We start from the raw sequence: 57176 nt of genomic DNA on the forward strand, positions 1-57176 counted from the left end.
GCCCGCCCCGGACGCCCACCGCGAGCCCGGCCGCTGGGCCGAGCTGGTCACCGCGCACGGGGTCACCGTGTGGAACAGCGTGCCGACGCTGATGGAGATGTTCACCGAGCACGCGCTGGGCGCGGGAATGACCGGCACCCTGCCGCTGCGCACCGTGATGATGAGCGGCGACTGGATCCCGCTGACCCTCCCGGAGCGGATCGCCGCGCTCGTTCCCGAGGCGGCCGTCTGGAGCCTGGGCGGGGCGACCGAGGCGTCGATCTGGTCGATCGCGCACCACATCACCGGCGCCGCCGACCCGTCGCTGACCTCGGTCCCGTACGGGAAGCCGCTGCGCAGCCAGCAGTTCCACGTACTGAACGAGGCCATGCAGCCCAGCCCGGTGTGGGTGCCCGGCCAGCTCTACATCTCCGGCGCGGGCCTGGCCCGCGGCTACCTCGGCGACGAGGCCAAGACCCGGGCGGCGTTCCTGCGCCACCCGGCCACCGGGGAGCGGCTGTACCGCACCGGCGACCTGGGCCGGTACCTGCCGGACGGGAACATCGAGTTCCTCGGCCGGGAGGACTTCCAGGTCAAGATCCAGGGCTACCGGATCGAGCTGGGCGAGATCGAGGCCGCACTGCTGGCCTGCGACGGGGTGCGCGCCGCGGTCGCCTCGGCGGTCGGCGAACGCCAGGGAGCCAAGCGCCTGGTGGCCTACGTGGTCCTCGACGAGGACCGCACCCGCGAGGTGACGCCCGAGCTGCTCGCCAAGACCATCGGTGCGGCCCTGCCCTCGTACATGGTCCCGCAGTACATCCTGGTCCTCGACGAGCTGCCGCTGACCGCCAACGGCAAGGTCGACCGCTCCTCGCTGCCGGTGCCCGGCGCCGAGGCCGCCGACGGGGACGCGGCTCAGGGCCCCCGGGACCTGACGGAGAGCGGAATCGCCGCGATCTGGTCCGAGTTCTTCCCCACCGCCGGCTTCGGCGTGCACACCGACTTCTTCGCCCTGGGCGGCAACTCGCTGCTCGCGGTCCGGCTGATGGCCGAGATCCGGGCGCGGCTCGGCTGCTCGCTGCCGCTGTCCACCCTGTTCGCCCGGCCGACGATCGCCCTGCTCGCCACGGCGATCCGGGAGGCCGGCGGATCGGTCCGCCGCACCGCCCTCGTACCCGTCCGCACCACCGGCACCCAGACCCCGCTGTTCTTCGTCCACCCGGTCGGCGGAGACGTCCTCTGCTACGGCGAACTGGCCGGGCTGCTCGGCGAGGACCAGCCGTTCTACGCCCTCCAGGTGCCGGACGACGAGGTCCTCGAGACCGTGCCCGAACTGGCCGCGCACTACGCCGCCGCCCTCACCGCCGCGGTCCCGCAGGGCCCGTACCGGCTCGGCGGCTGGTCCATGGGCGGGGTCATCGCCCTGGAGATGGCCCAGCAGCTGACCGCGGCCGGGCACGAGGTCGAACACCTCGCGGTGATCGACCTGCTGGAGCCGCCCGGCCCGGACCCGGAGCGGGCGCGGATCGACGACGCCGTGCTGCTCTCCTGGTTCGGCCGCGACCTCGCGGGCCTCGCCGGCACCTCCTGGGAGCCGGACCCGGAACTGTTCCGTGCGGCGGACTGTCCCGAGGCGGCCTTCGGGATCCTCTACGCCAAGGCCGCCGAACTCGATGTCCTGCCCGCGGGCGTCGGCATCGAGATGTTCAGCGAGATCCACACCCGCTTCGCCCGCAACTTCCGGGCCCTCCTGTCCTACGCGCCGCAGCCCTACGCGGGAGCGACCGCGTTCCTGCGCGCCGAGGACGGTTCCACGGACGAGGCGGTCGCCGCCTGGTCCGAGCTGTTCCCCTCCGGTTTCCACTACGTCGCGCTGCCGGGCGACCACTACACGGTCATGCAGTCTCCGCGCCTGCGGCTGCTGGCCGACCAGCTCTCCCTCTGGCTCGCCGGCACGGCGGCCCGACCCCTCGAAGGAATACAGTCATGACGCTGAAGTTCGGTGCTTTCATCCCTCCCTTCCACTCGCTGGGCGAGGACCCCACCACCGCCTTCTGGCGGGACCTGGACCTGATCCACTGGCTCGACGAGCTCGGCCTCGACGAGGCCTGGGTGGGCGAGCACCACTCGGGCGGCTGGTCCACGGTCAGCTCCCCCGAGGTCTTCCTCGCCGCAGCGGCCGAGCGCACCCGCCGCATCAAGCTGGGCACCGGCGTGGTCAGCCTGCCGTACCACCACCCGCTGACCGCGGCCAACCGCATCGTGCAGCTGGACCACCAGAGCGGCGGGCGTGCCATGTTCGGCATGGGCGCCGGGGTCTCGCCCGCCGACGCCCACATGATGGGCATCTCGGCCGGCGACCAGCGCCGCATGATGGGCGAGTCCCTGGAGGCCCTGGTCCGCCTGTTCAAGGGCGACGAGCCGGTCACCATGAAGACCGACTGGTTCGAACTGCGCGACGCCATGCTGCACCTGCGCCCGTACACCAAGCCCCGGTTCGACATGGCCGTCGCCAGCGCCGGCACCGAGCGCGGCATGCGCCTGGCCGGCCGCTACGGCCTGGAGGCGCTGACCTTCGCGGGCCGCCCGGGCATGTCCGAGCCGCCGCTGGCCCAGCTGTGGGCCGCCGGCGAGGAGGAGGCCGCCAAGTACGGCCAGAGCGTGGACCGCTCCAAGTGGCGCGTGGCGATCTGCGTGCACATCGCCGAGACCCGCGAGGAGGCCCTCGACCAGGTCCGCGCCGGGATGAGCCACTGGTTCCGCGAGTACGTGCGCGACACCGTCGGCGCCTCCGCGAAGCTGCCCGAGGGCCGCGAGGCCGAGGTGGCCGTCGAGACCCACACCGCGATCATCGGCTCCGTCGAGGACGCCATCGAGGGGATCGAGCGCATGCAGCGCGAGAGCGGCGGCTTCGGCACCCTCCTGGTCAACACCCAGGACTGGGCCACCCGCGAGCAGACCAAGCGCAGCTACGAGCTGCTCGCCCGCTACGTGGCACCGCACTTCACCGGCGCCCTCGACAGCCGTCGCGCGTCCCAGAAGTGGGTCTCGGAGAACAAGGACGGCTTCGCCGCCCAGGCCCGGGAGGCCGCGGCCCAGGCCACGGCCTCCCGCTGACCCCCACAACGGACGGAACCCACATGCCGACCCGACTGCAAGAGAAGTGGCCCGCCGTCGACGGGGCGACTTTCAAGGAAGCCATGTCCCTGCTGGCGGCGCCGCTGACCGTGGTCACCACGCGTGACGCGGCCGGGCAGCCCTGGGGGTTCACCGCGAGCGCGGTGACCTCGGTGTCGCTGGAGCCGCCCCTCGTGCTGGTCGGCATCGCGCACACGTCCAGCTGCCACGAGGCGCTGACGCAGGTCCCCGAGTTCGTGATCAACGTGCTCGGGGACGAGCACCGCGAACTCGCGGGCCGCTTCGCGACCAGCGGCGTCGACCGGTTCGCCGGCGCGCCGCTGGAGGAGTGGCCGGACAGTCCCGGCCTGCCGCACGTCCCCGACGCGCTCGCACTGCGCTGCGCGCTCGCGGACCGGATCACCCTGGGCGACCACGACCTGCTGGTCGGCCGGGTGCTCGACATACGGCTGGCGGGCTCGGACCGGCCGCTCCTGTGGTACCAGCGGGCCTTCAGGACCGCCACCTGACCCCGCGCCCGCCCGGCGTGATCCGCCGGGCGGGCGCGGACACACGTGGAGCCGGGACGGGTGATCCCCGTCCCGGCTCCACTGCGTCGCGGACCCGCCGCGGCTGTGCGGCTAGATCGGCAGGTTGCCGTGCTTGCGGCTCGGCTGCGCGGCGTTCTTGGCGTGCAGCATGCCGAGGGTGGCGATCAGCCGGGAGCGGGTCTCGGCCGGATCGATGACGTCGTCCACCAGGCCGCGCTCGGCCGCGTAGTAGGGGTGCATCAGCTCCGACTGGTACTCCTTGATCCGCTGCGCCCGGGTCGCCTCGGGGTCCGCGGAGCCGGCGATCTCCCGACGGAAGATCACGTTCGCCGCGCCCTCCGCGCCCATCACCGCGATCTCGTTCGACGGCCAGGCCAGGGCCACGTCCGCGCCGATCGAGCTGGAGTCCATGACGATGTACGCACCGCCGTACGCCTTGCGCAGGACCAGGCTGATCCGCGGCACCGTGGCGTTGCAGTACGCGTACAGGAGCTTCGCGCCGTGCCGGATGATCCCCTGGTGCTCCTGGTCCACGCCCGGCAGGAATCCGGGCACGTCGATCAGGGTGACCAGCGGGATGGAGAACGCGTCGCAGAACTGCACGAACCGCGCGGCCTTCTCCGACGCGCCGATGTCCAGCACACCGGCCAGGTGCGACGGCTGGTTGGCCACCACGCCCACCAGCCGGCCGCCCAGCCGGGCCAGCGCGCAGACCATGTTCTGCGCCCACTGGCCGTGGACCTCGAAGTACTCGCCGTGGTCGACGATCTCCTCGATGACCTCGCGGATGTCGTAGCCCTGGGTGGGGCGCGCCGGCACCAGGTCGAGCAGCTTGTCGTTGCGGCGGTCCGCGGGGTCCTCCAGGTCGCCGGCCGGGGCCAGTTCGCGGTTGTTGGACGGCAGCAGGGACAGCAGGTGACGGACGTCCTCCAGGCAGCTGCGCTCGTCGTCGTAGACGAACGAGGCGACGCCGGACACCGCCGCGTGGCTGTCCGCGCCGCCCAGGTGCTCCATGGTCACGGCCTCGCCGGTGACGGCCTGGACGACGTCCGGCCCGGTGATGAACATCTGCGAGGTGCCGCGCACCATGAACACGAAGTCCGTCAGGGCCGGGGAGTACGCGGCGCCGCCGGCGCACGGGCCCAGGATCACCGAGATCTGCGGGATCACCCCGGAGCTGCGCACGTTGCGCCGGAAGATGCCGCCGTACCCGGCGAGGGCGGTCACGCCCTCCTGGATGCGGGCGCCGGCGCCGTCGCACAGGCCCACGATCGGGGCGCCGGCGGCCTCGGCGAGGTCCATCAGCTTGTGGATCTTCGCTGCGTGGGCCTCGCCCAGCGCGCCGCCGAAGATGCGGAAGTCGTGCGCGTAGGTGAAGACGGTGCGGCCGTGGACGGTGCCCCAGCCCGTCACCACACCGTCGGTGAAGGGCTTCTTGTCCTCCAGGCCGAAGCCCGTCGCACGGTGCCTGCGCAGGCCTTCGACCTCGCAGAAGGAGCCCTCGTCGAAGAGCACTTCGATGCGCTCGCGAGCGGTCAGTTTGCCCTTGGCGTGCTGCGCGGCCGTCGCCCGCTCGCTCGGTCCGGCCACGGCCAGGGCCCGTATCGCCGCAAGTTCCGTGGCGCGCTCTCGCAGACTCTCCAACTGACTCTCCTTGCCCCTTGCTCCGGTGGCCTGATTCCGGCGTTCCAGCATCCGGCCGGGCTCTCAAGCCCGGCTCGAACGCCGGTGTCCGCCGTGAGGGGCCGTCAGTAGCGGTAGTGGTCGGGCTTGTACGGGCCCTCGACCTTGACGCCGATGTACTCGGCCTGCTCCGGGCGCAGGGTGGTCAGGCGCACGCCCAGCGCGTCGAGGTGCAGGCGGGCGACCTTCTCGTCGAGGTGCTTGGGCAGCACGTAGACGTCGGTCGGGTACTCCGAGGGCTTGGTGAACAGCTCGATCTGCGCCAGCGTCTGGTCCGCGAACGAGTTCGACATCACGAAGGACGGGTGGCCGGTCGCGTTGCCCAGGTTGAGCAGACGGCCCTCCGACAGCACGATCAGGACCTTGCCGTCGGCGAACTTCCAGGTGTGGACCTGCGGCTTGACCTCGTCCTTGACGATGCCCTCGATCTTCGCGAGACCGGCCATGTCGATCTCGTTGTCGAAGTGGCCGATGTTGCCCACGATCGCCTGGTGCTTCATCTTGGCCATGTCCGAGGCCATGATGATGTCCTTGTTGCCGGTCGTGGTGATGAAGATGTCGGCCGTCTCCACCACGTCGTCCAGCGTGGCGACCTGGTAGCCGTCCATCGCCGCCTGCAGCGCGCAGATCGGGTCGATCTCGGTCACGATGACCCGCGCACCCTGGCCGCGCAGCGACTCGGCGGAGCCCTTGCCGACGTCGCCGTAGCCGCAGACCACGGCGACCTTGCCGCCGATCAGGACGTCGGTGGCACGGTTGATGCCGTCGACCAGGGAGTGGCGGCAGCCGTACTTGTTGTCGAACTTCGACTTCGTCACGGCGTCGTTCACGTTGATCGCCGGGAAGAGGAGCTCGCCCGCCTGGTGCATCTCGTAGAGGCGGTGGACGCCCGTGGTGGTCTCCTCGGTGACACCGCGGATGCCGTCGGCGAGCTTGACCCAGTCGATCGAGGTGCCGGCGAGCAGGCGCAGGACGAGGGCCATCTCCTCGTTGTCGGCGGTGGACGGGTCGGGGACCGCGCCGGCCTTCTGGTACTCGACGCCCTTGTGGACGAGGAGGGTGGCGTCACCGCCGTCGTCGAGGATCATGTTCGGGCCGTCGGCGCCGGGCCAGGTCAGCGCCTGCTCCGTGCACCACCAGTACTCGTCCAGCGTCTCGCCCTTCCAGGCGAAGACGGGGATGCCGGCGGCGGCGATCGCGGCGGCCGCGTGGTCCTGGGTCGAGTAGATGTTGCAGGAGACCCAGCGGACCTCGGCGCCGAGCGCGACGAGGGTCTCGATCAGCACGGCGGTCTGCACGGTCATGTGCAGGGAGCCGGTGATACGGGCGCCGGCCAGCGGCTGGGCCTGCGCGTACTCGGCGCGGATCGACATCAGGCCCGGCATCTCGTGCTCGGCGAGGGTGATCTCCTTGCGGCCGAACTCCGCGAGGGCGATGTCGGCGACCTTGTAGTCCGTGAAATCAGCAGGGGTCTGGCTGGTCATGGTGACTTACTCCGGTGATGGATGGCGGGGCTAGGAGGTGACGCCCAGGTTCTGGTGGATCTCGAGCGTCGCGGTGGAACGGTTGAGGGTGATGTAGTGGAGGCCCGGAGCACCTTCGGCCAGCAGGCGCTGGGCCATCGTGGTCGCGTACTCCACGCCCACCTTGTGCCCGTCGGCCGGGCTGTCCTGCACGGCCTCCAGGCGGCGGGCCAGGGCGTCGGGGAAGCGGGCGTCGCTGAGTTCGGCGAAGCGGAGGATCTGGCGCGCGTCGGTGGCGGGCATGATCTCGGGGATCACCGGGGTCAGGCAGCCCACCGAGTCCAGCCGGTCGCGCAGCCGCAGGTAGTCCTCGACGTGGAAGAACATCTGCGTGATCGCGTAGTCGGCGCCCGCCCTGCACTTCTCGGCGAAGTGCCGGACGTCCTCGGTCCAGCCCGGGGAGCGCGGGTGCCGTTCGGGGAACGCGGCCACGCCCACACTGAAGTCGCCCAGCTGCCGGATCATGCTGACCAGCTCGTGGGCGTGCGTGAAGCCCTGCGGATGCGGGGTCCACGTGCCCTTCGGGTCGCCCGGCGGGTCGCCGCGCAGCGCGAGCACGTCGCGGATGCCCGCGTCGGCGTACTGGCCGATGATGTGGCGCAGCTCGGCCCGGGAGTGGCCGACCGCCGTCAGGTGGGCGACGGGGCGCAGGGTGGTCTCGGCGGCGATCCGCTTGGTGACCTCGACGGTGCGGTCACGGGAGGAGCCGCCGGCCCCGTAGGTGACGGAGACGAAGGAGGGGGCGAAGGCCTCGATCCGGCGGATCGCGTTCCACAGGGTGCGCTCGCCCGCCTCGGTCTTGGGCGGGAAGAACTCGAAGGAGTACGAGCGCCGGCCGCTGGCCAGGATCTCGCGCACACCGGGCCGTGCCGCGGGGCGGAGCCGGACCAGGGTGGGGCGTTCTGCGACGACGGCAGCCAAGGGATCGTTCCTTCCGGTGTCAGCGTGCGTTGAAGTACGTGGCTTCGGGGTGGTGGATGACGATCGCGTCGGTGGACTGCTCCGGGTGCAGTTGGAACTCCTCCGACAGGTGCACGCCGATCCGTTCCGGCCTCAGCAGGTCGGCGATCTTCGCCCGGTCCTCGAGGTCGGGGCAGGCGGGGTAGCCCAGCGAGTAGCGGCAGCCCTGGTACTCGGTGCGGAACATGCCGGCCATGGAGGCCGGGTCGGACTGGGAGATGCCCAGTTCGGTGCGGACGCGGGCGTGCCAGTACTCGGCGAGGGCCTCGGCCAGCTGGACGGAGAGGCCGTGCAGCTCCATGTACTCGCGGTAGGCGTCGGCGGCGAAGAGCTGGGCCGTCTCCTCCCCGATGCGGCTGCCGACGGTGACGACCTGGAGGCCGACCACGTCGGTCTCGCCGGACTCCTCGGGGCGGAAGTAGTCGGCGAGGCACAGGCGGCGGCCGCGGCGCTGGCGCGGGAAGGTGAAGCGGGTCCGCTCCCCGCCGAACTCGTCGAGGATGATCAGGTCGTCGCCCTTGGACACGCAGGGGAAGTAGCCGTGCACGACGGCCGCTTCGAGGAGCCCGTCGGTGTGCAGCCGGTCGAGCCAGCCGCGCAGCCGGGGCCGTCCGTCCGTCTCGATGGTCTCGGCGTCCTTCAGGCCCCACTGGCCCTTGAACAGCGCGGTCTCGTCGAGCCAGGAGGCGTAGTCCTTGAGCGGGATGCCCTTGACCACGCGGGTGCCCCAGAACGGCGGGGCGGGCACCGGAGCGTCGACGGCCACGTCGGACCGGCCGCCCTCCTCGGGTTCCGCGACCAGGAACGGGGTGTCCCGCTTGGGTACGCGGCGCTGCTTCAGGGGCGGCAGCTCGACTCCGGGGACTCCGCGCTTGACTCCCATCAGGGCGTCCATGAGGCGCAGGCCTTCGAAGGCGTCGCGGGCGTAGCGGACTTCGCCCTCGTAGATCTCGTGGAGGTCCTGTTCGACGTAGGCGCGGGTGAGGGCGGCTCCGCCGAGGATGACCGGGTAGTCGGCGGCCAGCTTGCGCTGGTTGAGCTCCTCCAGGTTCTCCTTCATGATCACGGTCGACTTCACGAGCAGGCCCGACATGCCGATGACGTCGGCCTTGTGCTCCTGCGCGGCCTCCAGGATCGCCGAGACCGGCTGCTTGATCCCGATGTTCACGACGTTGTAGCCGTTGTTGGTGAGGATGATGTCGACGAGGTTCTTGCCGATGTCGTGGACGTCACCACGGACGGTGGCCAGCACGATCGTGCCCTTGCCCTCGTCGTCGGTCTTCTCCATGTGCGGTTCGAGGTAGGCCACGGCCGTCTTCATCACCTCGGCCGACTGGAGCACGAACGGCAGCTGCATCTGCCCGGAACCGAACAGCTCGCCGACGACCTTCATACCCTCCAGGAGGGTGTCGTTGACGATCTCCAGCGCCGGACGCGCCGTGAGCGCCTCGTCGAGATCGGCCTCCAGGCCGTTCTTCTCGCCGTCGATGATCCGCCGCTGGAGCCGTTCGTCGAGCGGCAGCGCGAGGAGCTCCTCGGCCCGGCCGGCCTTGAGCGACTTGGTGTTGACGCCCTCGAACAGCGCCATCAGCTTCTGCAGCGGGTCATAGCCCTCCGCACGCCGGTCGTAGATCAGGTCCAGGGCGGTGGTGACCTGCTCCTCGTCGAACCGGGCGATCGGCAGGATCTTCGACGCGTGCACGATCGCCGAATCCAGGCCGGCCTTCACACACTCGTCCAGGAACACCGAGTTCAGCAGCACACGGGCCGCCGGGTTCAGCCCGAAGGAGATGTTGGACAGACCCAGGGTCGTCTGGACGTCCGGGTGACGCCGCTTCAGCTCACGGATCGCCTCGATCGTCGCGATGCCGTCGCCCCGGGACTCCTCCTGACCCGTGCAGATCGTGAAGGTCAGGGTGTCGATGAGAATGTCCGACTCGCGGATCCCCCAGTTGGCCGTCAGATCACCGATCAGCCGCTCGGCGATGGCGACCTTGTGCTCGACGGTGCGGGCCTGGCCCTCCTCGTCGATGGTCAGCGCGATCAGCGCGGCACCGTGCTCCCGCGCCAGCGCGGTGACCTTCGCGAACCGCGACTCCGGCCCGTCACCGTCCTCGAAGTTCACCGAGTTGATGACCGCACGGCCGCCGAGCTTCTCCAGACCCGCCTGGATCACCGGCACCTCGGTCGAGTCCAGCACGATCGGCAGCGTCGAAGCCGTCGCGAACCGCCCCGCCAGCTCCTCCATGTCCGCGACACCGTCACGGCCCACATAGTCGACGCAGAGGTCGAGCATGTGCGCGCCCTCGCGGATCTGGTCGCGGGCCATCTCCACGCAGTCGTCCCAGCGGGCCTCCAGCATGGCCTCGCGGAACTTCTTCGACCCGTTGGCGTTGGTCCGCTCGCCGATCGCCATATACGAGGTGTCCTGGCGGAACGGCACCGTCTGATAGAGCGAGGCGGCCCCGGGCTCCGGCTGCGGGGTGCGCCCGGCAACCGCCGTGCCCCGGACCCGCTCCACCACCTGCCGCAGGTGCTCGGGGGTCGTACCACAGCAGCCGCCGACCAGCGAGAGACCGTACTCGCGGACGAACGTCTCCTGCGCGTCGGCGAGCTCCGCCGCGCTGAGCGGGTAGTGCGCGCCCTCCTTGGTCAGGACGGGCAGACCGGCGTTCGGCATGCAGGAGAGCGGGATGCGGGCGTTGCGGGCGAGGTAGCGCAGGTGCTCGCTCATCTCGGCGGGACCGGTCGCGCAGTTCAGGCCGATCATGTCGATGCCCAGCGGCTCCAGCGCCGTCAGCGCCGCACCGATCTCCGAACCCAGCAGCATCGTGCCGGTCGTCTCCACCGTCACCGAGCAGATCAGCGGCACGCAAACGCCCAGCGCCTCCATCGCCCGCCGGGCACCGATGATCGAGGACTTCGTCTGGAGCAGGTCCTGCGTGGTCTCCACCAGCAACGCGTCCGCCCCGCCGGACAACAGGCCCTCCGCGTTGATCTGGTACGCGTCGCGGATCTTGCCGTACGTGATGTGGCCGAGCGTCGGCAGCTTGGTGCCCGGGCCCATCGAGCCCAGCACCCAGCGCTGCTGCCCGGTCGAGGCGGTGAACTCGTCGGCGACCTCACGCGCGATGCGCGCACCCGCCTCCGACAGCTCGAAATTGCGCTCCGCGATGTCGTACTCGGCAAGCGCGGCGAAGTTCGTCCCGAAGGTGTTCGTCTCCACACAGTCCACACCCACCGCGAAGTACGCCTCGTGAACGGTGCGCACGATGTCGGGGCGGGTGACGTTGAGAACCTCGTTACAACCCTCCAGCTGCTGGAAATCCTCCATCGAGGGATCCTGTGCCTGAAGCATCGTCCCCATGGCCCCGTCGGCGACGACCACACGGGTCGCGAGCGCCTCCCGGAGGGCATCGGCCCGGGTCCGGCTCATGCCAGCGCTCGCAGCGCCGGGCCCAGCAGCCGGGCCGACTCGGTGCCGTAGACCGCGGCGACGGTGGCCAGCAGCCGTTCGCCGTCGACCTCGTAGTCCTGCGGGCCCACGGCCTCCAGCGCCAGCGCGGCCATCGCACAGCCGAGCTGCGCGGCCGTCTCCAGCGGCAGGTACCAGCTGACGGCGGCGAGGAACCCGGCCCGGAAGGCGTCGCCGACGCCCGTCGGGTCCTCGGGCCGGACGTCGGGGACGGCCGGCACGGTGAGGGCGGGTTCGCCCTTGCGCTCGATGCGGACGCCCTCGCCGCCCAGGGTGGTCACCCAGATGCCGACGCGTTCGAGGATCTCCTCCACGTCCCAGCCGGTGCGCTCGCGCAGCAGCGCGGCCTCGTACTCGTTGGTGAACAGCCAGCGCGCCCCCGTCACCAGCTCCCGTACCTCGTCGCCGTCGAGACGGGCGAGCTGCTGGGAGGGGTCGGCGGCGAACGCGATGCCCAGCCCGCGGCACTGGCGGGTGTGCCGGAGCATCGCGGCCGGGTCGTTGGGCGAGACCAGCACCAGGTCGACGGGGTCGTCCCCGGGTCCGGTGAGGCCGCGCAGGTCGATCTCGGCCGCCTCCGCCATCGCGCCGGCGTAGAAGGACGCGATCTGGTTGGCGTCCTCGTCGGTCATGCACATGAAGCGCGCGGTCTGGCGGGTGCCGGAGACGTACACCCCGCTGGTGTCGACTCCGTGCTCCTTGAGCCAGACCTCGTACTCGTGGAAGTCGACGCCCACCGCCCCGGCGAGGACGGGGGCCAGACCCAGTCCGCCGAGCCCGTAGGCGATGTTGGCCGCCACCCCGCCCCGCCGCACCTCGAGCGAGTCGACGAGGAACGAGAGCGAGAGGTGCTCCAGCTGGTCCGGGAGCAGCTGGTCGACGAACCGGCCTGGGAAGGCCATGAGGTGATCCGTGGCGATGGATCCAGTCACCGCGATACGCACGTGGTCTCTCCTGATCGGGACGGGGAGGGTGCCGGTGCCCCGCCGTCGGCGGGGCGTTGGGGGGGTGGTCGTACAGGGGTCAGCGGGCGACGGCGGCCTTGAGCTGCTCGGCGCGGTCGGTGCGCTCCCAGGTGAAGTCCGGCAGCTCGCGGCCGAAGTGGCCGTAGGCGGCGGTCTGGGCGTAGATCGGGCGCAGCAGGTCGAGGTCGCGGATGATCGCGGCCGGGCGGAGGTCGAAGACCTCGCCGATGGCGTCCTCGATCTTCTGGGTGTCGACCTTGGCGGTGCCGAAGGTCTCGACGAACAGGCCGACGGGCTCGGCCTTGCCGATGGCGTACGCGACCTGGACCTCGCAGCGCGAGGCGAGACCGGCGGCGACCACGTTCTTGGCGACCCAGCGCATCGCGTACGCGGCGCTGCGGTCGACCTTCGACGGGTCCTTGCCCGAGAAGGCGCCGCCGCCGTGGCGGGCCATGCCGCCGTACGTGTCGATGATGATCTTGCGGCCGGTCAGGCCGGCGTCGCCCATCGGGCCGCCGATCTCGAAGCGGCCGGTCGGGTTCACCAGCAGGCGGTAGCCCTCGGTGTCCAGCTTGATGCCGTCCTCGGCCAGCTGGGCCAGCACGTACTCGACCACGTGCTCCTGGATGTCGGGGGTCAGCAGGCCCTCGAGGTCGATGTCGGAGGCGTGCTGCGAGGAGACGACCACGGTGTCGAGGCGGACCGCGCTGTCACCGTCGTACTCGATGGTGACCTGGGTCTTGCCGTCGGGGCGCAGGTAGGGGAGCGTGCCGTTCTTGCGGACCTCGGACAGGCGGCGGGAGAGCCGGTGCGCGAGGTGGATCGGCAGCGGCATCAGCTCGGGGGTCTCGTCGGTGGCGTAGCCGAACATCAGGCCCTGGTCGCCGGCGCCCTGCTTGTCGAGCTCGTCCTCATCACCTTCGACCCGCTTCTCGTACGCGGTGTCGACGCCCTGCGCGATGTCCGGGGACTGCGCGCCGATGGAGACGGAGACGCCGCAGGACGCGCCGTCGAAGCCCTTGGCGGAGGAGTCGTAGCCGATCTCGAGGATCTTGTCGCGGACCAGCTGCGGGATCGGGGCGTAGGCCTTCGTCGTCACCTCGCCGGCGATGTGCACGAGACCGGTGGTGATGAGGGTCTCGACGGCGACCCGGGAGGTGGGGTCCTGGGTGAGGAGGGCGTCGAGGATCGTGTCGCTGATCTGGTCGGCGATCTTGTCGGGGTGGCCCTCGGTGACGGACTCGGAGGTGAACAGTCGGCGGGACATAGTGCTCCAGGGTGGGAGAGGACGCTCGGCCCGTGGCAGAGCGGCGGTGGGAGAGCGGGCGGACGAGGTGCGCGTGCCCGCGTCGGCAGGCGGCGGCCGCAGGGCGGGGACACCTCCCTGCGGCTCCCCGGACGGAGTCCGGGGGAGGCGGCCGGGGAAGGCTCAGCCGGGCCTCGCGGTCGCGGAGGTCAGCGCGAGGGTCAGGGCGCGGGCGGAGTCCGGGCCGCCGTCGGCGGCGCCGGCGATCACCACGAACGGCGGGTACCAGCCGTGCGCGGCGATCCGGTCGGCGATCTCGCAGGCGAGGGCGCCCGCTCCGGAGAAGCAGGCCAGTACGAGGGGCTCGCCGGCGGCGAGCGCGGGGCGCAGCCCGGTCAGGAAGTCCGCGGCGTCCGCCGGGGCGCTCAGCGTGGCCAGCGCCTCCGGTCCCTGGTGGAGACCGGCGAGCCCGTTGTAGCAGTCCGGCGCGGCGCCCGGCGGCGGGACCAGGCAGATCGTGCCGGCGCCCGGGTGGGCGGCCTCGCGCAGCAGGCGCAGCGCGCCGGTCGGACGGATGGTGACCGGGGGCACGCGGGCCCCGGAGAGCAGCCCGAGCGCCTCCGCTACGGTCGTGGACCCCTCGGCGGAGAAGGGGAGTTCGCGCAGCAGGCCGGCGGTCTGCGACAGGATCAGCGCGGCCGCGTTGTCGGACAGCCGGGTGCGGTCGTGCACGGCGGTCAGCACCAGGGAGCCGTCCGCCTCGTGCCGGGCGGACAGCGTGAAGGGCACACCGGTGAGCGGGCCGACGGCCTCGGGCGGGTCCACCCGGACGCCCTCGGCGGCGAGCTCCTCGCGGTACGCGTTCTCCCCGTATCCGTACCCGTACCCGGATCCGGGCCCGTACCCGCGCTCGCGCTGCGCCGGGGGCTCGAACACGATCAGGGACTCGGTGATCCGGCCCGCGGCCGGGGAGGTGCCCGCCCAGGCCTGGATCTGGCCCGCGGACACCCATTCGTAGGCGGCCGCGTCCAGCACCCGGCAGGTCAGGTCGTCGAGCAGCCGCCGCACGGTCGAGGCCGGGTCGACGACGACGTGCACGGGCAGCGGGTTGCGCATCGGGCCCGGCAGCGCCTCGGCGCCCTCCAGGAGGATGCCGCGGCCCGAGAGGGTGACGGCGAAGGCCACGGGGCGCGGGCTCGCGTCGAGGTCGGCGGCCGGCCGGTAGAGCTGGAGGGCCCACGCGGCGTGCAGCGCGGTGCTCTCGGTCGCACCCCACTGGGCCGCCCATTCGCGCAGCCGGACCGCCTCGGTGGCGGTGAGCGTGTGCCGGGTCCGGCCGTGGCCGAGCCGCCCGGTGGTGCGGGCCGCGGGCCGGGCGGGCAGGGTCGCGGCTCCGGGCACGGGCGCGGCCCGCGACCAGTACGCGCGGGCGGGTCCCAGGTCCTGTGCGCCCAGCCAGTGCAGGTGGTCGCGTACGTCGGGGCGGCGGTCCCCGCCGGGCACCCGGCCGTCGGCGAGGTAGGCCCGGTAGAAGGCACCGAGCAGGGTGCGGATGCTGCTGCGGTCCAGCAGCACCTGGTGATGGGTGATCAGGATCCGGGTGGAGCGCGCGTCGCCGCCCCGCGCGGCCGGCGGGTCGTCGAGGAGGGCGATGCGCAGCGGCCCGGGATGGCGCAGGTCGAAGCTGCGGACGCGCTCGTCGGCCAGCAGGGTGTCCCAGTCGGTCTCGTCGTGCCGGTGGCGGCGGATCTCCACGGCGGCGTACGGATGGACGGCGATCCGCGGGCCGGTGTCGCGCACGGGCCGGGCCAGCGCGGCGCGCAGCACCGCCTCGCGGTCGGCGAGCGACTGCCAGGCGGCGGTGAACCGGTCCGCGTCCAGGGGGCCGTGCCAGCGCCAGTACACCTGCCCGACGTGCAGCCCGGCGCCGGGCCGGGCCAGCGTGTCGAGCAGGACGTCGCACTGGAGCGGGGCGGCGGGGGCGGTGGCCAGGACCGCTTCGGGCGCGTCGGCGAAGCCGGGCCGCCCGGAGTGCGGGCGGCGGCCGGCGCCGCGGCGCGGGCCGGGCGCGGTGTCCGCGGAGTGCGGCGCGGCCAGCAGGTCCGCGAGGGTACCCGCGGGGAACGGCGGCGGGGGCAACTCGAGCGTGTGGTGGGTGTCGGTGTGCCGGTGCAGCGTCGGGGTGCACGGCGGCAACGCCGCGAGCGCCGCCTCCAGGGCCCGGTGCGTGAGCGGGCCGTGGAGGTCGAGCGAAGGCGGCGGTCCGGGAGTGACGATCACCGTCACGGGCGCGGCCATGTGCTCCCTCCTCGGTCGGCTGTGCGCAACGGGCATGGACATGGACATGGAAAGGTCCCGGAGTATGCGAGCGGCGGCCACGCGGCGCTGACGCGCCGCTGACACGGCCTGCTCATCCGGTTCACGCGCGGGCCAGGCCTTCCTCGACCGCGCCCATGAAGCCCTCGTCGAGCATGGTGTGGACGGCGGTGTCGCGGGCGGCGTCCAGCCCGGTGTCGTGGCAGGCCACGCTCACCAGGTAGCGGTCGGCGAGCACCGGGAAGGTCGCGAACGCCCACTCGCCGCGGGAGGCGGGGGAACCGTCGGGCGCGAGCAGCCGGCCGCTCTCCAGACCGAAGCCGAATTCGGTGAAGCCCAGCCGCAGTCCCTGCCCCAGTGCCTTGGTGTAGGCCTCCTTCAGGGTCCACAGCCGCAGCAGCTCGGAGGTCTGGCGGTCCTGCGACATGCGGGTGAGCTCCGCGTGTTCCGCGGGGGTGCACATGTGGTCGTGGAACAGCTCGAAGGAGATCTTGCGCTTGGCGGACTCCGTGTCGACACCGATCCGGCCCGTCCTGCTGACGCCGACCACGATCAGGTCGTCGGTGTGGCTCAGGCTGATGTCTATCTGGTCGAATCCGCGGATGTACGGCCTTCCACCGATTTTGTACGCGAGGTCGAGCGCGGCCGGTTCCGTCCTCAAGGCCGCGGCGGCCGTGTACTTCACGACCATGCGGGAGGCGACGAAGCAGTAGCGCATCGCCGCGTTCTCGGTGCGCCGGTAGCGCTGCCAGTCACGGCCGAGCAGCGGGCGCAGCTCGGAGTCGGACAGGGCCGCGGTCAGCCATTCGCCCCAGGTCGCGAACACGACGGCACTGCCGTCGCGTTCGAGGTTCTCGCGCACCCTGTCCCAGGGCCCGCCGGGTCCGGCGACGTGGATCGGCGGCGCGATGGTCCGCTCTTCCCATGCGGTTTCGTGAGGCATGGACTGGTTCCCTCCCTGGATGTCCCGGCTCCCCCGCTGGTCGTCGTGCACTGGTCTCACTGGGTCAGCTCGCTGCCGTCGAGGTCGCAGCTGAGGCCCCCGCGGTAGCGGCGTATGAGTTCGTCCAGCACCTGGTGCAGACAGCTCTCGGGCAGCTCGGGGACGACGATGCCCAGCCGCCCGGCGAGCCGGGACAGCGCGAGGACCGCCCACGCGGGGTCGGCGAGGAAGGCGTCGGCGCCGTCCTGCCCCTCCCAGATGCCCAGGACGGCGGCGGCCGCCTGCACGATCGCGTACCGGTCGCTGAGGATCACCGCGGCCGGGTCGGTCAGGGCGGCCCGGGTGGCGGGCATGGCCGCGCACTCGGAGCGCAGCGCCCGCAGCTCGTTGACGAAGCCCTCGGCGAGGTCGCAGAGGACGGCCATCTGGCCGCCGACGCCCCGGGTCGCGGCCAGCCGGCCGGCCGACCCGATGAGCGAGGCGGACAGGAAGTCCTCGCCGCTGGCGATGCCCAGCAGCCGGTAGTCGAGCACGGGCAGGGTCGCCCCGCTGCGGAACAGCTCGGGCGGCGGCTCCTCGGCGAGGAACCAGGAGCGCTGGGCGAGGCTGCGCAGCTGGGGGACGATGACGGCGTGGCAGGCGGCCGTGCCGGCGTGGCCCAGGCCCGCGACGGGCAGGTCGCGCACCAGCTTGTCGACGGACCCGTATTGCGGGCTGCCGTGTTCGTAGCCGTGCGCGCCGAGCACGGTGGCGAGCTCCTCCAGGCTCTCGCGCAGCAGGTCCGGCACCACGTACTTGACGGCCGCGGCCAGGATGTGGGCGCGCTCGGGCAGCAGGCTGAGCGAGCGCAGCGCGACGGTGGCCATGCTGTCGCAGGCCAGCAGGTCGGCGAAGACCCCGGCGAGCGGCTTGTGCCAGCGCTTGGCCACGGGAGTGCTGCGTCCGGTGGACGCGGCGCGCACGGCCGAGCGCAGCACGGTGTCGGCGGCCGCGATGGCCACGCCCGGGATGAGGCAGCGGTTGACCTGGAAGGTGCGCAGGGCCAGCGAGACGCCTTCGCCCGGGCTGCCGACCAGGGCGTCCCCGGGGACCGGGCAGCCGGTGAACTCCAGGCCGGAGAAGATGCCGCCGCGCATGCCGGGGGTGGGTACGCGGCGCAGGTGCCGCAGGCCACCGGCGGGCAGCTCCGCGGGGTCCAGGAGCAGGACGGAGTGGCTGCGGGGACCGCGTTCGGGCGCGGTGCGGGCGTAGACCACGTACGCGCCCGCCCGCGACGCGTTCATGATCACGTCCTTGCGGCCGTCGAGGGTGTAGCCGCCGCTCGGGTCCGGGGCGGCGACGAGCTCGTCGCGCAGGATGGCGTTGGCGTGGGCGAGTTCGTGGTGGACGATCGAGGCCCGTCCGCCGCCGAGCAGCAGGTCGGCCGTCCGCTCGCGCTGGTGTGCGGTGCCGGCGGCCCAGACCGGCGCGGTCGCGAAGAGCGAGGTGATGCCGAAGCCGAAGCCGAGGGCCAGGTCCCGGCGGAAGACCGGGCGCAGCACCTTGGCGAGCAGGTCGGCGCGGGTGAGCCGGCCGCCGAACTCGGCCGGGACGAACTCGGCCGCGAGTCCGGTCCCGGTCAGCAGCCGTTCGGTGGCGGCCGGGAGCTCCCCGCGGGAGTCGGCGGCGCACAGTGCGGCGATGCCGTGCGGGTTGGCGGGGTCCTCGGGGGCGCCGAGGAGGGCCTCCAGCCGGGCGGCCCGGCGCAGCGCCGCCGCCTCGTGGGAGGCGGAGGCGGAGGCGGGAGTGGCCGACGTCTCGTCCGGGGCGTGCAGGGAGATGGTCATGGCGGTGTTGATCAACTCCCGTTCAGAGGGTCCTGATGGTGGATTCCGCGTGCCGCTTGGCGAGGTCCAGGACGGTGGCGCTCTGCCCGGCGAGCAGGTCGCGCACGTGCCGGCGCGCCTCCTCGATCCCGGCGCCCCGGCCCAGGACCGCTTCGACGGCCTCCGCGCGCAGCAGCACGTTGTGCCGGGCGAGGGCGGTGACGCCCGTCTCGTCCGGGATGACCGACCATTCCCCGGTGTGCGCCTCCAGCAGCAGCGGGGTCCGCGTCTGCTTGTGGACGATCCGGAAGGCGTGCGGAAAACAGATCCGCACCTCCTGGGTGGTCTGCGCGGCCCGGTCCCTCGCGGACACGGTGTCCATCGAGACCACCTGCACACCCGGCCGCTCCTCGGCGACGTCGGCGCGGGCCACGTGCGGGACCTGGCCCGGCCAGTCCGCGATGCCGTAGAGGAAGTCGTAGACGAGCTCCGCCGGCCCCTTGACGCGTACGGTCTCCTCGACCGTCAGCAACAGGGAGTCCAGCGCGGTCCAGCGTTCGGCGGTCTCCTTGAGCCGCGCCAGCTCGGCCCGGCTGTTGTCGTCCGTCGCCCGCTCCACCCAGGACAGGTCCTCGGGCCGGTCGTCGGCGACGGTGAACTCGTGGTCCAGCGTCAGCCGCGAGCGTCCGGTGCCCAGCGCCTCGACCGACCAGCGGCCGCCCAGCGACAGGGCGGGCCCGGCCGGGACCTCCTGGTGGAAGTCGATGCGGTGGGCCTGCGCGTCCAGAGTGCGGCGCGACAGCCAGGACTTGACGGTGCCGTTGGCGGTCACCCACATCTGGAACCGGTCGCGGATCCCGTCGAAGTCGAGACGTTCGACGTGGATGCTAGACGGTACGAACAGCGGCCACTGGGTGGTGTCCGCGATCAACCCGTAGACCACGCCTGCCGGCGCGTCCACCTCCACCGAGTACGTCCTGCGGTGCACTCGCTCACCCGTCATCGGCTCAACCTCTCTCGCCCTGGCTCTCGACACTGACAAGATCCGCCGGAGACCCGCTTGAATCCCTCTCGACTTCCAGGCCCCCTCGAGGGGCCCGGCGGCCCCACGGCCGCGGCAGCGGCGGAGATCCGCTCAAGGCCGCGTCGAGGGGACGGCCGCCCCGGCGGGTCCGGGGTTTCGCCCGGCCGCCGGGCCCGGCACCCTGGAACAGGTCATCAGGAGTGACCGGGAACGACCGGGAACGGCGAGCGGAGAAGCAATTGAACGGGCCCAGCGGCGATCCGGAGTGGTTCCGCGTCTTCAGTCCCGCCCCCGACGCGGCCGTGCGCCTGGTCTGCCTGCCCCACGCGGGCGGCTCCGCCAGCTTCTACTTCCCCGTCGCCAAGGCGCTCTCGCCCTCGGTCGAGGTGCTCGCCGTGCAGTACCCCGGCCGCCAGGACCGGCGCATGGAACCGCTGGTCGAGGACATCAACACCCTCGCCGACCGGATCGCCGAGGAGCTCTCCGGCTACCGGGACAAGCCGCTGGCCCTCTTCGGGCACAGCATGGGAGCCGTCCTCGGCTTCGAGATCACCCAGCGCCTCGAAGCCCGCGGTGAGGGGCCCGTCGAACTGTTCGTCTCGGGCCGCCGCGCCCCCACCGCGCCCCGTTCCGAGCGCTGGCACGGCGCCACCGACGCCGAACTGGTCGCCGAGATCAAGTCCCACCAGGCGGCGGGCTCCGAACTGCTGGACGACCCGGAGATGCGGGCGATGCTGCTGCCGACGATCCGCGCCGACTACAAGGCCGTGGAGACGCACGTCTACCGGCCCGGCGCCGCGGTGCGCTGCCCCGTGACGGCGTTCACCGGCGACGCCGACCCCAAGGTCACCGTCGAGGAGGCGCTGGCCTGGCAGGAGCACACCTCGGGCGACTTCCACTCGGAGGTCTTCACCGGCGGGCACTTCTACCTGAGCGACCACATCACCGCCATCCTGCGCACCGTGTCGGCGCGGCTGACCGCCTCGCTCGCCGGCGCCGTCTGACCGCCGGGGGGCGGTTTCAGACGGCGTCGGCGGGCTCGCGTACCCGCAGGGCCTCGGAGCCCAGCGGGGCCAGCGCCGTACGCAGGATCCCGCCGGTCAGCGAGGCCCCGCTGGCGGCGAAGTACCCGTCGGGCCGGATCAGCACCCAGCCGCCGGGCACCAGGCCCAGCTCCTGGCGCAGCCGCCCGTCCGGATCGGCCAGCGCTCCCGGGCCCTCGCCCGGCGCCCCGCCGACCGTCCGCACCGACAGCCACGGCCCGTAGGAGGCCGCGGCGTCGGCCGCGGCGGCTCCGGCAGCGGCCGGGCCGCCCGCGGCGTACAGCAGGGCCCAGCGGGTGTCGCGCAGTTCCGCCTGGAGCGCGTCCGCGCCCGGGTCACCGGGGAAGCGGGCGGCGGCGGCCGAGGCGCGGCTGCCCGCCGGAGCCGCGATGCCCGGGTCCGGGAGGGTCAGCGAGGACTCGGGGTAGGCCAGGCGCAGCCCGGACATGCCGCCGAGCACCTTGCGCTGGATGGCCCGGCGCAGCGGCGGGACGTTGCGCACCACGCCCATGACGACCGGCAGCATCACCCCGGCCATGACGTTCTTGAACTGGACCAGGAAGGTGGCCGTACGGGTGCTGCCGAGCAGCGCCTTGCCCACCGGCACGCGCTCCTCGCCGTAGGTGTCGAGCAGTTCGCGCCCGGCAAAGCCCTGCTCGACCTGGGCGAGTTTCCACGCCAGGTTGTAGGCCTCCTGCACACCGGTGTTCATGCCCTGCCCGGAGGCGGGGCTGTGCACGTGGGCGGCGTCGCCGGCGACGAAGCAGCGGCCCTCGTGCATCCGGGGCACCATGCGCTGCTGGAAGGTGAAGACGGAGGTCCACTGCGGCTCCCCCACGCTCACGCTCTGGCCGAGGCCCGCGCTGAGCTTGGCACCGAAGCGGTGCGCGACGCCGCCCGCCGCGTCACCGGCGGGCGCGGTGTCCAGCAGCCGCCAGTGGCCTTCGCGGCTGTACGGCACCATCATCATCGCCTGGCGGCCGGTGTGCACCCAGTAGATGCTGTCCTGTGCGAGGCCGGTGACCACCGGCGCGTCGGCCAGCTCCCAGGTCTCGCTGGACTCGCCGAGCAGCGGCAGCTCCAGCTGCTTGCGGACCGTGCTGTGGCCGCCGTCGCAGCCGATCAGCCAGGGGACCTCGTACTCCTCCCGCGTGCCGTCCGCCCGTTCCAGGCGGGCCCGCACCCCGGAGGGGTCCTGGGTGAGGCCGGTCAGGCGCACGCCCCATTCGATGCCGACGCCGAGCCGGGTCACGGCCTCGCGCAGCACCGCTTCGGTGCGGGTCTGCTCGATGATGACGGTGTACGGGTAACGGGTGGGCATGGAGGCGTAGTCGGCGTCGAGCCGCACCAGCCTGCGCCCGCGCGCGAACATCGTGAAGGCGCGGTTGTGGCGCCCGGCCTCGATGACCGGCGCCACGACGCCCATCTGGTCGAAGGTCTCCAGGGTGCGCGGGTGCACGGCCACCGCGCGGCTGGTGCGGGCGGGCCCGTCGGCGCCGTCGATCAGCCGCACCCGCAGGCCCCTGCGGGCCAGTTCGTGGGCGGCCGTCAGACCGACCGGCCCGGCGCCGACGACCAGGACCTCGGCGGCCCCGGTCCCGGTCCGGGGCCCGGTCACGTCCTGGGCCTGATCAGGCATAGGTGCCGGCCGCGTCGAGGCGGGCGCCGACCGGGACCACCTCGTAGAGGCCGGCCTCGGTGGTGACGAGCGGGGAGAGCTTGGCGGCGAGGGCCTGGAACTCCGCGCTGCCCACGGCGGCCTCGTACTGGTCGAGGTCGTTCCAGTGGGCGATCTCGATGAAGAGGCCGGGCTGGCCGAGGTTGCGCAGCGTGCGGTTGCCGACGTGGCCCTCGGTCGCGGCGAGGTGGGCCGTGACCGGGTCCTTGGCGGCCAGGAACTCGTTGATGTCGCCGACAACGGTCATCTTCTTGATCAAAGTCACCATGGTGGGTCTCTCCTCAAATCGGGGTGGCAGCGGTGGGGATGAAAAAGGGGGGACGGACGGTCCGGGGCCCGGGGTCCGGGGTCCGGATCAGGCGTAGGTGCCGTCCTCCTGCAGGCGGGCGCCCGCCTCGACCACCTCGTAGAGGCCCGGCTCGGGCGTGGCGAGCGCGGCCAGCGGGGCGACGAGGGAGCGGAACTCCGCGCTGCCCACGGCGGCCTGGTGGGCGGCCTGGTCGTCCCAGTGGGCGACCTCGACGAAGACGCCGGGCTCGTTCAGGTTGCGCAGGGTGCGGTTGCCGATGTGGCCCGGCTGCGAGCTCATGAAGGCCGTGATCGGCTCCTTGGCGGCCAGGAACTCGTTGACGTCGCCCTGCACGGTCAGCTTGTTGATGAAGGTGGTCATGGTCTCTCCTCGGGTAGCGGCGGGTGGTGGTGAAGACGGTGGACGGTACGGGGGATCAGGCGGCGGCCTCGGCGGCCGCCCGTTCGTGGAGGGTGCGGCGCAGGCCGCGGCGCTCGGGCTTGCCGATGGGCGTGCGCGGAACGGAGTCGACGACCTCGACGCGGCGGATCTGTTCGAAGGGCGCGAGCTGTTCGTTGGCCCGGACCACGATCGAGTCGACGACGTCGAGCAGTCCCGGGGCGGTCGGTTCGCGCAGCACGATGCCCGCCCAGACCAGGGCCCCGTGGACCGGGTCGGGCCAGCCCACGACCACGCAGTCGGCGACGCGCGGGTCGTCGGCGATGATGCGCTCGACGGCGGTCGGGGAGACGAGTTCGTTGTCGTACTTGAAGACGTCGCCGAGCCGGTCCACGAGGAACAGCACGCCGTCCGGGGTGACGTAGCCGACGTCGCCGGTGGAGAACCAGCCCTCGGCGTCCAGGTGCGATCCGCTGTCGTCGCCGAGGTAGCCGGTCATCACCTGCGGGCCGCGGATCTGGACCTCGCCGGTGCTGTACACGTCGACCGGCGCCCGGGAGGCGAGGTCGACGATCCGGCACTCGGTGCCCGGTACGGGCGCGCCGACCGAGCCGGTCAGCGGGTTCTCGGGGTCCTGGCTGTGGGCGAGCGGGGAGAGTTCGGCCATGCCGTAGCCCTGGACGACGGGGACGCCGAGCCATTCCTGGAGCTGCCGGGTGGCGGCGGGGGACAGTGCCGTGCCGCCGGACAGCACGGCCCGCAGGCGCAGCCCGGCGGGCGGGGCGGGCCGGTCCGTGCCGTCCTCGCCGCCGGTGCGGACGGCGGCGGCGAGCTGGTGCAGGCGGGCGGGCAGTCCGTAGAAGTGCGTGGCGCCGCTGCGGGCGGCGAGCTCGAGCGCGGCCACCGGGGCCGGTGCGGCGCACAGCACCTGACGGGCGCCGGCGTAGACCGCCGAGTTGAGGTGCATGACGTGGTAGAGCGGCAGGTGGTTGAGGGTCACGCTGTCGCTGCCGAGGCCGTGCACCTGCGCGATCTGGGCGGCGTTGGCCATCAGGTTGCGGTGGCTGAGGCGGACCCCGCGGGGCAGGCCCGTGGTGCCCGTCGTGAACTGGATGCAGGCGTCGGCGGCCAGATCGGCGTGGCCGGCGGCGGGTGCGGCGGCGGGACGGCCCTCGGGCACCCGGCTCAGGGCGACGGCCACCGGCACGGTGTCCGCGGGCACCACCCCGTCGGGGGCGTCGGTCACCAGGATCTCGGCGAGGGCGGGCAGCCGTTCGCGCGCCTTGACGAGCAGTTCGGCCGTCGCCGTCGGGACCAGCGCCACCTCCACCTCGGCCGTGGCGCACACGTGCACCAGCCCGGCCTCCTTGATCAGCGGGTTGACCAGGACGACGGTGTTGCCGCTGCGGACGGTGCCGTAGTAGGCGGCGGCGAAGTCCGCGTCGAGCACGTTGGCGACGCCGACCCGGGCACCGCGGCGGCCGAGCCGCTGCTCCAGGTAGGCGGCGTACCGGTCGGCCCGGTCGTCGAGCTCGGCGAAGGTGACCTCGTCCCCGCCCTTGACGATGGCGCAGCCGCCGGGGTCGCGTACGGCGGCCCGGCGCAGCAGGGCGTCCAGCGGGAGTTCGGGATGCGTGAATCGCGGCACGGTCTTCCTCACTGGTCGGACGGCTGGCGGTCGGGACGGTCGGGACGGTCGTCGGCGGACGGCTCGAGCGGAGCGTCGGGTACCACCGTCGGCCGCCGTGCTCGAAGGAGCTTCGAAGCGTGCTCAAGCCGCGCCACAGCACGGGTCTGGATGGTTGTCGGGCGGTGGCCGGAGACGGCCGCCGCCACGCGTGCGACGGACGGGCGCCCGAGGAGTCGGGCCGCTGCCCGCGGCCGCCCCGCCGTCCGCGTGACCTCGCACTACGCACTACCCGGAACCCCCGCCGGGGGTGCCGCGCCCGGCCCGCCGGGCCGGAAGGCGGCGAGCCCCGCGGCGCTGATCGCCGAGGAGGCGTCGAACCGATGGTGACGACGGTACTGATGGACGAATCCGGCACTCCGGCCCCGCTGGCGGCGGACGCCGATCCCGAGCACAGACCCGGGCACAGATCCGGACCCGGGCGCCGACCCGAACCGGAACCGGAGCGGGAGCGCAAGCGGAAACCCGCGCCCGAACCGGAACCCGAGCGTGAGTCCGCACCGGACCCCGAGCCGGACCTCGCACCGGACCCCGTGCCGCGGCTGCCCCGGCCGGCCGGGTCCGGCCCCTGGCACTTCGCCGCCTCACCGGCCCAGGAGGCGCTGTGGGCCGGGCTCGCGCACCGGGCCCGCCCGCCCGTGGTGACCGGGACGCTCCGGCTGACCGGCCCCCTGGACGCACCGGCCCTGGCCGCCGCCTGGCGGGCCGTCACCGGCCGGCACGAGATCCTGCGCAGCCACTACCGCGTGCACGAGGGCCGGCTCACCCAGGTCGTCCCCGTACGGGCCGATCCGCCCCCCGCATCGCTCTCCGAGGTCCGCCCCTCCCAGGTGCCCGCGGCCGTCGCGGCGGAGCGGGAGCGGGCGTTCGACCCTGCGCGCGAACCGCTGGCCCGGCTGCGGCTGCTGCGCCAGGGACCGGGCGACCACGTCGCCGTCCTCGTCCTCCACGAGCTGATCGCCGACAGCACCACGCTCGGCCTGCTCGTCTCGGAACTCGCCGCCGCCTACCGCGGCGCGCCGGCGGACCGCCCCGCCCTCCAGTACGCCGACCTCGCTGCCTGGCAGCAGCAGCGCGCGGCCCAAGGACGCCTCGACGAGAGCACCGAGTACTGGCTGCGCCGGCTCAACGGCGCGGAACCGGCCGTCCTGCCCTGGGACCTGAGCGCGCCGGGCTCCCCCGGACACACCCCGGGCGCCGGGCGGGCGCTGTCCTTCCCGCTGCCGCAGGAGCTGTCGGCGAAGATCGCGGAGGCCGCGCGCCGGCACCGGGCGGGCGTGCAGGTGGTCGGCCTGGCCGCCTTCCAGCTGCTGCTGGCCTGCTGGTCGGGCCAGCGGGACATCAGCGTCCGCGGGCCCGTCCCCGGACGCGGCCGGGGCGGGGGCGGCGAGCAGCGGATGCCGGGCCCGTTGTCCCGTGCGGTGGTGCTGCGGGCCGACCTCACGGGCGCGCCCGCCTTCGGCGAGGTCGTCGACCGGGTCCGGCACACCAGCGCCTGGGACTTCGCACACCACGAGGTGCCGCTGGAGCCCGTCGCCGCGCAGCTGCGCCGGCCGCGGCTCGCGCAGCAGCTGGGCGAGGTGCAGTTCGGTGCCGGACCGGCCGCCGAAAGGCCCTGGTGGGGCGCCGCCTCCTGGGGCGGACGGCTGCGCGCGGAGCCGTTCACCTCCGCTCCCGCCCCGGCGCCCCGGCCCCTGACCCTGCTGCTGCGGCACGACGAACGCGCCGCGCACTGCGTTTTCACGTACGACTCGTCCGTGTTCTCCGAGGCCCGCATCCGCCAGCTGCGCGCCGACTACTTCGGGCTCCTCGGCGATCTCGCCGACCACCCGAAGGCCCGCTTCCGCTGACGGGCCCGCGGTCAGCCCGGTCAGCCCGGTCAGGCCGGCCGGTGCGCCGCCGCCGCGGTGAACAGATCGGTCCGTACCGCCACCGGATCGGTCCCGTACGCCACCTTGCGCGTGATCTTCCCCCCGATGGGGGTGCGCGTCACCAGACCGGCGGCACCGGCCAGCGCGAACCGGGCGAGCGCCCCGTCCGCCCCGAACATCGCGCGCGCCTGCATCCGCTGCATCCGGTGGACCGCGGCGGCAGCCGCCGCCCGGCGCCGGGCGTACGGGGCCAGTCCCGCGGCCGTGACCGCCCCCCGGCCCAGCTCCGCCACGAGCACGGGGTGCAGGGCGGCGGCGTCCTGGAGCGCGAGGTTGATGCCCTGGGCGCCGATCGGGCCGTGCGTGTGCGCGCCGTCCCCGATCAGGACGAGGCCGTCGCGGGTCCACTCCTCGGCGTGCGAGGCGAAGACGTCGAGCAGGGTGAGCTGGCTGAGCGAGGTCAGCTGCTCGTGCAGCAGGTCGGCGAACTGCGGGAGCACCCGCGCCAGTTCGTCCCGGATCTGCCCGATCCCGCGGCCCGTCCGGGTCCATCCGCCGTGCGGCAGGGTCCAGCCGATCCGCAGCCGGTCCGGGTGGCTGTCCTGGACCAGGACCGCGCTGCCGCCGGCCCGGTGCACCCGGACCTTCCCGGTGGCCCGGCCGGGCGCGTGCAGCGAGAACCACACCACGTCGTGGGCGAAGGAGTCCGAGCGGCCCGCCCCGATCCCGGCCAGCGCCCGGGTCTTGGAGAACCGGCCGTCCGCGCCGACCACGGCCAGGGCGCGGACGGTGACGGCCTCGCGGTCGGGCCCGCGTGCGACGACCCCGGTGCACGGGCTGCCGGGCCGCCGCTCCAGCAGCGCCGACACCCGGTGGCCCTCCAGGTGGGTGAAGCCGGGCAGCTCCCGGCAAGCGTCGAGGAGTTCGGCCAGCAGATGGGGCTGCGGCAGTGCCAGCAGGTGGTCGTACGGGGCGGGCAGCCGGCCGTAGTCGATGTCGAGCAGCACCCGTTCCCGGTCCAGCACTTGGAACCCGGACAGGGCGAGCGAGCCGCGGGCCCGCGCGGGGCCCAGGACGCCGAGCTCGTCGAGGATCCGCTGGCCGCCCGGCTGGAGGATCTCGCCGTGGAACTCCCGGCGCAGGGCGGTGGAACGCTCGACCAGCGTCACGCGGACGCCGGAGCGCAGCAGCATGAGGGCCAGTGCCAGCCCGGTGGGACCGGCGCCGACGACGCACACGTCGGTCCCGGTCTCGGCGGCTGTGGTGGCGGGGCACGGATCGGGGTGGTCCATGGGGTGTCCCTCTGTCGTGGGTCGGTCCGGCCGGTCAGGTCAGGCGGTCTCCGGCCGGGTCAGCACGAGCGCGCTCTGGAAGCCGCCGAATCCGCTGCCGAGGGCCAGCACCGCGCTGGTGTGCTGGTGCCGGGCGGTCCCGGGCACGTAGTCGAGGTCGCACTCCGGGTCGGGCACCCGCAGGTGCGCGGTGGGCGGCACCGTCCCGTACTCGATCGCCAGGGCGCCGGCGGCGGCCTGGAAGGCGCCCATCGCGCCGAGCGGGTAGCCGGTCATCGAAGCGATCGCGCTGACCGGCACGTGACGGGCGTGCCGGCCCAGCGCGCGCTTGACGGCCTCGGTCTCGTGCCGGTCGCTCTGCCGGGTGCCCGAGCCGTGCGCGCTGACGTACTCGACGGCGGACGGGTCCAGGCTGGCCTCGTCGAGCGCCGCCCCGATGGCCGCGGCCAGCTCCGCGCCGTCCGGGGTGAGCCCCGTCATGTGCTGGGCGGAGGCCCGGCTCGCGTAGCCGGAGAGCTCCGCGTACACCCGCGCGCCGCGCCGCCGGGCCCGCTCCCGCTCCTCCAGGACCAGGACGGCCGCGCCCTCGCCGAGCACGAACCCGTCACGGGTCCGGTCGAAGGGCCGCGCCGCGCTCGACGGCTCGGCGTTGCGCCGCGAGGTGATGCGCACGGTGTCGCAACAGGCCATGACGGCCGGCGAGACCGGGGCCTCGGAGGCCCCGGCGAGCACGACGTCCGCGCTGCCCTCGCGGATCAGCTCCGCCCCGTGGCCGAGCGCGTCCAGGCCGGCCGTGCAGCCGCCGGCGAGGAAGGAGACGGGTCCCTGCGCCCCCGCGTCCCGGGCCACTTCGGCGGCCAGCGAACCGGGTACGAAGTAGTCGTACAGGTGGGGCACGGCCCGGGCCGGGTCCACCAGCCAGCGCGCGCCGACGTTGCTCGCGACGGCGTACTCCAGGCTCAGCTCGTTGGCGCAGCCCAGGGCGCTGCCCAGCGCGACCCCGGTGCGCAGCGGGTCGAGCCCCGGCTCCGCCCCGCTGTCGGCGAGCGCCTCACGGGCCCCGGCCAGCGCGAACTGCGTCACCCGGGCGAGGTCCACGGCCTGTTCCGCGCTCAGCCCGTGCTCCCGGGCGTCGAAGTCGATCTCGGCGGCGACCCGCGAGCGCAGCGGCCGCGCGTCGAAGGAGGTGACGGCGCGGGTGGCGGAGCGCCCCGCGGTCAGCATCGACCAGAAGCCCTTGGTGCCGCCACCGCCCGGAGCGACCACCCCGATACCGGTGATGACCACGCGCCTCAACGCCCGGACCGCCCCACCGTCCGGCACGCCTGCCCGAGCAGTTCCGGCAGTTCGCCGTCGCGTACGAAGAAGTGTCCGCCGGGCACGGTGCGGGACTCGAAGCCCTCCGTCGTCCAGTCGCTCCAGCCCCGCAATACCTCGGGAGGCCCCACCGGGTCGTCCGCGCCGGCGACGGCCAGCAGCGGGACGGGCACCGGACCGCCGGTCACCGGGTCGAGGGCGGCGGTGCGCAGCGCGGCCGCCAGCCGCAGGTCGTCGCGGAGCACGGGGAAGACGAAGCGGTGCCACACACCGGGGGCGACCCCGGGCGGCACTCCGTCGAATCCCTCGAGGATGCGCATCAGTTCGTCGTCGGGGGCGTCCGCGGCGAAGGCCGCCCCTCCGAACACGTCGGGCGGCGGTACGGCGCCTATCACCAGCAGCGCGGGCAGCGGCAGCCCCGCCTCGTGCAGCGCGCGGGTGAGCGTGTAGGCGATCAGCCCGCCGAGGCTGTGCCCGTACAGCACGTACGGTCCGGGCGGCTGCTCCTTGAACAGGTCGCGCAGATCGTCCAGGAGGTCCTCGCGGGTGGTCACGCGCGGCTCGCGGCGCCGCCCGTCACGGCCCGGCAGCAGATGTGGCCGGGGGGTGACGCCGGGGCCGAGCCGCTCGCTCCAGCGGTGGAAGGCCGAGGTCCCGGCTCCCGCGTGCGCGAAGCACACCAGCCGCACGTCCTGTTCCCGTGCCATGCCCCGTCCTTCCTCGCCCACCGTAACCACCCCACCCTGACCAGCCCCGCTCGAGGCCGGCTCGAGCGTGACCCGGGTCCGGGTCACGCCGCCGCGGACCGCGGCCGGAGGCCACCGCCCGCGGTCCCGGCGTTCCCGTACCGCACCTCAGGCCGCGTACAGGTCGAACGTGGACCCCCGGCGCGGTCCGGCCGGCACGTCCAGCGCCGGATCCACCGTCAGCATCGCCTGGTGCAGGCGCTGGAGCTGCGGCGACGGTTCCACCCCGAGGTCCTCGATGAGGCGCATCCGCAGCTTGCGGTAGACGTCCAGCGCCGTGGCCTGGCGGCCGGAGCGGTAGAGCGCCACCATGGCCTGCGAATGCAGACCCTCGTGCTGCGGGTGCCGGGCGATCAGCTCGGAGAGCTCGGCGATCAGTTCGGTGTGCCGGCCCAGCCGCAGGTCCACGTCGATGCGCCGCTCGACGGTCACCAGGCGGCTCTCCTCCAGGCGCATCACCTCGATCTCGAGGATCGGCCCGACCCGGACGTCGACCAGCGCCGGCCCCTGCCACAGGGCGAGCGCCTGCCGCAGCTTGCTGGCGGTGCGCTCGTCGTCACCCTCCTCGAAGGCGCTCTGCCCGTCGGCCACGAGCCGTTCGTACTCGTGGACGTCCACGCTCTCCGGGGCGATCTGGAGCAGGTAGCCGCCGTGGCGCGTGGCCAGGACCTCCTTGGCCCCGTTCGGGTCACCCGGCCCCATGGCGGTGCCGAGCCTCCTGCGCAGCTGCAATATGTAGGTCTGCAAGGTGGTGAGCGCGCTCTGGGGCAGGTCGGTGCCCCATACCTCCTCCATCAGAGTCGGTACGGGCATCACCCGCCCCGGGTAGAGCGCGAGCAGCGCCAGAATCTGGCGCGGCTTGCCGGCCGTCGGAACAATCGAGCCCCCGTTGACTTCGGCACTCAACGGACCCAGAACCTGAATCTTCACGGTTTCCTCCGCACGTCGTCGAGTTCCCATCGATTTCAAGCCTTCGACTGAGGCACAGTAGCGGGATCCAGGGCAACACCCCTCAATTTCTTGAGCGTCTGTCGACCACACCTCCAACTTCGACGTTTGCCCGCTTCGGCCAAACTGTTAGATTCCAATGCGGGATGACTGCCGGAACGTAATTCAACGCCCGGCCGTACAGGTCTTTCCGCGATTCCGACCGGAGCGCTGGGAGGAGTGACCGATGGAATGGGACGTACGTCAGAGCGACGGCCTGGACTTCCGCGTCCTGGGCGCCGTGGAGGTGCACGACCACCGGTCGGGCACCCGCATCGCGCCGTCCGGCGCCAAACAGCGCGCCCTCCTGGCGGCCCTGGTCGTACGGGCCGGGGAGGTGCTCTCCGCCGACCGGCTCATCGACGAACTGTGGGGCGACCGCCCGCCCGCGGGCGCGGCCAACGCGCTGCAGGCCCACGTGGCCCGGCTGCGCCGGCTGCTGGCGCCGGCCGGCGGGGACGAGCCCGGCCGGGCCCGCATCACCACACACCCCCTCGGCTACCTGCTGCGGCTCGGCTCCGCCCGTACGGACGCCCAGCGCTTCCACCGGCTCTCCGCGCAGGGCCGGGCGGCGGTCGTCGCCGATCCCCTGCACGCCGCCGACCTGCTGCACCGGGCCCTGGAGCTGTGGCGCGGCCCCGCACTGGAGGGCAGCGGACGGGGCCCGATCTGCGCGCGGGAGGCCGAGCGGCTGGAGGAGAGCCGGCTGACCGCCCTGGAGACGTACTACGAGGCGAAGCTGCGCGGCGCGCGGCACGACGAGGTCACCGGGGAACTGGAGCGGCTCACGGCCGCCCACCCCACCCGGGAGCGCTTCTACGACCTGCTGATGCTCGCCCTGTACCGGTGCGGCCGCCGCTCCGAGGCCCTCGGCGTGTACGAGCGGGCCCGCCAGCGGCTGCTGTGCGAGATCGGCGTCGGCCCCGGACCGGCCCTGCGCGACCGGATGGAGTCCATCCTGCTGCGCGAGCCGGGGCTGGACTCCGCGGGCCCGCCGGCCGCCGCGGGCCTGGACGCCGCCGTGCTGGACCTGGGCGGGGAAATCGCCCGCCTGCGGGCCCGCATCGACGCCATCGGCCGCGAACAGGAAGAACTCGTACGCCGTTTCACACTCCTGTCCGAGGGGATACGGGAAGTCCCGGCCGCGCTCTGACCGAAAATGATCCCCGGGCGCCGCACAATGCCGCATCCCGCTCGAGATGTACTCCAGCCGTATTCCAGCGGCAGCGGATATACGCCGGACCGGGTATTCCACGGAAATTCGGCGGGCGAATTCACGCACCCGTGTCACACTCCGGCGAGTTCGGGCAGCACCAGGCGGCGCGGGGCGGCGCGGCCCCACGGGAATCCGTGGTGCAGGTGGACCGCCGGCGGGCGGGCGGCGTCGACCTCCACCGCCACCGCCGCCAGCACCTCCGGCACCGGCTCCATCTCGAGGAACCGCCAGCGCCGGGCCGAGTCGTCGGCGGGCGGCCGGAAGGACAGCACGCCCTGGTCCTCGGCCAGGGTGAAGACGAACGAGTCGAAGGGCAGGGCGAGTCCCAGGCCCCGGGCCTTGGAGTAGGCCTCCTTCAGCGTCCACAGGCGCAGGGCGCGCCGGTCACGCGGCCGCCCGGGGGCGGCGCGGGCGATCCAGTCCTGCTCCTGGGGGGCGAACGTCGCGATGATGTTGTCCAGGCCGCGTTCGCCCCGGTCCAGCCGTTCGACGTCCACGCCGATGCGGTGTTCGCGGGAGACGCCCAGCAGGTTGTAGGCGTGGGCGTGCGAGAGGTTGAAGTCCAGGGTGTCGGCGCCGCGCGGCAGCCCCCCGCTGGGCAGCTGGAGGAACGGCCGCCCGCGCGAGGAGCGCCAGATGATCGCCTCGGCCTCGGGGATGCCGGTCTCCAGCGCCAGCACCCGGCGCACCAGGGCGTGGGCGACGAGGTACTGGCGGCGGTCGCGTTCGAAGAGGAAGCGCCCGGCGACCTCCTGCTCGTGCTCGTCGAGCCAGTACGAGGCCAGGGTGGCGGCTATCCCGGGGGCGAGGTCCTCGTTCGGACAGAACCACAGGTTGACCGGGCCGGGTCTGCTCCCGCCCGGGGCGGGGGACCCGGCGACGCCGGCGACCCCCGCGAGCCCGGCAGAGCCGGAAGACGGCGTGGTCATGCCCGCTCCTCCTCGCCGCCCAGCCACAGCGGCGTGCGCAGGAACGCGGACGCGGGCAGCGGTACGGCCACGGCGCCCGCCCCGTGGGCCTGTTCCAGCACGGCCCAGTCGACGTCCAGGCCGGACAGCCACAGGCTCCTGACCTGCTGCAGGTGCCCGGCCCGCCACAGCGCGGCCAGGTAGTCGGCCGTCTCGGGCACGGCGCCCATGTCCAGCGGGTCGCTGCCGCCGCCGCGCAGGTCGGCGTACGGACCGCCGTCCGCGACGAACCGCTCCAGCACGGCCACGAGCTCGGCGGTGTCACCGACGACCGCCGCGAAGCGGCAGTCCATGGCGGCGCGGCCGGTGCGCAGGGCGCGGGCGAGCACGGCAAGCTCCGGCACCGGACCCGCCCCGCCCAGCAGCTCGGCGAACCGGCGCGCGGTGGCGACGAGATGGGCGGGGGTGGGCGCGGACAGCACGAACAGCTCGGCGGCCCCCGCGGGCCCCGCGGCCACCGCGGACCCGGCGGCGGGGAGGTACTCCTCCAGGATCACGTGCGCGGCCGCACCGCCGGCCCCGTGCGCCCCGACGGACGCCCGGCGGGGCTCCGGCTCCCCGCCCGGCCAGGCCTGCGCCTCGGCCCGGCCCGGCCCGGGCACCAGCACCCGGTGGCTCAGCTGGAGAACGGCCCGGGTCAGCGCGGCGGCCGCGGTCACGGCCCCGGCCTCGCCCACGAACGCCCGCACCGAGTCGGCGTCCTCGTGGACGGCGACGCTGGCGGCGTCCACCCCGGCCGTCCGCAGCGCCGCGCGCAGCACCCGCCGCCCGGGAGCCGCGTCAGCGGCGTCACCAGCGGCGTGCTCGGCGGCGTGACCGGCGGCGACCCGGGACCCGCGGCCGGGTCCGGCGCCCGGCCCGCCCTGCGCACTGTGGCCGACGGCGCTGCCGCGGATCACGCAGTGCACGGTGTCCCCGTCGGCCAGGGCCCGCGACAGGGGCTTGAGCAGCAGCGCGCCGACGCCCTCCCCCGCGCCGGGCCGGCGGCTGGAGGGGTGCAGCAGCAGCTGGACACCGCCCACCAGGGCCGCGGCGCACTCCCCGGCGCGCAGGGCGGCCGCCGCCAGGTGCAGGGCGACGAGCACGGAGGACTCCGCCGTGTCGACCGACTGGCTGGGGCCGGTGAGGCCGGCCAGGGCCGAGAAGCGGTTGGGCAGGCTCCAGTGGCCGCCGCGGGGCAGCCGTACGGGCCGCTCGCGCGTCCAGCCCCGGGCGGCGAGCACCGCGTAGTCGGCGGTCCCCGCGCACGTGAACACCCCGACGCTGCGCGGGGTTCCGTCCGCGGACGTGAGGGCGTCCAGGCGGCCGCCGGTGCATCCGGCGTCCTCGAGGGCTTCCCACGCCGTCTCCAGGAACAGCCGTTCCTGAGGGTCCATCAAGGTGGCCTCGGCCACGTCGATCCCGAAGAACTCGGCGTCGAAGTCCTGGACGCGCTCCAGGTAGTGGCCCCGCTCGTCGCCGGGCCGGCCGGCCGGCGGCGCTCCCGCACTGCCGTGCCCCTCGCGCGCCTGCCGCCAGAAGGAGCCGAGGTCGCCGGCGCCCGGGTAGCGCCCGGCCATCCCGACCACGGCGATCCGCTCGGCGGGCGACGGCCCGTCCGCGGCCCGCTCCCGTACGGAGTCCGGCCGCGGGAAGGCCACGGGGACCGGAACCGCCGTGCCCGCACCGGGGCCGGCGTCGGGGCCCGTACCGCCTCCCGTACCGCCGCGGGCGGCGATGCCGACACCGGCGCCGGTCAGCAGCGCGGCCGCCTGGGCCCGGTCCAGATGACCGTTCTTGAACCGGGTCAGGACTTCCTTCTCGTCCATCTGGACGCGCTCCTTCTGGAGAAAGACGGCTTCAGCCGCGACGGGCGAGCAGCACGAGTGCCTCGTCCACGCTGAGCCGGTCCTCGCGGACCGCGTCCAGCAGGACGTCGAGGTCGCCCCGGGCCGCGGGACGGGAGGCGAGCTCGGGCGCCCGGACGGGGGCGGCCTCGTGCCCGGAGGCTCCGGTGCGCACGGCGATGTAGGCGGCCATGGCGGCGATGTTGGGGTGTTCGTAGAGCAGGACGGACCGCTCCTTCATGCCGAAGGTGCGGTTGACGGAGGCGATGAACTCCGCCCCCACGATGGAGTCGACGCCCAGTGCGTTGAACGGGGCGGTGGCGTCGATGTCCCAGGCATCGCAGCACAGGATCGCGGCGAGCTGCTCCCGCAGCACTTCGGCGATCCGCTGCGCGGCGGGCGCCGCCGCGGGAACGGCCTCCCCGACGGGGACGGATACCGGCGCCGGTGCCGACGCGGACGCCGGAGCGACGGAGGCGATGTCCGGAGCGGGAACGAACTCCGCGGCGGGCGCGAAATCCGTGGCGGGAGCGGTGAACGCGCCGGCGGCCGGACGGGCCTCCCCGCTGCTCATCGCCCGCTTGACCTCCCGTGCGAACGACGCCGGCGTCGGGTAGTCGTACAGGTCGGTCGCCCGCACCCGCAGCCCGTACCGGCTGTTGACGACGGCAACGAACTCCACCACCAGCAGGGAGTCGAGCCCCAGCGTCCGGAAGGTCTGCTCGGGGTCGATCTTCTCCGCTTTGATCCGCAGGACGTCGCCCAGCACTCCGACGATGTCGTTCAGCACGTCAGCAGGATGGTCGTTCGTCATCGATTGCTCCTCCAAGCCTTCAGTGGCACACGGTCCGGTATCGGTGGTCCGGCGTGCCGCCCGCGGGGCAGGCCGGGAGATCGGGTGCCGGCACGTCGGAGCGGAATTCCTGCACCGCGCCCTCGGGCACCAGGATCGGCAGCAGCAGCGACCACAGCCCGCGGACCCGGCGCTGGAGTTCGGCGTAGGGCATCGCGGTCCCGGCCATCGCCTCGATCCCGCAGGCCGCCGCGGCCACCAGCGATTCGACGCTCTCCCAGCGGCCCTCGGCGCGCAGTTCGCCCGCGTCGCGGGCCCGTCGCAGCAGCCCGCAGACCGCCGCGAGCCAGATCTGGTGGAAGTCGGCGACCGCCTGGGGCAGGCCCGCGCACTCCTTGGTGAGGCGGAAGCTCGCCGGGATCGCCGGCTCCTCCCGCAGGGACCGGGCCATCCAGTGCGTGGTGTCGACCAGCGTCTGGAGCGGAGAGAGCCCGGCGTCGAGCCGTTCGCGGACCGACTCGTCCAGCAGTGCGCGGCCGCGCAGCTGGACCGCCTCCGCGAGTTCTTCCTTGGAGGCGAAGTGGAAGTACAGCGCCCCCTTCGTCACTCCGGCGAACGCGGCGATCCCCCCGAGCGTCGCGTTCGCGTATCCGTTGCGGTGGAACATCTCGGCCCCCGCGTGCACGAGCTTCCTGCGGGTCCGCTCCGACCTCTCCTGCACCGCGGTTCCTCCTCGGCCCCGACCTGTGGCTGTCCGGTCGCGCGGCCGCACCTCCGGGCCGTCCGCGGCGTACCGGATGTCGTGTGCGGGCATCTCAGCCCACGCGTACCAGTCGCTCGTTGCCGCTCTCCGCCACCCCCGCCGGGCTTTCGGGGCCCGCCATCAGGATCGAGCGCTGCAGCCTGCGCAGCGAGGCCGAAGGCTCGAGGCCGAGCTCGCGCACGAGGACTCCGCGCAGCCGCTGGTAGACGTCGAGCGCCTCGCCGCGGCGGCCGGAGCGGTGCAGGGCCAGCATGAACTGGCCGTGCAGGTTCTCGTGCGTGCGGTACCGGCTGGCCAGCACGGTCAGCTCGGCGAGCAGCTCCCGGTGCCGTCCGATCCGCAGATCGGCCTCGATCCGCTGGTCGAGGGCGCACAGCCGGGTCTCCTCCAGCCTGCGGGTCTCCATGTCGAGCTGGATGCCGCCGTGCACGTCCGCGAAGGCCGGACCCGACCACAGGGCCAGCGCCTCGCGCAGCAGCCGGGCCGCGCCCGGGAAGTCGCCCCCGTCCATGGCCCGGTAGCCCATGCCGGCGAGCCGGTCGAACTCGCGGACGTCGCTGGTTCCGCCGCCGCTGTTGAGCAGGTAGCCGCCGGGCAGCGTGACGAGCACGTCCTTGGCCGTACGCCGGCCTTCGCCCCCCTCGCCCCCTTCGCCCTGCTCCAGGGCCGTCGCGATGAGGGTCCGCAGCTGCAGCACGTACGTCTGCAGCGTGGTGCGGGCGCTGCGCGGCGGCGTCCCCGCCCACAACTCCTCGATCAGGGCCGACACCGGGACGACCTGGTCTGCGTGCAGGGCCAGCAGTGCCAGCACCTGTCGCGGCTTGGGGGCGGTCGGCGTCACGGAAACTCCCTGTTCCCGAACCGCCAGTGTGCCCAGTACTTCGATGTCCACGCCGTACTCCCCTGTCCGTGGATAAGCCTGACTCAGTAAAAAACAGGGCTGGCGGTTTGTCAATACGAAACCGACCGCGCTGTTTTTATTTCTTAGTTCACCTAACGACCCCTCAAATATGGCTCTGACCTGCACAAACGTAGGCCACGCCGCAGTGGCGTCACCTCGGGGCCCACTCCACCTCCCATCTAGAACCGCCCGAGGAGCAGGCAAACAAACCGGCAAGTCTTGAACATGACGAAGCCCCGGCCCTCGTGCGCACGCACGAAGACCGGGGCCCAGGTCACCACCTACAGCGGGCAGGTCCCCTCGGAGTCGAGGTCCGCGAGGAGAGCCGCCGGCACGACCGTCGGCAGCATCAGTCGCCAGAACCGGGTGACGGTGGAGGCCGAGAGCCACTCCGCCTCCCGCACGCCCAGCACCTCGAAACCCACGGTGGCGGCCACGACGGCGCTCACCACGTCCGAGGCGGTGACGTCCGGGCGCAACTCACCTTCGGCATCAGCCTGTTTGAGTGTCTCCTCAACCCACCGCCGCCACCACTCGCGCAGGTCGGCGTGGCGCGGGCGGGACATCTCACCACTCAGCTCGAACCCGGCGCGCAGCACCACGTCCGCGCGCAGCGCGGCCGCCAGCCGGTGGGTCACGTCGACCAGCAGCTGCATACGGCTCACCCCGAGCGGGAGCACGGCCGCGGTCACCGCCAGCAGCCGGGCGAGCGCCGCCTCCTCGACCGCGTCGGTCAGCGCGGCCTTGCTGATGAAGTGGTGGTGCAGCGCCCCGTTGCTCACCCCGGCCTGCGTACTGATCGCGGTGAGTGACGCCACCGCGAACCCCTCCCGGTCGAAGATCTCTGCCGCGGACCGGATCAGGGTGTCGCGCGTACGCAAAGCGCGTTCCTGTTTGACCATCAACTGCTCCGTCACTGCGAGGGGTTGCCGCGCCTGCGGAAGGCAGACGGGCCCGGGAGGCTGCCACGGAGCGGCCGAGGGAGGGTCCATGGCGCCCGGCACCACTTCCCTCACAGTCACACCAGACCATCCCCCGCGAGGCGGCCATGCTCCGTACATACCACTCTAACAAACCGCTTACGCGGTTTTTGATGCGGACGCCGCCCTCCCCCGAACAGGCCGTACGGCGGGCCAGCCCACGGCCACCCTCGACACCCGCACTAGAGAACCACTCGCGCCACTCTCGACACACGTGAGGAATGAAGCATCCTGAGACCGGCACTTGAGCGAGCGGATAGCCTCCGGACGCCCCTGAGCAGGGCGAACCGCTAAATGGGATAGGTCATTCCACTTACCTCCCTAGGCGGAGGCTCGGGTACCGCTAGAAATTAAACCGGTTGGTATGTATCTTTCGAGCCGAGGGGCTGAAGCGCCCGTCACTCGTCAGCGGAGCCCAGGGGGAGCAATGTCTGCGAGCACGTTCCACATCGAACGCCCGGCGATCGCCGCATACCAGGCGGCCTTCACGGCGGAGCCGCGGTCCTATCTGGCCGCACTCCGCTGCGCCACCCTGACCACCACCGTGCCCAAGGAACTGGTGCACCGGGCGGCCGTGGCCGAGGTCATGCTCACCGGCTGGCAGCGGGAGGACGACACCCGGTTCCGGGTGGAGGCGCAGTGGCCGCGCAGCCACAGCTTCTTCGTCCCCATCGACGGTAAAGACCACGACCCGCTCATGATCACCGAGACGATCCGGCAGGCCGGGGCCCTCCTCTCGCACACCGAGTTCGGCGTCCCCCTCGGCTACCAGTTCCTGATCAGAGAGATCGGCCTCACCGTCCACCCGGAGCACCTCGAAGTGCACCAGACGCCGGCCTCCCTCGATATCGAGGTCACGTGCTTCGACATAAAGCTCCGGGGAAACCGCCTGTCGGGGATGACCTACGACTCCGTCGTCCGCCGTGACGGAGCGATCGTGGCCACGGGGCGGATCTCCTTCACCTGCGTCAGCCCGGCCGTCTACGAACGGGTCCGTCCCCAGCACGTCTTCAGCCCGGACCACCGCCCGGTCACCCTGACCGCTCCCACGGCGCCGCAGAACGTGGGGCGCACTTCGCCGGCCGACGTGGTGCTCTCCCCCATCGGTCACAGCAACCGCTGGCTGCTGCGGCTCAACACCCGCCACCCCGTGCTGTTCGACCACCCGGTCGACCACGTCCCGGGCATGCTGCTCCTCGAAGCCGCCCGGCAGGGCGCGGCCGCCGTGCTGAATCGTTCCTCGTTCCTCCCGCTCAGTGTCAAGACCGAGTACAAGCAGTACACGGAACTGGACGAGCCGTGCTTCATCGAGGCCCACCGGCTCGGCCCCGCCGAACCCGGAGGGCACGAAAGGGTGCGCATCACGGGCCACCAGGGCGGGGCCCTCACCTTCAGCTCCCTCGTGACGGCGGCTCCGGACGGCGACTGACCCGAAGGCCCCACGGTTCCGGATCCCGCGCAGCGACGCCCACGAGAAGCCCGTACGGCCGCGGCTGCGCCCGGAAGGCTCGCCCCGCGGTACTCGACACTTCGCCCCTTTCAACGTTCCCGCTGTTCAGGTGGCCTGTGCCGCATGGCGCTGGCATCCCGACCGACGTCGGCGCGAGGTCACGTACACGGCTCCGTGACGTCCGCCACAAAGACCACCGGACGCTCCTTCGCCGGTCGGACATGCCCAAGTCGGTCATGTGTTGGTTGGCTCTGGGATCGTCCGCTGTAAGATACGAACTAGACGGTTTGTATACGGAGCCTTTCCAAGGGTTCGTCAACCAAGTGGAGGGCATCATGGCGGAGCAGGAACGGGCCATCCGCACGCGTGGAGCCATCCTGCTGGCGGCGGCGAAGGTCTTCCAGGAGCGCGGCTTCCAGACGGCGACGATCTCGGAGATCCTCTCCACCGCCGGGGTGACCAAGGGCGCCCTCTACTTCCACTTCCAGTCGAAGGACGAGCTGGCCGAGGGGGTGCTGGCCGCACAGCACCAGGATCTCGTCATCCCCGACCGCACGACCAAGCTCCAGGAGATCGTGGACATGGTCGCGCTCCACACCTACCGGCTGCAGACCAACCCCATGGTCCGGGCCAGCGTGCGCCTGGCGATGGACCAGCGCGCTGGCGACCTCGACCGCAGCGGCCCTTGGCAGGACTGGGTCTACGGCGTGCAGGCCAAGCTGGAGCTCGCGCAGGCACAGGGGGAACTGCTCCCCCAGGTCCAGCCCGCCGAGACCGCTGCCGTCATCGTCGGCGCCTACGGCGGAGTCCAGTCGATGTCGCAGGCGATCAGCGACTACGAGGACCTCGTGGTCAGGGTCTCCGCACTGCTGCGCCACCTGCTGCCCAGCATCTCCCAGCCTTCGGTCCTGCCGTCCCTGGATCTCTCCGAGACCCGGGGCAAGCATGTCTACGAAGAGGCCGTGGAGTACTCCAAGCAGCTGGCTGCCGCCGGTTAGCACAACAGGTTGTGCACGCGCGCACGCACACCCCTGCCCGACCGGGTAGAAGTTGATCTCCAGCCCGATGAAAAATACCGCCTGTCCTGTTCTTTTTCAATGCCTGCTCATGCACCGGACACCTACGGCATCAGGCCCCGCACAGCCGACGACATCGGCCCGCCCTCCGAGCGCTCCGTCTTGCGTCCCTTGGTACCCGGAGCCAGCGTCCGCGCGTCCACCGCCTCCGCCGGCGCCCCCGTCGCGTACAGACCGTCCGGGTCGCTGTCCCGGTCGTGCGGGAGCAGCCAGAACACCCGCCGGCGGAACGTGCCGGAGGAGCGGGAGGGCTTCGCCCCCGGTCCCAGCAGCGCGTAGCCGACCATCCGCCCGTCGCGGTGGTAGGCGGGCCTGCCGCGCCGGGTCGGCAGCCGGTCCAGGCTCTGCCGGACGTAGTCGAGCCCGCTGATGTCCTCGAGCCAGACGAGGTCCACTTCGTGGACGATCTCGTCCTCTGCGATGAGGGCGCTCATGCTGTCTCCTCGTCCGCGAGCAGGCCGATGCCCGGGTAGTACTTGCGCTGGTTGGACAGGATCATTTCCTTCGGCGAGGCCAGTCCCACCACCTCGCGGACCCGTGCCGCGAAGGCCCGGGAAGAGATCGCCGGGGCGCCCTCATTCTGGCACCAGCCCCTGTAGGCCGCGTACAGCGTGGCCTGCTCGGCGCGCAGTTCGGGATCGAGCCGGCAGGCCTCGCCGATGAAGCGCCCGGTGTGGTCCTCGGTCTCCGCGTACGCCGTGGTGGCGATACGGACCCGTTCGGGGCCGGTGAGGTCCTTGTCGCCGCCCAGGTAGCGGCGGGCGCCCTCGATGAGCCAGTTGAGGATGCCGGGGCCTTCCTGGGTGACGAGGACGTCCGCCAGGTTGTCGATCTTGCGGTCGTCGGAGACGACCCGCTCGAACGGGATCAGCCGCATGCGCCGCCAGAACGCGAACCCGCCGGTGCCCACCTCGGGACGGTGGTTGCCCAGCAGCCACAGCTTGTGCGTCGGCTCGAAGCTGAAGAAGTCCTGCCGCATCCGCCGGGCCTTGATGCGGTCACCGCCGGTGAGCAGCTTGACCCGGGCCTCGTCGAACCGGTCCCCCGGCTTCACCTCGCTGCACACGATCACCCGCCGTCCGTGCAGTTCGGCGAGGTCGGTCGGGTGCCCCTCGTACGGCCGGGCCATCAGGAAGCCGGGCGGCGCCGCGTCCGCGTAGTCGCCGAGCAGCTTCATCAGGACGTCCAGCAGTACGGACTTGCCGTTCTTGCCGGACCCGAACAGGAACGGCATGACCTGGGCGCCCACGTCCCCGGTCACCGAGTAGCCCAGCAGCAGCTGCAGGAAGTCGATCATCTGCGCGCCCTCCGGCCCCTCACCGAAGGTGTCGGTCAGGAAGCGGTTCCAGCGCGGCGTGGGCATCGGCTGCGGCGCCGCCGAGGTGGAGCGGGAGTGGAAGTCACGCGCGGGGTCGGAGGGGCGGATGTGACCGGTGCGCAGGTCCACGACACCGGCGGGCGTGCACAGCGCGTACGGGTCGGCGTCCAGCCGCGCCGCGTTGAGGACCATGCCCGGGGCGGACTTCGCCTGCGCGAGCATGGCGTTCATCCCGCTGGTGCTGAGCGCGCGCCGGCGGTGCTGCTGGAGCGCGGCCGGGGTGTACACGCCGCGCGGGTCGGTGGTGGCGATGGACTCCGCCAGGTCGCCCGCGGCCCACACCGCGGTGTCGTCCTCGTCGATCTGCCAGCGGGTGCAGTCCCAGCGGAACCAGCCGATCCCGGGCACGTGCCGGTAGTCGTTGGAGTAGAGCTTGACGAACAGCTTGGCGTTGCCGCGGTCGGTGAGCGTGTCGGGCAGCAGCCCGTCCGCCGTCGCCTCCCCGCCGGCGACCGCAGCACCGGAGTCGGCAGCACCGGAGCCGGCAGCACCGGAGCCGGCAGCAGCGGAAACCGGAGCACCGGCAACCGGAGCACCGGCAACCGGAATACCGGCCACCGTCTCCGAATCCCCAGGCTCCCGGGGCGCCGGTACGGGCGGCTGCGCGAGGATCTGCGCCGCGACCGCCTGCACGTCGAACTCGGAGAGCAGGCTCTCCTGGTCCCTGGTCATGCCCGGCCCCCCGGCGTCAGCGGGCGTGCCAGACCGGCACGCAGCCCGCTGCGGATGATGGCCCCGCAGCGGCCCTCCTGCCCCGGCCGGGCCCGCTCGGCCTCGTCGCGCAGGGCCCGCGTGGCCGCGGCCTCGGTCAGGTGCCCGGCGGCGACCAGGCCGCCGGCGGTGTAGGCGGCGCGGTTCAGCTTCTCGGAGAAGGCCGCCCCCTCGGGCACGCCGGCGCACGCGGCGACCTCGGCGAGCACACCCGCCAGGACCCGCCGGGCGACCCCCTCGCCGCCCCCGGCCGCGAGGACGGCCTGCCGGGCCCGCGGCGGCACGGGCCGGGGCCCGGTGGCCGCGGTCCCGGCCCCGGGAGCCAGATGCCCGGTGCGCTCCAGCTCCCGCGCGAGCCAGTCCGGCAGCGGCGCGGGTTCCCGTACGGACCCCAGGGCGCGGTAGGCGCCCGCGCGGGTCACGGTCCCCGGAGCCACGATGTAGCCGCCGCGGGCGCGTACGTCCACCTGCCAGGCAAGGGCACGCCCCGAGCCCGAGCCGGTGGAGCACTGCCACCGCCGCCCGCCGGCCTGGTACCAGACGTGCAGCCCGCCCGACGGCGTGCGCACGCGCAGCGTCGAGGCGTCCTGAGCCGGGCTGACCGCGCCGCGCAGGGCGGCCAGCACCCCCAGGGTGTGAAAGCCGTTGGCGAGCCCCGTCAGATCGATCCCGGCGGAGATCCCGATGCCGGGCAGCAGCCGGTCACGGCCGGGCAGGGCCCGCTCGTGCGCGTCGACGTCGATGACGACCAGGTCCGCCGGACCCGTCGCCACACCGACGCCCAGATCCGGCCGGGAGCCCCACCACTGCTCGATGCGGTCCGCGTCGAGCGTGGCCGCGTGGAATCCGTGGCACCAGCGACCCGCCCGGAGACAGTCGCACCGCGCCCGGTCGTGGCCCGGCCCGCGGCACGCGTCGCAGTTGCCCACGGGCGTCTTGCGGCCCGCGGCAAGGGGATGGACCGGCCATCCCTGCCGGGCACACCACTTGGCAGTCGTCACAGGGAGCCCAGCGACCGGCGCAGTTCTCGTGCACTGCGCTGGGTCGCTGCGGGAATCCCGCAGCTCAGCTGCCATTCACATCCCCCATCAGCGACTGAAGCGACTCAACGCCGAAAATCAGATTAGCGAAACCCCTGGGAAGCGAGAGGCAGTTGAGCCGGAACAGATGTGCGCCTCCCCCAGGCGGGCCGGCGACTGGCCGACCCCCGCCCAGCGACCGGGTCTCCTCCGGTCGCTGGGCGGGTTGCTCACAGAACACCAGGTCACAGACGTACGCAAGCAACAACAGCGACTGAAGCGACTCAAGGTCGGTATATATGACGCACACACACGCACACACGCACGCGCAGGAATGTCTTCATATACCGCAGACTTGGGTCGCTTCAGTCGCTGAGAAACCCGCCCCACCCCCCTGACCTGGGGTTTTTCCCGGATGCGCGGAGCGACCGAGAGGGTCCCCGGTCGCTCGCCCCCGGTCGCTGAACCCCCGTAGCCGCCTTCCGGGCCTGCCCTAGCCCTCCTGGGCCGGGCCTTGAGCGGACAGCGAGCCGCGGTGGCCGAAACACGCCCACCGCGGCCCACCGCGGCCCTCCCCACTGGCCGCTCAGCCCTCCTGAGGGCCGAACTCCCCCGTCAGCAGCAGCTTCTTCTGCGGCTTGCCCATCGCGTTGCGCGGCAGCGAGGTCACGAACCGCACCTCCCGCGGGCGTTTGTGCACGGACAGGTGCGCGGCCACGAAGTCGGTGAGTTCCGCCCCCGTGACCCCCTCGGCGACGACGAACGCGACGATGCGCTGCCCGAGGTCCGGGTCCGGAACGCCGATCACGGCCGCCTCGGACACCTTGGGATGGTCCAGCAGGGCGTTCTCGATCTCCCCCGCCCCGATCCGGTAACCGCCTGACTTGATCATGTCGATGGAGGCCCGGCCCACGATCCGGTGCACGCCGTCCGCCTCGTCCACGGCCGCGATGTCACCCGTACGGAACCAGCCGTCCTCGGTGTACGCGGCGGCGGTGGCCTCCGGGCGCCCCAGGTATCCGGCGAACAAGGTCGGCCCCGTGAGCTGGAGTTCGCCGATCTCGGCGCCGGGCTCGGCGACGATCCGGGTCCGGATCCCGGGCAGCGGGGTGCCGACCGTACCGGGGCGGACCTCCCCGCCCGCGCGGCCGCTGATGGTGATCAGCGTCTCGGTCATGCCGTACCGCTCCACGGGCCGCAGCCCGGTCAGCCGCTCCAGGTCCCGGAAGACCGGCGCGGGCAGGGCGGCGCTGCCGGAGACCAGCAGCCGGGCCCCGGACAGCGCGGCGGCCGCCTGCGGAGCCCCGGCGATCCGGGACCACACCGTCGGCACCCCGAAGTACAGGCTGCCGCCCGCCGCCGCGTAGGCCTCGGGCGTCGGCCGCCCGGTGTGCACGAGCCGGCTGCCGGTGCGCAGGGCGCCCAGTACGCCGAGCACCAGCCCGTGTACGTGGAACAGCGGCAGCCCGTGCACCAGCGTGTCCTCGGCGGTCCACTGCCAGGCACCGGCCAGCGCGTCCAGGTCGGCGGCGAGGGCCGCACCGGTGAGCACCACGCCCTTGGGCGCTCCGGTGGTCCCCGAGGTGTAGAGGATCATCGCGGGGTCCTCGGGCGCCGGCTCCTCCCCCGACCAGCCGGAGGAGCGCCGGGCGAAGTCCACGTCGACGAGGACCGCCCCGGAGTCGCGCAGGATGTGCTCGCGCTCGGCCGGCCCGGCGTCGGGCGGCAGCGGTACGAGCGGCACCCCGGCCAGCAGCCCGCCCACCGCGGCGGCGACGGTCTCCAGCGAGGCCGTCGCCGTCACCGCGAAGGCGGGGGCCCCGGCCACGTCGGCGGCGACCGCGCGGGCGGCGCCGAGGAGGTCCTCGTAGGAAGCGGAGCGGCCGGCGACGCTCACCGCGTCCGGCCGGTCCCCGTACACCCCGTCGAGCGCGGTCAGCATGGTTGGCATGGTCGGCAACTCCCCTTCGCACCTGGCCTGCACGGCCTGCACGCCGCGCCCAGACTACGGCCGGTCATACCCCTATGATCGGCGGGACTTGACCGTTCGACGACTGCTCGCCGAGCACTTCGGCGCGTGCTTCGACGACAGCGGGGAGACCGGCGTGGAAACGGCACGGTTCGCGGCCCTGATCGCCGCGACGATCACGATGGGCCTCGTCAGCGGCCTGTTCTACGGGTTCTCGGTGTCCGTGATGCCGGGCCTGCGGCGCACTGACGACCGGACGGTCATCGAGGTGATGCAGCGCATCAACGTGGCCATCCTCAACGGCTGGTTCCTGCTCGGCTACGTCGGCTCCCTCGTCTTCACCGGGCTGGCGCTCGCCCTGTCCCTGCCCGCCGGCGGGCGCGACGTACTGCCCGCGGTGATCGGCGCGTTCGTCTGCTGCGTCCTGGCGATGGGCATCACGGCCCGGGTGAACATCCCGCTGAACAACGCCCTGGAACAGGCCGGTCCCGTCGACCGGATCGCCGACCCGTCCGCCGTCCGCCGCGCCTTCGAACAGCCGTGGGTACGGGCCAACGTGTGGCGGACGGTGCTGTCCACGGCGTCGCTCGGCCTCCTCGCGTGGGCGCTGGTCCTGCACGGGCAGAGCGCCTAGCACGAGCCCCCGGCGCGTCCGGCAGTTCCGGCAATCTCCGGTGCTTCCGGACCGCCGGAGGCCCTACGCTGATCGCATGATCAGCACCTCAGCCTGCCGCCTGGAGCCCGTGACCGCCGCGAACGTCGACGCGGTGTGCGCGATACAGGTCCGCCCCGATCAGGCGCACCTCGTCTCCCCGGTGGTCAAGTCACTGGCCGAGGCGTACGTCCACGGGGACGTCGCCTGGCCCCGGGCCATCGTCGACGGCGACGAGGTCGTCGGCTTCGTCATGGCCTTCCTCGACATCCAGTGGGACCCGGCCCGCGACCCCGCAGACCGGCGCTCCGGCCTCTGGCGCCTGAACATCGCCGCCGCCCACCAGGGCAAGGGCTACGGCAGTTTCGCGGTCGCCGCGGTCGTCGAGGAGCTCCGCCGCCGCGGCGCCTCCCGCGCGTACGTCACCTGGGACCCGGGCGCCGGCACGCCCGAGCCCTTCTACCTGGGCCTGGGCTTCCGCCTCACCGGCGAGCTCAGCGGCGACCAGCGCGTCGGCGAACTCCTCCTGCCCCAAGCCCCGTCCCAGGCCCCGTCCCAGGCCCCGTCCTAGGGGCTCTCCCGGGCCGGCTCCGTGAGGACCAGCGTGCGCGGCAGCCCGCACGCCGCATCCCCCGCCGCATCCCCCACCGCATCCCCCACCGCGGCCACCGCCCCCGAACGGAACTGCTGCGGGCTGACACCCCGTACCCGCTTGAACGCCGTCGACAACGCGAACGCGCTGCCGTACCCGACCCGCCGGGCCACCGTGGCGACGGTGGCTTCCGGTTCGCGCAGCAGGTCCGCCGCGAGCGCGAGGCGCCAGCCCGTCAGATAGGCGACCGGCGGTTCGCCCACCACGCCCGTGAACCGCCGTGCCAGCGAGGCCCGCGAGACCCCCGTCCTGAGCGCGAGTTCCTCCACCGTCCACCCGTGCGCCGGATCCTCGTGCAGCAGCCGCAGCGCCGGGCCGACCACCGGATCGCTCTGCGCCCGGTACCAGCCCGGGGCCCCCGACCCCGGGGCCGCGAGCCAGGCCCGCAGCACACCGATCAGCAGCAGGTCGAGCAGCCGGTCCAGGACGAGGTCCTGCCCCGGCTCGTCCCGGGAGATCTCCGAGGCGAGCAGGGCGATCAGCGTGGCGTCCGCGGCCCCCGCCGGCCGGACCACGATCGTGGGCAGCGCGCCCAGCAGCCGGCGCCCGATCTCGCTCGGCGCCTGGTAGGTGCCGCTCAGCATCACCGCCGACCCCTCGTCCTGATGCCCCTCACCCCAGGTCCGGACGCCCAGCAGCATCGATTCGCTGACGTCCTCGCCCGCCTGCGTACTGCACCGCTGGTCCGGCCCCACCCGGATCTGCACCGGGGTGCCCGGGGCGTCGGCCACCGTGTACGGCGCGGGTCCCCGGACCAGGGCCACGTCCCCGGGGCTGATCCGCACCCGCTCCCCCACGTCCGGCAGCAGCCACGCCGATCCGCGCACCATGGTCACCACCGACAGCGGGGCGCGGTCCTCGATGCGCATGGCCCACGGCGGGTTGAGGAGGGACTTCTGGAGGAAGGCGCCCCGGGCGTTGGGGCCTTCGAGGAGACCGGTCAGCGTGTCCATCTCAGGACCGTACGTCCCAGACCCCACTGGCGGCCGCCTCCCGGGCGAAGTCGGCGAAGTCCCGGGGCGGACGCCCCAGCACCTCCTGCACCCCGTGCACCAGGTGCGCGTTGCGCCCGTCCAGGATCAGCGCGAAGAGGTCGGCGAACTCCTCCGGCAGGCCGTTCTCGCGCAACACCGCCCGGTAGTCCTCGTCGGAGACCGGCACGTAGGCGATCTCCCGTCCCGTCACCTTCGACAGCTCGGCGGCGACGTCGGAGAAGCTGAGCAGGCGCGGGCCCGAGAGCTCGTACGTCCTGCCGATGTGCCGGTCGTCGCCCAGCGCGGCCACGACCACGTCGGCGATGTCGTCGGTGTCGACGAAGGGCTCGACGGCGTCCGCGGTCGGCAGCGCGATCTCACCGGCCAGTACGGGCTCCAGGAAGAAGCTCTCGTCGAAGTTCTGGTTGAACCAGCTGGCCCGTACGACGGTCCAGTCGGCGCCCGAAGCCTTCAGCGCGTCCTCGGCGCGCTGCGCGGCCTCCTCCCCGCGCCCGGAGAGCAGCACCAGCCGGCGCGCCCCGGCGGCCACGGCCGCCACGGCGAACGCGCCGATCTGCTCGGCCGCGCCGGGGAACCCGAGGTCGGGGTAGTAGGTCACGTACACCCGGTCCACGCCCTCGAGCGCGGCCGGCCAGCCCGCGGGCTCGTTCCAGTCGAAGGCCGGGGTCCCGCTCCTGGATCCGACCCGGACCGGCCGCCCCTGGGCGGTGAGCTTCTCGGCCACGCGCCGCCCGGTCTTGCCGGTGCCCCCGATGACGAGGGTGGTCGGCTGCGCGGCGCCCTGCGTGGGGTTGTTCGTCGTCTGCGTCATGAGGACAGTCAAGTCCGGCCGCATGAGACGCGACATAGTCCAAGAGCTCAACCCCATACGCGAGCGTCTCACCGCGGCCCCGCCCGCCGCCCGCCCCGTCACCGGCCTCGAAGCGTCCACACCCTCAAGCATGGTTGAGGTCCAGCAATATGATCATATGGTGACATGACCACGAAGACTCTCTACCTGCTCTGCTCCGCGGCCCCGCCCGTCTTCGACGTAGCCCATGTGATCGAGGACGCCCAGGCCCGCGGCTGGGACGTCTGCCTGGGGCTCACCCCCACCGCGGCGCACTGGGTGGCGGGGAGCCTCGACGGACTGGCCGCCCTGACCGGCCACCCGGTGCGCTGGCAGTACAAGATGCCCGGGGAGGACGACGTATGGCCCGCGGCCGACGCCCTGCTCTTCGCCCCGGCCACGTTCAACTCGGTGAACTCCTGGGCCCTCGGCCTCACCGACCGCTTCGTCGTCGGCGTCGCCGCCGAGGCCATCGGCAAGGGCACCCCCGTCGTCGCCATGCCCTGCACGAACGCCGCCCTCGCCGCCCACCCCCAGTTCGACCAGTCCCTGGCCGTCCTGCGCACCGCCGGAGTCGAACTCCTCTACGGCGAGAGCGGCTTCACCCCCGGCCCCGCCGGCCCGGACGCCCCGCCCCACTTCCCGTGGCAGCTCGCCCTCGACGCCGTGAACCGCGCGGGCGGCAAGCCCCAGCCCTGACGGGCCGGTGGGGGCGCCGGGCGGCCGTCACACCTGCCGGAAGAAGGCCCGCACGTCCCCCACCAGCAGCTCCGGCACCTCCATGGCGGGGAAGTGCCCACCCCGGTCGTACGAGGTCCAGCGCACGATGTTGTCGGTCCGCGCGGCCACGTGCCGCAGCGGGATGAAGTTGTCCCGCGGGAAGTCGGCCAGCGCGGTCGGGGTCCGCGACACCTCGGGCGGCTGCCCGAAGTAGCCGGCGTGCGCCCGCTCGTAGTAGATCCGGGCAGCCGATCCGGCGGTCCCGGTCAGCCAGTACAGCATCACGTTGGTCAGCATCTGGTCCCGGTCGACCGGGCACCGGGGATCGCTCCACTCGGCGAACTTCTCCCCGATCCAGGCGAGCAGCCCCACCGGCGAGTCGTTCAGCCCGTACGCGAGGGTCTGCGGCCGGGTCGCCTGGATGTCGGCGTACCCCTGCCGTTCACGCGCCCAGACCCGGTACCGCTCCCAGGACGCGAGGGTCCGCTCCCGCTCGGCCGGGCTCAGCACGGCCAGCTCCTCCGCGCCCGGCTCCGCGGTCACCCCTCCCCCGGGCAGCAGGTTCAGGTGCACCCCGACCACGTTCTCCGGCCGGATCCGCCCCAGCTCCCGCGAGATCGCGGCCCCCCAGTCGCCGCCCTGGACCCCGTACGCCTCGTACCCGAGCCGCTCCATCAGCACCCCGAAGGCCCGCGCGACCCGCTTGAACTCCCAGCCCGTCTCCGTCGTCGGCCCGGACAGCCCGAAGCCGGGAATGCTCGGCAGCACCAGGTGGAAGGCGTCCGCGGGATCCCCGCCGTGCGCCCGCGGATCGGTGAGCGGACCGGCGACCCGCTGGAACTCGACGAACGACCCCGGCCAGCCGTGGGTCATCAGCAGGGGCCTGGCCCCCGGCTCCGGCGACCGCAGATGCGCGACGTGCACCGTGGCCCCGTCGATGACCGTGGTGAACTGTGGCCACTCGTTCAGCCGCGCCTCGGCCGCCCGCCAGTCGTAGGTGCCGCGCCAGTACTCCACGAGCTCGCGCATCTCCCCGAGCGGAATCCCGTACGCCCAGCCGACCCCGGGCAGCTCGTCGGGCCACCGCACCCGCCCCAGCCGCGCACCGAGATCGTCCAGCTCCCCCTGCCCCACATCGAGCCGGAACGCGCGCAGCTCTTCGCCAAGATCACTCATGGCCCCGATGCTAGGCCCGCCCGCCCCACCCCGTTAACGCCGTTAACGCCCCGACCGTTAACGGCGTTAACGCCGTTAACGCCCCCGCCCGAGCCCGACCGTTAACGGCGTTAACACCCTCCCCTCCCGAGCCGGGACCGTTAACGGCGTTAACGCCGTTAACGCCGTTAACGCCCGCCCGCCAAAAAGTACCTGTCGACTGGTTTTCTTAGCCGCGACCTGCCTACATTGACCCGCGGGAGTCGATCACGCACCAACCCCATCAGGAGACGCACACGTGGCACGGGCCAGGCAGGAACGGGCGGAGATCACCCGGCAGGCGATCCTGCACGGCGCGGCCATCGCCTTCGACCGCGCCGGATTCGACGGCACCAGCCTCAGCGACGTCGTCCGGCACGCCGGGGTCACCAAGGGCGCCCTCTACTTCCACTTCCAGTCCAAGGAAGCCCTCGCCCGCACCCTGATGGACGAGCAGTTCCAGGTCTCCCAGGACGTCCCCGCCATCGAGGACCCCGGGCTCCAGACGGCCATAGACCTGACCCACCAGATGGCCTTCGGGCTGCGCACCAACGTCCGCATCCGGGCCGGCATCCGTCTCGTCGTCGAGTTCGGCTCCTTCACCCGCCCCGACCCCGCCCCGTACAACACCTGGATCGAGACCAGCATCACCTGCCTGGCACCGGCCCAGGAACGCGGCGACCTCCTGCCGTCGCTCAACGTGAAGGACGTCTCGACCTTCCTGGTCGGCGCGTTCACCGGCATCCAGGTCACCTCGCACGTCCGCACCGGCCGTGACGACCTCCACGCACGGGTCGTCGACCTGTGGAACCTGGTGCTCCCCGGGATCGTCCCTGCAGACAGGATCTCCCGGTTCGACCCGGCGGGCTCGCCCGAGTGCCGGGCCGAACTCGCTCTGCCCGCCTGAGGACGGCGTTTCCAGGGCGGCCTCGCATACGCCGTGGTGAACCACGGGGGTGCTCGCTACGGCGTGTGCGAGGCCGCCCTGTCGCGCATCCGGAGCCAAAAGGGCGCTAGTTCGTTAGCAAAACCCAAGCGTGGCGCCCACGCGCACCCCTGAACGTTAGTAAAGTCCCTCCCATGACTTCACCCTCGTCTCAGAGCGACCGAGAGAAGGTCGTCTCCAAACTCCCCCCGTGGCTGCGCCAGGAGTTGAAAATCCGCACCGCCCAACTGCGGGTGGACATCCAGGATGCCGTCCACCAGGGGATCAGTCAGTGGAGCGCCCTCGCCTCGGCCCCCTCCCCCGTCGACACCTCCGGCGCCGAATCCTTCTCCACCTGGCTCCCCGCCGGCCAGTGGGAGTCCTTCCGCACCGACTCCAGGCACCGCGGCGTCTCTCTCATCCAGGGACTCGCCCAGGCCGTCAGCCTCTGGCTGGAGCTGAATCCGGCCCCCACCGTCAAGCGGCCCTCCGTCGTACGGCGCATCATCGTGTGCAACCAGAAGGGCGGAGTCGGCAAGACCGCCATCACCGCCGGCACGGCCGAGGCCCTCGCCGAGGACCCGGCCAGCCTCCACCCGGTGCGCATCGCCCGCCAGCTCGCCCGGCTCACGGCGGACGAGGAACAGCACCCCGACCCCGCCCCGGTGGCCAACCCCCTGGACCTGGAAGACCTCCCGGGCCTGGGCATGCGCGTGCTGCTCATCGACTTCGACCCACAGGGCCACCTCACCAAGCAGCTCGGCCAGCAGCCGCTCCCGATCGGCGGCGACAGCCTCACCTGCCACATGGCCGGCGAGGCCAAGGGCCCCCTGTCCGACCTGATCGTCCCCATCGCGGACGAGCGCTTCGGCGACCGGCTGCACATCCTCCCCGCCTGCACGGACGCCTTCCTCCTCGACGTCCGTCTCTCCACCGTCCGGGCCCGCGAGGCCGCCCTCGAACGCGCCCTGTCCCCCGTCGAGTCCGACTACGACGTCATCCTCGTCGACTGCCCCCCGAGCCTCGGCCTCAGCATGGACGCCGCCATCTACTACGGGCGCCGCCGCGACACCGAACAGCCGGGCGCCTCCGGCGCGCTGATCGTCGTACAGGCGGAGGACTCCTCGGCCGACGCCTACGACCTCCTCACCTCCCAGATCAACGACCTGCGCGACGACCTCAGCCTCGACATCGACTACCTCGGCCTCGTCGTCAACCTCTACGACGGCCGCCGCGGCTACATCGCGACCTCGTCCCTCCAGGCCTGGATGGACATAAAGGATCCGCGGGTCGTCGCCATCGTGCCCGACCTCAAGGAACAGCGCGAAGCCGTCCGCGTGAAGCAGCCCCTCTTCGTCTACGCCCCCAAGGGCGACCAAGCGGTCGCCCTGCGCGCCCTCGCCCGGGAGATCTCATGAGCAGCAAGGCCGACAAACTCGGAGTCTCGGCTTCCTTCGCCCGAGCCCAGCCGGTCGGCGTCAGCTCCCGCCGCGCGGCGATCGCGGAGGCCACCGGCGCACCCACCTCCGGCGTGGTCCCGCCGTCCGAGGTCCCCATCGAGGCCCTCGCCCACAACCCCTTCAACCTCCGCGAGGACCTCACGGAGATCGACGAGCTGGCCCAGTCCCTCATCGCCCGCGGCCAGCTCCAGCCCCTCGCCGTCGCCACCCGCATGGCCTTCATGGAGGCCCACCCGGGCGCCACCGACGGCCTGGGCCGCGCCCCGTACGTCGTGATCGACGGCAACCGCCGCCTGGCGGCAGCCCAGCTGGCCGGCCTCAAAACCCTGCACATCCACGTGAACGACGCCCTGTCCGCGTCAGCGGCGGACATCCTCGAATCGGCCCTGATCGCCAACGTCCACCGGGTGGACGTGGCCCCGATGGACCAGGCCCGAGCCCTCCAGGAGCTCGTCGACGTCCACGGCTCCCAGGCCCAGGTGGCCAAGCGCCTCGGCAAGACGGCGGCCTGGGTCTCCCAGCGCCTCACCCTCCTGAACCTCACCCCGGCCCTCCAGGAGAAGGTCGAGACGGGCGAGCTCAAGGTCGAACCGGCCCGCCGCATCGGCCGCCTCCCCCAGGAGGCCCAGGGAGCTGCCGCGGAGGAAACGCTCCACACGGTCAATCCCCCCCGCCAACGCACCCCCCAGCCCGTTAACGCCGTTAACCCTCCCGCCTCCCCCACCGCACCCACCCCACCCGCCCCCACTCCGCCCACGCCCACCCCCCGCATCACGATCTCCACGATCTCCCCGGAGACGATCGCGGACGCCCTCACCGCACACCTCACCCCGGACGACCTCAAGGCCGTCACGGAACTGCTCATGAGCCGTATCTGAAGGGCACCACCCACGCCGGGGGCGCTGACGGCATTAACGCCGTTAACGCCCCCACGTGTGTTTCATGTGCGTTTACTGGTGCGATTCGCATAGGCTGCCCTCGGAGGTACCCATGCCGAACGAACAAGAGAGCCTCTTCGCAGCGGTCGACGCGCTGCTCGAGGAAGCCGCCCAGGACCCGCTCCCGCACCCGGACGAACGCAAGCGCCTTCGCGAGGCCGCGGGCCTGAGCCAGGACCAGATCGCCAAGGCCCTGTTCGTCCGCCGCGAAACGGTCACCTCCTGGGAAACGGGCCGCACCGCCCCCCGCCCCCCCAAACGCGCGGCCTACGCCCGCCTCCTGGAGGGCCTCTCCACCCTCCACCCCGTTAACGGCGTTAACGCCGTTAACACCCCCACGCCCGAGCACCCCCCTGCCCCCGTTAACGCCGTTAACGCCGTTAACGGCGCCACTCCCCCGGACCCCGCCCCCACCGTTAACGCCGTTAACGCGGAAGCCCCCGCGCCCTCTCTCCCCCCCACCGGCACCGGGGCGCACCCCCCAGCCCCCACCGCCGACGCGGCCGCGGCCGCGCCCCGCGCCGCAGGCGAACCCCCCACCCCCGGCCCGAAGGGCCAGACCCCCCCGGGGCCTGGGGCGGAGCCCCAGTTTCGGGAAGGGGCGGGTAGGGGAACAGCGCCGCAGGCCCCCACCCCAGAGCCGGCGGCCCAGCCTCTGGCCGTCCTGGACGGCACCGGCCAAGCCCACACCACCGGCGGCCTGATCCTCGACCACCCCACCAAGGACCTCCCCGCCCTCATCGCCTGGGCCCTCGGCCCCACCGCGAACCTCCGCTCCCCCCGCCTCCACCGCAACGGCAGGGACGGCGACCCCCTCCTCGTCCTCACCCCCGCCGCCGTGGAACAGCTCGGCCTCCCCCTCACCCTCGAGGACCGCCGCGGCCTCCGCCTCCCCGACAACCACCCCGTCATCAAGCAGCTCACCAGGAACAAGTGGCAGCTCACCCGCCGCGGCTTCGGCCCCTGGGCGCGCATCTACCGGCCGGCCACCCCCACCACCGGCCGCCAGTGCGTCCAGCTCGCCGTCCTCCCCTGGGGCGCCCTCGACCCCCGCGCCTGGGGCGAGGACACCGCCGAACTCCCGGCCCCCGAACTCGCCGCGCTCCTCACCACCTACGCCACCCGCGTCCTCACCCCCCGCGGCTCCACCGCCGTCACCGGCCTCGAACTCATGACGGCCCTGCGCCCCCCCACCCGCGCGGCCCGCAACCCCGAGACCAACGCCTGGGAGCCCGCCCCCGTCGCCGGCTCCCTCACCCAGCCCGTCGACCCCGCTCCCCCGGAGGCCCCCGACGAGCACCCGGTGGTCGCCGCCCTCTACCCCCGCTCCCACCAGCGCACCCCGGACCAGGTCCTCGACGAGGAGGCGTACGACTGGATCCGCGATCCGGAGCTCCTCACCGACGCCGAATGCGCCCGCACCCACGCCGTCGGCGTCGACGTGAACATGGCCTTCGCCGCGGCCGCGAACCGCCTCACTGTGGGCCTGGGCCCCGCAACGCACCGTACGAGCCCCCGCTTCGACCCGAAGACCCCCGGCTGCTGGCTGGCCGACCTCTCCTCCCTCTCCCTCGACCCCCGGCTGCCGAGCCCCTTCACCCCCCACGGCAAACCGCCGGCCGGCCCCGCCTGGTACGCCACCCCGACGCTCGCCTACGCCCAGGAGCTCGGCCACGAGGTCCACCCCACCGAGGCCTGGCTCCGCCTCGACCACGGTCCCTACCTCGATGCCTGGTACACCCGCCTCCGCGACGCGTACATGGCCACGATGGCGGACCTCGGCATCACCCCGGCCCTTACCGAGGAGGCGTTCCTCGAAGCCATGGACGCCCGTTCGGAGCACCACAGCCCCGTCCCCGCCGCCGTCCTCTCGGCGATCAAGTCCACCGTCAAGGGCGGCATCGGCAAGCTCCGCGAACGCCCCCAGGGCGCCGGCTACCGCCCCGGCGAGCGCTGGCCCGCCCTCGAACGCCCCACGTGGCGCCCCGACATCCGCGCCGCGGTCATCGCCACGGCCCGCGTCAACATGCACCGCAAGATGAACAAGCTCGCCACCACCGCGGGCCTGCACCCGGTCGCGGTCCTCTCGGACTGCGCCGTCTACCTCTCCGACGGCCCGAGCCCCCTCGACTTCCTCCCCCGTACCCCCGAGGGCAAGCCCCTCCCCGGCGGCTTCCGCCTCGGCGTCAGCCCCGGCATGGTCAAGCACGAGGGAACCCAGAGCCTGCTCTGGGCCGTCCAGCTGCTCGACGAACACCTCAACCCCGCCCGCCACATCAAGGGCCACGACGCAGCGGCAGACGGGGAGTAACCCATGTCAGAGATCTCCGACAGCCTCGACAAGGCCGACACACTTCACTTCACCCGCCCGATCCCCAAGTCGGCCGGCGCCCAGATGCGCTTCCTGCTGAAACAGCTGAAGACCACCCGCGCCGTCGCCACGGCCCTGGGCATCTCCCAGCGCACGGTCGAGCGCTACGTCAAGAACCAGATCCGGCAGCCCAAGCCCGAACTCGCCGCCCGTCTCGAGACCGAGGTGCGCAGGCGCTGGCAGCCCCTGGTCCGCAAGCGCGCCCGCGACCGGGCCGCGACCGCCACCGGCCTGGTCATCGAAACCCGCGCCCGCTTCGGCTTCACCGCCGCCCCCGGCACCACCGACGACGGTCGCATGCGCCGCATCACCCAGCACCTGCCCCCCGAGTACGCGGCCCGCCTCTTCGCCGCCCAGGAGTCCGGCGCCGCCGAAGCCCGGCTGCGCGAGATCGCGGCCGAAGCCCTCCAGGAGATCTACTTCAAGGACAACGGCGCCCGCGCGACGAGCCTGCTGGTCGAGTTCACGGACATCGACTACGTCGACTTCGCCTT

General features: G+C 72.9%; 47 protein-coding genes (2 of these 47 cut by a window edge). 16 read left to right on the forward strand and 31 right to left on the reverse strand.

Going from position 1 to position 57176, the window contains the following annotated elements; all coding sequences use genetic code 11:
* The 3 genes in view from ACTVZO_RS44875 to ACTVZO_RS44885 are tightly spaced (at most 23 nt apart) and all read left to right on the forward strand, a layout consistent with a single transcriptional unit that may run on beyond the window.
* A protein-coding gene (locus ACTVZO_RS44875; RefSeq protein ID WP_443304384.1) for a hybrid non-ribosomal peptide synthetase/type I polyketide synthase crosses the window boundary here: on the forward strand, nucleotides 1-1969 show its 3' portion. 6104 nt of this gene lie to the left of the window's left edge; the window shows 1969 of its 8073 coding nt (coding positions 6105-8073); the start codon falls outside the window, past its left edge; it ends in the stop codon at nucleotides 1967-1969.
* Nucleotides 1966-3096 carry an LLM class flavin-dependent oxidoreductase gene (locus ACTVZO_RS44880; RefSeq protein WP_443304385.1) on the forward strand — a complete coding sequence of 377 codons (1131 nt, stop codon included), beginning with the start codon at nucleotides 1966-1968 and terminating at the stop codon, nucleotides 3094-3096. Before ACTVZO_RS44875 ends, ACTVZO_RS44880 begins: the two co-directional genes overlap by 4 nt.
* Before the next feature lie 23 nt (nucleotides 3097-3119).
* Nucleotides 3120-3626, forward strand: coding sequence for a flavin reductase family protein (locus ACTVZO_RS44885; protein WP_443304386.1), 507 nt, complete (start codon nucleotides 3120-3122; stop codon nucleotides 3624-3626).
* A gap of 111 nt (nucleotides 3627-3737) precedes the next feature.
* On the opposite strand, the gene ACTVZO_RS44890 is transcribed toward ACTVZO_RS44885, so the two are convergent.
* From ACTVZO_RS44890 to ACTVZO_RS44935, 10 genes are all read right to left on the reverse strand, one after another.
* The gene (locus ACTVZO_RS44890; RefSeq protein WP_443304387.1) at nucleotides 3738-5342 is read right to left on the reverse strand and encodes an acyl-CoA carboxylase subunit beta; all 1605 of its coding nucleotides are present in this window, start codon (nucleotides 5340-5342) and stop codon (nucleotides 3738-3740) included.
* 53 nt (nucleotides 5343-5395) lie between these two features.
* Complete coding sequence (ahcY, locus tag ACTVZO_RS44895; RefSeq protein WP_443304388.1) at nucleotides 5396-6814, reverse strand: adenosylhomocysteinase; 1419 nt, start codon at nucleotides 6812-6814, stop codon at nucleotides 5396-5398.
* A 30-nt stretch (nucleotides 6815-6844) separates the two neighbouring features.
* On the reverse strand, nucleotides 6845-7711 hold the full coding sequence (metF, locus tag ACTVZO_RS44900; RefSeq protein WP_443304448.1) for a methylenetetrahydrofolate reductase [NAD(P)H]: 867 nt from the start codon (nucleotides 7709-7711) through the stop codon (nucleotides 6845-6847).
* An 82-nt stretch (nucleotides 7712-7793) separates the two neighbouring features.
* A complete protein-coding gene (gene metH / locus ACTVZO_RS44905; RefSeq protein WP_443304389.1) occupies nucleotides 7794-11249 on the reverse strand; it encodes a methionine synthase in 3456 nt (1151 codons plus the stop codon).
* The gene (locus tag ACTVZO_RS44910) at nucleotides 11246-12232 is read right to left on the reverse strand and encodes a carbohydrate kinase family protein (RefSeq protein ID WP_443304390.1); all 987 of its coding nucleotides are present in this window, start codon (nucleotides 12230-12232) and stop codon (nucleotides 11246-11248) included. The genes metH and ACTVZO_RS44910 overlap by 4 nt, the downstream gene beginning before the upstream one ends.
* 79 nt (nucleotides 12233-12311) lie before the next feature.
* Nucleotides 12312-13520 carry a methionine adenosyltransferase gene (gene metK / locus ACTVZO_RS44915; RefSeq protein WP_443304391.1) on the reverse strand — a complete coding sequence of 403 codons (1209 nt, stop codon included), beginning with the start codon at nucleotides 13518-13520 and terminating at the stop codon, nucleotides 12312-12314.
* Nucleotides 13521-13682: 162 nt separating this feature from the next.
* Complete coding sequence (locus tag ACTVZO_RS44920; protein WP_443304392.1) at nucleotides 13683-15797, reverse strand: condensation domain-containing protein; 2115 nt, start codon at nucleotides 15795-15797, stop codon at nucleotides 13683-13685.
* 121 nt (nucleotides 15798-15918) lie between these two features.
* Nucleotides 15919-16758: a 4'-phosphopantetheinyl transferase family protein gene (locus tag ACTVZO_RS44925; protein WP_443304393.1), complete on the reverse strand. Its 840-nt coding sequence runs from the start codon at nucleotides 16756-16758 to the stop codon at nucleotides 15919-15921.
* Between the two features lie 56 nt (nucleotides 16759-16814).
* Nucleotides 16815-18584 carry an acyl-CoA dehydrogenase gene (locus ACTVZO_RS44930; RefSeq protein WP_443304394.1) on the reverse strand — a complete coding sequence of 590 codons (1770 nt, stop codon included), beginning with the start codon at nucleotides 18582-18584 and terminating at the stop codon, nucleotides 16815-16817.
* Nucleotides 18585-18606: 22 nt separating this feature from the next.
* On the reverse strand, nucleotides 18607-19566 hold the full coding sequence (locus ACTVZO_RS44935; RefSeq protein ID WP_443304395.1) for an aromatase/cyclase: 960 nt from the start codon (nucleotides 19564-19566) through the stop codon (nucleotides 18607-18609).
* Between the two features lie 260 nt (nucleotides 19567-19826).
* On the opposite strand from ACTVZO_RS44935, the gene ACTVZO_RS44940 reads away from it, so the two are divergent.
* Nucleotides 19827-20591 (forward strand): thioesterase II family protein, encoded by a 765-nt coding sequence (locus tag ACTVZO_RS44940; protein WP_443304396.1) that lies wholly within the window; start codon nucleotides 19827-19829, stop codon nucleotides 20589-20591.
* A 16-nt stretch (nucleotides 20592-20607) separates the two neighbouring features.
* On the opposite strand, the gene ACTVZO_RS44945 is transcribed toward ACTVZO_RS44940, so the two are convergent.
* From ACTVZO_RS44945 to ACTVZO_RS44960, 4 genes are all read right to left on the reverse strand, one after another.
* Nucleotides 20608-22248: an FAD-dependent oxidoreductase gene (locus ACTVZO_RS44945; RefSeq protein WP_443304397.1), complete on the reverse strand. Its 1641-nt coding sequence runs from the start codon at nucleotides 22246-22248 to the stop codon at nucleotides 20608-20610.
* Nucleotides 22249-22261: 13 nt separating this feature from the next.
* Complete coding sequence (locus ACTVZO_RS44950) at nucleotides 22262-22576, reverse strand: antibiotic biosynthesis monooxygenase family protein (RefSeq protein WP_384228188.1); 315 nt, start codon at nucleotides 22574-22576, stop codon at nucleotides 22262-22264.
* Between the two features lie 87 nt (nucleotides 22577-22663).
* A complete protein-coding gene (locus tag ACTVZO_RS44955) occupies nucleotides 22664-22978 on the reverse strand; it encodes an antibiotic biosynthesis monooxygenase family protein (protein ID WP_384228190.1) in 315 nt (104 codons plus the stop codon).
* Nucleotides 22979-23033: 55 nt separating this feature from the next.
* Nucleotides 23034-24644 (reverse strand): class I adenylate-forming enzyme family protein, encoded by a 1611-nt coding sequence (locus tag ACTVZO_RS44960; RefSeq protein ID WP_443304398.1) that lies wholly within the window; start codon nucleotides 24642-24644, stop codon nucleotides 23034-23036.
* A 362-nt stretch (nucleotides 24645-25006) separates the two neighbouring features.
* On the opposite strand from ACTVZO_RS44960, the gene ACTVZO_RS44965 reads away from it, so the two are divergent.
* Complete coding sequence (locus tag ACTVZO_RS44965; protein WP_443304399.1) at nucleotides 25007-26533, forward strand: condensation domain-containing protein; 1527 nt, start codon at nucleotides 25007-25009, stop codon at nucleotides 26531-26533.
* Nucleotides 26534-26562: 29 nt separating this feature from the next.
* On the opposite strand, the gene ACTVZO_RS44970 is transcribed toward ACTVZO_RS44965, so the two are convergent.
* From ACTVZO_RS44970 to ACTVZO_RS44985, 4 genes are all read right to left on the reverse strand, one after another.
* Nucleotides 26563-27846 (reverse strand): FAD-dependent oxidoreductase, encoded by a 1284-nt coding sequence (locus ACTVZO_RS44970; RefSeq protein ID WP_443304400.1) that lies wholly within the window; start codon nucleotides 27844-27846, stop codon nucleotides 26563-26565.
* A 39-nt stretch (nucleotides 27847-27885) separates the two neighbouring features.
* Nucleotides 27886-29142 carry a beta-ketoacyl-[acyl-carrier-protein] synthase family protein gene (locus tag ACTVZO_RS44975; protein ID WP_443304401.1) on the reverse strand — a complete coding sequence of 419 codons (1257 nt, stop codon included), beginning with the start codon at nucleotides 29140-29142 and terminating at the stop codon, nucleotides 27886-27888.
* Nucleotides 29139-29870, reverse strand: a complete 732-nt coding sequence (locus ACTVZO_RS44980) for a thioesterase II family protein (RefSeq protein WP_443304402.1) — start codon at nucleotides 29868-29870, stop codon at nucleotides 29139-29141. The genes ACTVZO_RS44975 and ACTVZO_RS44980 overlap by 4 nt, the downstream gene beginning before the upstream one ends.
* A gap of 147 nt (nucleotides 29871-30017) precedes the next feature.
* Complete coding sequence (locus ACTVZO_RS44985) at nucleotides 30018-30839, reverse strand: AfsR/SARP family transcriptional regulator (protein ID WP_443304403.1); 822 nt, start codon at nucleotides 30837-30839, stop codon at nucleotides 30018-30020.
* 244 nt (nucleotides 30840-31083) lie between these two features.
* On the opposite strand from ACTVZO_RS44985, the gene ACTVZO_RS44990 reads away from it, so the two are divergent.
* The gene (locus tag ACTVZO_RS44990) at nucleotides 31084-32049 is read left to right on the forward strand and encodes an AfsR/SARP family transcriptional regulator (protein ID WP_443304404.1); all 966 of its coding nucleotides are present in this window, start codon (nucleotides 31084-31086) and stop codon (nucleotides 32047-32049) included.
* A gap of 134 nt (nucleotides 32050-32183) precedes the next feature.
* Here the strand turns inward: ACTVZO_RS44990 and ACTVZO_RS44995 are convergent, their stop codons facing one another.
* From ACTVZO_RS44995 to ACTVZO_RS45020, 6 genes are all read right to left on the reverse strand, one after another.
* On the reverse strand, nucleotides 32184-33041 hold the full coding sequence (locus ACTVZO_RS44995; RefSeq protein ID WP_443304405.1) for a 4'-phosphopantetheinyl transferase family protein: 858 nt from the start codon (nucleotides 33039-33041) through the stop codon (nucleotides 32184-32186).
* Nucleotides 33038-34888 (reverse strand): polyketide synthase, encoded by a 1851-nt coding sequence (locus ACTVZO_RS45000; protein WP_443304406.1) that lies wholly within the window; start codon nucleotides 34886-34888, stop codon nucleotides 33038-33040. The genes ACTVZO_RS44995 and ACTVZO_RS45000 overlap by 4 nt, the downstream gene beginning before the upstream one ends.
* A gap of 31 nt (nucleotides 34889-34919) precedes the next feature.
* Nucleotides 34920-35720: a phosphopantetheine-binding protein gene (locus tag ACTVZO_RS45005; RefSeq protein WP_443304407.1), complete on the reverse strand. Its 801-nt coding sequence runs from the start codon at nucleotides 35718-35720 to the stop codon at nucleotides 34920-34922.
* Nucleotides 35721-35739: 19 nt separating this feature from the next.
* Nucleotides 35740-36420: a ScbR family autoregulator-binding transcription factor gene (locus ACTVZO_RS45010; protein ID WP_443304408.1), complete on the reverse strand. Its 681-nt coding sequence runs from the start codon at nucleotides 36418-36420 to the stop codon at nucleotides 35740-35742.
* A 94-nt stretch (nucleotides 36421-36514) separates the two neighbouring features.
* Nucleotides 36515-37354, reverse strand: coding sequence for an AfsR/SARP family transcriptional regulator (locus ACTVZO_RS45015; protein ID WP_443304409.1), 840 nt, complete (start codon nucleotides 37352-37354; stop codon nucleotides 36515-36517).
* 290 nt (nucleotides 37355-37644) lie between these two features.
* Entirely contained in the window at nucleotides 37645-38244 is a 600-nt protein-coding gene (locus tag ACTVZO_RS45020; protein WP_443304410.1) for a ScbR family autoregulator-binding transcription factor, read from the reverse strand.
* Between the two features lie 526 nt (nucleotides 38245-38770).
* Between ACTVZO_RS45020 and ACTVZO_RS45025 the strand changes: the two genes are divergently transcribed.
* On the forward strand, nucleotides 38771-39772 hold the full coding sequence (locus tag ACTVZO_RS45025; protein WP_443304411.1) for a ScbA/BarX family gamma-butyrolactone biosynthesis protein: 1002 nt from the start codon (nucleotides 38771-38773) through the stop codon (nucleotides 39770-39772).
* A 356-nt stretch (nucleotides 39773-40128) separates the two neighbouring features.
* Entirely contained in the window at nucleotides 40129-40791 is a 663-nt protein-coding gene (locus ACTVZO_RS45030; RefSeq protein ID WP_443304412.1) for a ScbR family autoregulator-binding transcription factor, read from the forward strand.
* A gap of 122 nt (nucleotides 40792-40913) precedes the next feature.
* On the opposite strand, the gene ACTVZO_RS45035 is transcribed toward ACTVZO_RS45030, so the two are convergent.
* The 4 genes from ACTVZO_RS45035 to ACTVZO_RS45050 form a co-directional block, all read right to left on the reverse strand.
* On the reverse strand, nucleotides 40914-41303 hold the full coding sequence (locus ACTVZO_RS45035; RefSeq protein WP_443304413.1) for a DUF6009 family protein: 390 nt from the start codon (nucleotides 41301-41303) through the stop codon (nucleotides 40914-40916).
* Nucleotides 41300-42919 (reverse strand): DNA primase family protein, encoded by a 1620-nt coding sequence (locus tag ACTVZO_RS45040; protein WP_443304414.1) that lies wholly within the window; start codon nucleotides 42917-42919, stop codon nucleotides 41300-41302. Before ACTVZO_RS45040 ends, ACTVZO_RS45035 begins: the two co-directional genes overlap by 4 nt.
* On the reverse strand, nucleotides 42916-44034 hold the full coding sequence (locus ACTVZO_RS45045) for a bifunctional DNA primase/polymerase (protein ID WP_443304415.1): 1119 nt from the start codon (nucleotides 44032-44034) through the stop codon (nucleotides 42916-42918). Before ACTVZO_RS45045 ends, ACTVZO_RS45040 begins: the two co-directional genes overlap by 4 nt.
* 529 nt (nucleotides 44035-44563) lie before the next feature.
* Nucleotides 44564-45919, reverse strand: coding sequence for an AMP-binding protein (locus tag ACTVZO_RS45050; RefSeq protein WP_443304449.1), 1356 nt, complete (start codon nucleotides 45917-45919; stop codon nucleotides 44564-44566).
* A 97-nt stretch (nucleotides 45920-46016) separates the two neighbouring features.
* Here ACTVZO_RS45050 and ACTVZO_RS45055 point away from each other — a divergent pair, with 97 nt between their 5' ends.
* Together ACTVZO_RS45055 and ACTVZO_RS45060 are read left to right on the forward strand one after the other, a co-directional pair.
* Nucleotides 46017-46580 (forward strand): anthrone oxygenase family protein, encoded by a 564-nt coding sequence (locus ACTVZO_RS45055; RefSeq protein WP_443304416.1) that lies wholly within the window; start codon nucleotides 46017-46019, stop codon nucleotides 46578-46580.
* 76 nt (nucleotides 46581-46656) lie between these two features.
* The gene (locus ACTVZO_RS45060) at nucleotides 46657-47169 is read left to right on the forward strand and encodes a GNAT family N-acetyltransferase (RefSeq protein WP_443304417.1); all 513 of its coding nucleotides are present in this window, start codon (nucleotides 46657-46659) and stop codon (nucleotides 47167-47169) included.
* On the opposite strand, the gene ACTVZO_RS45065 is transcribed toward ACTVZO_RS45060, so the two are convergent.
* Both ACTVZO_RS45065 and ACTVZO_RS45070 read right to left on the reverse strand, forming a co-directional pair.
* A complete protein-coding gene (locus ACTVZO_RS45065) occupies nucleotides 47166-48203 on the reverse strand; it encodes an AraC family transcriptional regulator (protein ID WP_443304418.1) in 1038 nt (345 codons plus the stop codon). The genes ACTVZO_RS45060 and ACTVZO_RS45065 overlap by 4 nt on opposite strands.
* Nucleotide 48204: 1 nt before the next feature.
* Entirely contained in the window at nucleotides 48205-49056 is an 852-nt protein-coding gene (locus ACTVZO_RS45070; RefSeq protein WP_443304419.1) for an NmrA family NAD(P)-binding protein, read from the reverse strand.
* A 165-nt stretch (nucleotides 49057-49221) separates the two neighbouring features.
* Here ACTVZO_RS45070 and ACTVZO_RS45075 point away from each other — a divergent pair, with 165 nt between their 5' ends.
* Nucleotides 49222-49773 (forward strand): flavoprotein, encoded by a 552-nt coding sequence (locus ACTVZO_RS45075; RefSeq protein WP_443304420.1) that lies wholly within the window; start codon nucleotides 49222-49224, stop codon nucleotides 49771-49773.
* 27 nt (nucleotides 49774-49800) lie between these two features.
* On the opposite strand, the gene ACTVZO_RS45080 is transcribed toward ACTVZO_RS45075, so the two are convergent.
* On the reverse strand, nucleotides 49801-50970 hold the full coding sequence (locus tag ACTVZO_RS45080; RefSeq protein WP_443304421.1) for an epoxide hydrolase family protein: 1170 nt from the start codon (nucleotides 50968-50970) through the stop codon (nucleotides 49801-49803).
* Between the two features lie 277 nt (nucleotides 50971-51247).
* On the opposite strand from ACTVZO_RS45080, the gene ACTVZO_RS45085 reads away from it, so the two are divergent.
* The 5 genes from ACTVZO_RS45085 to tpg form a co-directional block, all read left to right on the forward strand.
* Nucleotides 51248-51895, forward strand: a complete 648-nt coding sequence (locus ACTVZO_RS45085) for a ScbR family autoregulator-binding transcription factor (RefSeq protein ID WP_443304422.1) — start codon at nucleotides 51248-51250, stop codon at nucleotides 51893-51895.
* Between the two features lie 173 nt (nucleotides 51896-52068).
* On the forward strand, nucleotides 52069-53331 hold the full coding sequence (locus tag ACTVZO_RS45090) for a ParA family protein (protein ID WP_443304423.1): 1263 nt from the start codon (nucleotides 52069-52071) through the stop codon (nucleotides 53329-53331).
* On the forward strand, nucleotides 53328-54251 hold the full coding sequence (locus ACTVZO_RS45095) for a ParB/RepB/Spo0J family partition protein (RefSeq protein WP_443304424.1): 924 nt from the start codon (nucleotides 53328-53330) through the stop codon (nucleotides 54249-54251). The genes ACTVZO_RS45090 and ACTVZO_RS45095 overlap by 4 nt, the downstream gene beginning before the upstream one ends.
* Nucleotides 54252-54363: 112 nt before the next feature.
* A complete protein-coding gene (gene tap / locus ACTVZO_RS45100; RefSeq protein ID WP_443304425.1) occupies nucleotides 54364-56622 on the forward strand; it encodes a telomere-associated protein Tap in 2259 nt (752 codons plus the stop codon).
* A 3-nt stretch (nucleotides 56623-56625) separates the two neighbouring features.
* Nucleotides 56626-57176, forward strand: the 5' portion of a protein-coding gene (gene tpg, locus ACTVZO_RS45105; protein WP_443304426.1) for a telomere-protecting terminal protein Tpg. It continues 4 nt past the right edge of the window; the window shows 551 of its 555 coding nt (coding positions 1-551); the start codon lies at nucleotides 56626-56628; its stop codon lies off the right edge, out of view.

The organism is Streptomyces sp. IBSNAI002 (genome assembly GCF_052244475.1).
Classification (GTDB): domain Bacteria; phylum Actinomycetota; class Actinomycetes; order Streptomycetales; family Streptomycetaceae; genus Streptomyces.

Bases quoted from the DNA above. Each gene is read 5' to 3' on its own strand.
- ACTVZO_RS45025 (WP_443304411.1), top strand. From the start codon at position 38,771: ATGTCTGCGAGCACGTTCCACATCGAACGCCCGGCGATCGCCGCATAC.
- tap (WP_443304425.1), top strand. From the start codon at position 54,364: ATGCCGAACGAACAAGAGAGCCTCTTCGCAGCGGTCGACGCGCTGCTC.
- ACTVZO_RS44930 (WP_443304394.1), bottom strand. From the start codon at position 18,584: ATGACCATCTCCCTGCACGCCCCGGACGAGACGTCGGCCACTCCCGCC.
- ACTVZO_RS44925 (WP_443304393.1), bottom strand. From the start codon at position 16,758: ATGCCTCACGAAACCGCATGGGAAGAGCGGACCATCGCGCCGCCGATC.
- metH (WP_443304389.1), bottom strand. From the start codon at position 11,249: ATGAGCCGGACCCGGGCCGATGCCCTCCGGGAGGCGCTCGCGACCCGT.
- ACTVZO_RS45090 (WP_443304423.1), top strand. From the start codon at position 52,069: ATGACTTCACCCTCGTCTCAGAGCGACCGAGAGAAGGTCGTCTCCAAA.
- ACTVZO_RS44885 (WP_443304386.1), top strand. From the start codon at position 3,120: ATGCCGACCCGACTGCAAGAGAAGTGGCCCGCCGTCGACGGGGCGACT.
- ACTVZO_RS45040 (WP_443304414.1), bottom strand. From the start codon at position 42,919: ATGACCAGGGACCAGGAGAGCCTGCTCTCCGAGTTCGACGTGCAGGCG.
- ACTVZO_RS45000 (WP_443304406.1), bottom strand. From the start codon at position 34,888: ATGGACGAGAAGGAAGTCCTGACCCGGTTCAAGAACGGTCATCTGGAC.
- ahcY (WP_443304388.1), bottom strand. From the start codon at position 6,814: ATGACCAGCCAGACCCCTGCTGATTTCACGGACTACAAGGTCGCCGAC.
- ACTVZO_RS44920 (WP_443304392.1), bottom strand. From the start codon at position 15,797: ATGGCCGCGCCCGTGACGGTGATCGTCACTCCCGGACCGCCGCCTTCG.
- ACTVZO_RS44950 (WP_384228188.1), bottom strand. From the start codon at position 22,576: ATGGTGACTTTGATCAAGAAGATGACCGTTGTCGGCGACATCAACGAG.
- ACTVZO_RS45050 (WP_443304449.1), bottom strand. From the start codon at position 45,919: ATGCTGACCGCGCTCGACGGGGTGTACGGGGACCGGCCGGACGCGGTG.
- ACTVZO_RS44970 (WP_443304400.1), bottom strand. From the start codon at position 27,846: ATGGACCACCCCGATCCGTGCCCCGCCACCACAGCCGCCGAGACCGGG.
- ACTVZO_RS44980 (WP_443304402.1), bottom strand. From the start codon at position 29,870: ATGGCACGGGAACAGGACGTGCGGCTGGTGTGCTTCGCGCACGCGGGA.
- ACTVZO_RS45060 (WP_443304417.1), top strand. From the start codon at position 46,657: ATGATCAGCACCTCAGCCTGCCGCCTGGAGCCCGTGACCGCCGCGAAC.
- ACTVZO_RS45030 (WP_443304412.1), top strand. From the start codon at position 40,129: ATGGCGGAGCAGGAACGGGCCATCCGCACGCGTGGAGCCATCCTGCTG.
- ACTVZO_RS44880 (WP_443304385.1), top strand. From the start codon at position 1,966: ATGACGCTGAAGTTCGGTGCTTTCATCCCTCCCTTCCACTCGCTGGGC.
- ACTVZO_RS45005 (WP_443304407.1), bottom strand. From the start codon at position 35,720: ATGACGAACGACCATCCTGCTGACGTGCTGAACGACATCGTCGGAGTG.
- metK (WP_443304391.1), bottom strand. From the start codon at position 13,520: ATGTCCCGCCGACTGTTCACCTCCGAGTCCGTCACCGAGGGCCACCCC.
- ACTVZO_RS44935 (WP_443304395.1), bottom strand. From the start codon at position 19,566: ATGACGGGTGAGCGAGTGCACCGCAGGACGTACTCGGTGGAGGTGGAC.
- ACTVZO_RS44990 (WP_443304404.1), top strand. From the start codon at position 31,084: ATGGAATGGGACGTACGTCAGAGCGACGGCCTGGACTTCCGCGTCCTG.
- ACTVZO_RS44995 (WP_443304405.1), bottom strand. From the start codon at position 33,041: ATGACCACGCCGTCTTCCGGCTCTGCCGGGCTCGCGGGGGTCGCCGGC.
- ACTVZO_RS45070 (WP_443304419.1), bottom strand. From the start codon at position 49,056: ATGACGCAGACGACGAACAACCCCACGCAGGGCGCCGCGCAGCCGACC.
- ACTVZO_RS45080 (WP_443304421.1), bottom strand. From the start codon at position 50,970: ATGAGTGATCTTGGCGAAGAGCTGCGCGCGTTCCGGCTCGATGTGGGG.
- ACTVZO_RS44890 (WP_443304387.1), bottom strand. From the start codon at position 5,342: ATGCTGGAACGCCGGAATCAGGCCACCGGAGCAAGGGGCAAGGAGAGT.
- ACTVZO_RS44955 (WP_384228190.1), bottom strand. From the start codon at position 22,978: ATGACCACCTTCATCAACAAGCTGACCGTGCAGGGCGACGTCAACGAG.
- ACTVZO_RS45095 (WP_443304424.1), top strand. From the start codon at position 53,328: ATGAGCAGCAAGGCCGACAAACTCGGAGTCTCGGCTTCCTTCGCCCGA.
- ACTVZO_RS45075 (WP_443304420.1), top strand. From the start codon at position 49,222: ATGACCACGAAGACTCTCTACCTGCTCTGCTCCGCGGCCCCGCCCGTC.
- ACTVZO_RS45045 (WP_443304415.1), bottom strand. From the start codon at position 44,034: ATGGCAGCTGAGCTGCGGGATTCCCGCAGCGACCCAGCGCAGTGCACG.
- ACTVZO_RS45065 (WP_443304418.1), bottom strand. From the start codon at position 48,203: ATGGACACGCTGACCGGTCTCCTCGAAGGCCCCAACGCCCGGGGCGCC.
- ACTVZO_RS44965 (WP_443304399.1), top strand. From the start codon at position 25,007: ATGGTGACGACGGTACTGATGGACGAATCCGGCACTCCGGCCCCGCTG.
- ACTVZO_RS45035 (WP_443304413.1), bottom strand. From the start codon at position 41,303: ATGAGCGCCCTCATCGCAGAGGACGAGATCGTCCACGAAGTGGACCTC.